Origin of the sequence: Hydrogenophaga sp. (assembly GCF_025699295.1) — a bacterium.
In the GTDB taxonomy this organism is placed as follows: domain Bacteria; phylum Pseudomonadota; class Gammaproteobacteria; order Burkholderiales; family Burkholderiaceae_C; genus Hydrogenophaga.
In genome coordinates this window covers 1-56,545 of the sequence record NZ_JAILWB010000002.1, presented here as the reverse complement: position 1 = coordinate 56,545, position 56,545 = coordinate 1, and the positions used below count along the sequence as shown (strand labels likewise).

The following is a 56,545-nucleotide window of genomic DNA, read 5'->3' as shown; positions in this document are numbered from 1 at the left end:
CCGACTCCCTCAGCGTGCGCAATGCCGAGGCGCTGGCCGCGCGGTAAAGGGCCAGGAAGCACGCGTCCTTGTCCACGAAATGTTCATAGAACGTGCGCTTGGAAACGCCAGCCTCGGCCACCACGGCAGCAATCGAGGCCGCCGCCAGGCCCTGCGTGGCCGCCACAGTGGCCATCGCCTGCAACAGGCGCGCGCGGTGTTCGTGGGGTACGCCGACGGTTCCGAGGGTGTTTTTCGGCTTCATGGCCGGGCATCTTACGGCTTGACAGACAGGCGTGTGGGGCGCACCATGCCGTCTTGGTACGATGACGTACCAATTCATCCACCTAGCCCGAGCCTGCCATGACCGACCTCGTTGTCCGCCGCCTGCTGATCGATCTGGAGCAACCCGTGGCCCGCCACTGGTGCGCGAACGACGCGTTCCTGACCGCCTGGTTCAACGCCCTGTCCATGAGCTTTCCCATCGGGGAGCAGTTCTTCATCGATTCGGTGCGCAACGGCCTCAAGGCCCTGCCGCCGCCACAGCAAGCGGCGCTGCAGGCCGAAGTCCAGGGGTTTGTCGGTCAGGAGGCCACGCACCGGCGCATCCACGCGCTGTTCAACGCGCAGATCGAGAAGCATGGTCTGGTCAACGAATGGGAGCCGCGTGCCCGTGAGCGTCTCAAGCTGATGGAAGGCACCGACCCCCGCCATGGCCTGGCCATCACCGCGGCAAACGAACATTTCACCGCGCTGTTCGCGGAGTGGCTGCTGGCGCACCACCACGTACTCGACGGCAGTGAGGCGCGCCTCAAGACCCTGTGGCTGTGGCACAGCGCCGAGGAAGCCGAACACAAATGCACCGCCTTTGACCTGTACCAGGCGCTCGGCGGCAGCCACGCCTGGCGCAGCACCTGGATGCGCCGCATCACCCTGGTCTTCCTCGCCGACACCCTGCGCCAGACAGTGCACAACCTGCGGCGCGACGGCACGCTGTGGCAGTGGAGCACCTGGCGCAGCGCGACGCACCACCTGCTCGGCCGCGAAGGCCTGCTGCGGCGGACCTTCAAACCCTGGCGCGCGTACTTCAGGCCCGACTTCCACCCCAGCCAGCAATCCAGCGAGCTCTCCGCCCACTGGCTGCGCGACAACGCCGCGTCGTACACACCCGTGGCGCGGACGCAGCCGGCCTGAGGCATGACGCGCCGGGCCGCGCCATGCCCACGCTGAAACCCTGCATACCCTGGGTGCGTGCCCACGTGCATGGGGTGACTCGCCCATAATCGACGCATGTCCGAACGCGTGATTCCCCTGATCGACCAGCGCCTGGTGTCCGTGGCGGCGCGCGTCCCTTCCGTGGCCACAGCGCCCTCTGGCCTGCTCGGCGACTCGCTGGGCCGTCCGCTGCGCGACCTGCGCATCAGCGTGACCGACCGCTGCAACTTCCGCTGCAGCTACTGCATGCCCAAGGAGATCTTCGACAAGGACTACGCCTACCTGCCGCACAGCTCACTGCTCAGCTTCGAGGAGATCACGCGCGTGGCGCGCCAGTTCGTCGCACATGGCGTGCAAAAGATCCGGCTCACCGGCGGCGAGCCCCTGCTGCGCAAAAACCTCGAGATCCTCATCGGGCAACTCGCGGCGTTGCGCACGGTGGAAGGCCAGCCGCTGGACATCACGCTCACCACCAACGGCTCGCTGCTCGCGCGCAAGGCTGCGGCGCTCAAGGCTGCAGGCCTGCAGCGCGTCACCGTCAGTCTGGACGGGCTGGACGACGCCATCTTCCGCGCCATGAACGACGTGGATTTTCCCGTGGCCGACGTGCTCGATGGCATCGCGGCGGCCCAGGCCGCCGGCCTGGGGCCGATCAAGGTCAACATGGTGGTCAAGCGCGGCACGAACGACCACGAGATCCTGCCCATGGCGCGCCATTTCAAAGGCACCGGGATCGTGCTGCGCTTCATCGAGTACATGGACGTCGGCGCCACCAACGGCTGGCGCATGGACGAGGTGCTGCCCAGCGCCGAGGTGGTGCAGCGCATCCACCACGAATTGCCGCTGGTGCAGCTCGGAGCCTCGGCCCCCGGCGAGACCGCCGAGCGCTGGGGTTATGCCGATGGCTCGGGCGAAATCGGCGTCATCAGCAGCGTGACCCAGGCCTTCTGCGGCGACTGCAACCGCGCGCGCCTGTCCACCGAAGGCCAGTTGTACCTGTGCCTGTTCGCCAGCCAGGGCCACGACCTGCGCCACCTGATCCGGGGTGACGCCACCGACGAACAACTCGCCAGCGCCATCGCGGCGATCTGGCAGGGCCGCAGCGACCGCTATTCGCAGCTGCGCGCCAGTCTGCCTCCGGACGCAGGCCAGGGCCAACGCCGCGTTGAAATGAGCTACATCGGCGGATGAATTCCACATCATGATCCACACCAACGACATCACGGGGCTGGTCCTGGCCGGCGGCCGCGGCTCGCGCATGGGCGGGGCCGACAAGGGCCTGCAGAACTTCAACGGCTCGCCGCTGGCGATGCACGCCCTGCTGAGGCTGCAGATGCAGGAAGGCGGACTGGTCGGCGACCAGATGATCAACGCCAACCGCAACCTGGCCGCCTACGAAGCTTTCGGTGTCCCGGTCTGGCCTGACACCTTGAGCGACTATGCGGGCCCTCTGGCGGGCTTCATGACCGGCCTGGAGCGATGTGAGACGCCCTTCCTGCTCACCGTGCCCTGCGACACACCGCTCTTTCCGCTCGACCTGGGGCAACGCCTGGCGGCAGCGTTCGAGGATGAGACCACCGAAATTGCCATGGCTGCTGCACGCGAGGAAGACGGCCAGTTGCGTCCGCAGCCCGTGTTCTGCCTCATGCGCGTCGACTTGCTGGAAAGCCTGATGGCCTTCACCCAGGCTGGGGGACGAAAGATCGACCGCTGGACTGAGCAGCACCGCACCGTGATCGTGCCCTTTGACCGCCCAGGGGACGATCTCCAGGCCTTCTTCAACACCAATACCCTGGCCGAGCTGCATGCGCTGGAAAGGCGCTAAGGCCCCGGCAACCATTTCGCATGAAGTCCATCGAGCAGATCGCGGCCGCACTGCAGGGCTACGACCCCCAGGCGCTCAGCACAGAACGTGTGAACGAGTTTCTCGCCCGGTTGGTCGAGCCCGTGTCCGGGACTGAAAACCTGGGCGTCTTCGACGCACTCGACCGCGTGCTGGCCAGGGACGTGGTTTCACCCATCAGCGTGCCGCCGCACGACAACTCGGCCATGGACGGTTTTGCGTTCCACGGCGCGCAACTCCGGCCCGGCGAGTCACTGCACCTGCGCGTGGCAGGCACGGCCTTCGCGGGCAAGGCCTGGGGCGGTACCGTCGGCGCGGGCGAATGCCTCAAGATCATGACCGGCGCGATCCTGCCCGCCGGGCTGGACACGGTGGTGCCGCTGGAGTTCGTGAACATCGAGGGTGACACGGTGGTCGTGCCGCCGGGCGTGGTCAGAACCGGCGACAACCGCCGCCTGCTTGGCGAGGACATCATGGCCGGCGAGCCGGCGCTGCGCCAGGGCCAGACGCTGGGCCCGGCCGCGCTGGGCCTGGTCGCCAGCCTGGGGCTGCCCACCGTGAACGTGTTCCGGCGCATCCAGGTAGCGTATTTCTCCACCGGCGACGAAATCCTCAGCCTGGGCGAGGCACCGCGCGAAGGCGCGGTGTACGACAGCAACCGCTACACCGTCTTCGGCCTGCTCACCCGCATGGGGGTCGAGGTGATCGACATGGGCGTGGTGCGCGACGAGCCCGCGGCACTCGAAGCCGCCTTTCGCGAGGCCGCGGCGCGCGCCGACGCCATCATCACCAGCGGCGGCGTGAGCATGGGCGAAGCCGATCACACCAAGGCGATGATGAAGCAGCTCGGTGACGTGGCGTTCTGGCGCATCGCGATGCGGCCCGGGCGGCCGATGGCGGTGGGGCGGATCGTCGAGGGCGGCAAATCGGCGGTGCTGTTCGGCCTGCCGGGCAACCCGGTCGCCGTGATGGTGACCTTCCTGGCCTTCGTGCGCCCTGCCTTGCAGCTCCTCATGGGCGCCAAGGTCCAAGCCCCCGTGCTGCTGCAGGCAAGGAGTGGCGAGGCCCTGCGCAAGAAGCCGGGCCGCACCGAATACCAGCGCGGTACCGTGGTGCGCGAGGCCGATGGTTCGCTGGTCGCGCGCACCACGGGCAACCAGGGCTCGGGCGTGCTCAGCTCCATGGTGCAGGCCAACGGCCTGATCGTGCTGCGGCACGAGCAGGGGAACGTTGCTGTGGGTGACACCGTCGAGGTGATGCTGTTCGACGGTGTGATCTGAGTGTTTCCCCCGGTTGCTCCGGTCGGCGGCGACCGGGGTATCCGGCGCCGCGACCGCGAGCCACGAGGTGCAACGAGCGAAGCACCTCGGAAAACGAACAACCTCACTTCGCCGGAATCACCTCGGAAGGTGGCACAGCGTCGTGCATCACCGGATGCGCCGGCTGGTGCGACTTCATGCGCGAGAGCAGCGTGTACATGGTCGGCACCACGAAGATGGTGAGCAGCGTGCCCACGCTCATGCCGCCCACGATCACCCAGCCGATCTGCTGGCGGCTCTCGGCGCCGGCACCCGAGGCCAGGGCCAGTGGAATGGCGCCAAGCACCATGGCGCCGGTGGTCATCATGATCGGGCGCAGGCGCAGGGCTGCCGCGCGCTTGACGGCTTCGATCTTGTCCACGCCCTGCTCCCGCAACTGGTTGGCGAACTCCACGATCAGGATGCCGTGCTTGGTGATCAGGCCCACCAGCGTGATCAGGCCGATCTGGCTGAACACGTTGAGCGTGCCGCCCGAGAGCTTCAATGCCAGCAGCGCCCCCAGCATCGACAGCGGCACGCTGAGCATGATGATCAGCGGATCGACGAAGCTCTCGAACTGGGCCGAGAGCACCAGGAAAATGAACAGCAGCGAGAGCACGAACACCAGTGCCAGCGAGCCCGAGGCATTGCGGAATTCGCGGCTCTGGCCGTTGAGGTCGGTGGCATAGCCTGCCGGCAGGATATCGGCCGCGGTCTGCTCCATGAAGATCAGCGCCTCGCCCAGCGAATAGCTGGGACTGATATTGGCCGTGATCGACGCGCTGCGGCGCTGGCCGAAGTGGTTGAGCTCGCGCGGCACCACCACTTCGCGCGTGCTCACGAGCGAAGCCAGCGGGATCATCGCGTCGCCACGGCCGCGCACGAAAAGCCGGTCGATGTCCTCGGGCGTGCTGCGGTGGGTGGACACGGTCTGCACCACCACGTCGTACTGCTCGCCGTCGCGCTTGTAGCGCGTCACCGTGCGCCCGCCCAGCATGGTTTCGACGGTGCGGGCGATGGTGTCCACGCTCACACCCATGTCGGCCGCGCGCTCACGGTCCACGTCCATGCGGATCTCGGGCTTGTTCAGCCGCAGATCGGTGTCCACCTGCACCAGTCCCGGGTTCTGCGCCATGCGGTCCTGGAACTGGCGCACCACGGCCGACAGGTTCTCGTAGGAGTCACTGGTGACGATGATGAAGTTCACCGGTCGCTCGCGAAAACCCTGGCCCAGCGAAGGCGGCGTGATCGGGTAGGCACTGATGCCCGGCAACGCCGCCATCTGCGGCGACATCTTGTTCGCTATCTCCATGGTGGTGCGGTCGCGCTCCTCCCAGGCCTTGCCGCGCATCACCACCGCACCCTGGGCCACCGTGGGATTGCCCACCACGGTGAAGATGCGATCGAACTCCGGTTGCGCCATCGCCATCTTCTCGATGGCGTCGGCATAGCGGCGCGTGTAGGCCAGCGTGGCGCCGTCGGGCCCGTTGATGTTGGCCAGCACAACCCCGCGGTCTTCCATGGGGGCCAGCTCGGAGCGCGTGCTCTGCAGCAGCCACCAGCTCGCGCCGGCACTGCCGATCATCACCGCGACCACCAGCCAGCGCACGTTGAGCGACCAGCTCAGGGCATGCTCGTAGGCCCGGTTCACGCGCACCAGGACGGCTTCCATGAAACGATCGAACCGGGTCGGCTCGTCCACATGGCGCAGCAACTTGGAGCACATCATGGGCGAGAGCGTGAGCGCCACGAAGCCCGAGACGACAACGGCACCTGCCAGCGCCAGCGCGAACTCGGCAAACAAGCGACCAGTGCGCCCGGGTGTGAAGGCCAGCGGGGCGTATACCGCGGCCAGCGTGAGCGTCATGGCCACGATCGCAAAGCCGATTTCCCGCGCGCCCTTGATCGCCGCGTCGAACGGCTTCATTCCCGCCTCGATGTGCCGGTAGATGTTCTCCAGCATCACGATCGCGTCGTCCACCACCAGCCCGATCGCCAGCACCAGGGCCAGCAGCGTGAGCGTGTTGATCGAAAAGCCGAACAGTGCCATCAGGGCAAACGAACCGATCAGGCTCACCGGGATGGTGATCAACGGGATGACGGACGCCCGCACGGTGCGCAGGAACACGAAGATCACCAGCGCCACCAGCACAGCGGCCTCGGCAATGGTGGTGTACACGGCCTTGATCGAACGATCGATGAAGATCGAGTTGTCGTTCGCCACCTCGATGCTCACGCCTTCGGGCAGTTCCTCGATGATGCGCGGCAGCATGACCTGCACCGCGGCCGAGAGCTCCAGCGGGTTGGCCGTCGCCTGGCGGATCACGCCCAGGGAGATCGCGTCGCGCCCGTTGTAGCGCACGGAAGTGCGCTCGTCCTGCGGCGCCTGCTCGACGCGCGCCACGTCACCGATGCGGATGGTCTGGCCGTTGATGGTGCGGATGCCGATGGCACGGAACTGCTCGGGCGTCTGCACGTCGGTGGCCGCCGTGACGTTGAACTCGCGCAGCGAACTCTCGATGCGACCGGCCGGCACCTCCAGGTTGGAACGGCGCAGCGCGTCCTCCACGTCCTGCGTGGTCAGGCTGTAGGCCGCGAGGCGATCCGGGTCCAGCCAGATGCGCATGGAGTAGCGCCGTTCGCCCCAGATGCGCACGTCGGCAGCACCGGGGGCGGTCTGCAACCGGGGCTTGACGAGCCGGTTCGCGATGTCGCTGAGCTCCAGCGATGGGAGTGTCTCGGAATTCAGTGCCAGCCAGATCACTGGGGAGGCGTCGGCCTCGACCTTGGCGATGGTGGGCTCGTCCACCCCGTCTGGCAGCCGCTGGCGCACCCGGCTGACCTTGTCGCGCACATCGGCGGCGGCAGAGTCCGGGTCACGTTCCAGCTTGAAGCGCACCGTGATCTGGCTGCGTTCGGCCCGGCTGATGGAGGTGATGATGTCCACCCCCTCGATGCCTGCGAGCGAGTCCTCGAGCACCTTCGTCACCTGCGACTCGATCACTTCGCTGGACGCGCCGCCAAACGTGGTGCTGACCGTGACGGTCGGCTCGTCGATGCGCGGGTACTCGCGCACCGAGAGCCCATTGAACGAGACGAAGCCCACCAGCAGGATCAGCAGCGAAAGCACCGACGCGAAAACCGGACGGCGGATGGCAATTTCTGGCAGTTGCACGGGGACTCCTGTCCGGATGGGTCGATCAGGGTGCCGACGTGGTGGGTGCGGCCGGGCCGCGCGCCATGTCGATCACGCGCACCGCTGTGCCATCGCGCTGCAACCGCTGCTGCCCCGCGACGACCACCGTGTCGCCCGCCGCGAGTCCCCGGGTCACCTCGACCTCGGCATCACGGCGCACGCCCAGTTCCACTTCGACGCGGCGCGACACCAGCTTCCTCGCATCGCCCTGGCCCTGCTCTTCCAGCACATACACGAACTGCTTGCCCGCCTGGGGCACCATGGCTTCCTCGGGCACCACCAGCGCGCCGTCGTTCACCGAAAACAGGATGAGCACCCGGGCGAACATGCCGGGACGCAGTTCAGACCCACCGCTTCGCGGCATCACGGCCCGCACCGCAATCGAGCGCCCGTTGGCGTCCAGCAGGGGATCGACCGCGAGCACCCTGGCCTCGTACTTCTTGCCCGGAAGGGCATCGAGTTGCACCTGCACACCTTGACCGACGGCCAGGCGGCTCTGGTAGCGCTCGGGCAGACGGAAGTCGACCGTCAGCAGCGAAGTGTCCTCGAGGTTGACGAGGTTGTCGCCCACCCCCACGTACTGACCCAGGTTGATGCTGCGCAGACCCAGCGTGCCGTCGAAAGGTGCAACGATGCGCATGCGCTGCATGCGGGCCTCGGCCAGGGCCACCTGGGCCTGCGCGACCTGCAGGTTGGCCTCGCTCTCCTCCACCACGCGCTGCGCGACGAAGTTCTGCGCCACCAGTTCCTGGTTGCGTTTGAGGTTGGCGCGCGCGATCGACAACTGGGCCTGCGCCTGGCTGAGTTCCGCGCGCTGCAACGTGTCGTCCAGCTGCACCAGCAATTGCCCTCGGCGCACCTGGGCACCATCGTCAAACGCAATGCGCGACACGCGCCCGGCGGTTTCCGGCTTGAGCGTGACACTCTGGCGCGAACGCAGCGACCCTACCGCCTGCGCGTCATCGCGCAGCGACGTGGTCCTGACCTTGACCACTTCCACACTGGGCGCACCGCCGCCGGCCCGGGCAGCGGCCGGCGCGGCCGGCGCGGACGATGGGCCCTTCTGCAGCCACCAGGCCGCGCCGGAGGCCAGACCGATGCCTGCAACGGCCACCAACACGTAAAGCGTCTTGTTCGCCATGAAGTCACTTGCTGCAAGGAAGATGCCATGCCCCACAGGGTATGGCTCGGATCAAGAAACGAAATGTAGCAGTGGTGAGGGCAAACCGCCCGTCGAGTTCCGCTCACCCGACCGCCGATGCGGCCCAAGGACTCACAGGGGAACGCCGCGGTTGGCCAGGGCATCGGCCCGCTCATTGCCCGGATCTCCGGCATGCCCCCTGACCCAATGCCATTCGATCTCGTGCACGCCACCATGCACCAGAGCGTCCAGGCGTTGCCAGAGGTCGGCGTTTTTCACCGGTTGTTTCGCAGCCGTGACCCAGCCCTTGCGTTTCCAGCCATGGATCCATTCGGTGATGCCCTGGCGCACGTACTGACTGTCGAGAAAGAGTGACACCCGGCAAGGACGCTTGAGCGCGCTGAGCGCCTCGATCACCGCAGTCAGCTCCATCCGGTTGTTGGTCGTTTCGCGCTCGCCGCCCCAGAGTTCCTTTTCAAACCCTTGCGACTTCAGATAGACGCCCCAGCCACCCGGGCCGGGATTGCCTTTGCAGGCGCCGTCGGTGTAGATCACCACGTGGTTCAAGAAACGTGCTCCTCGATGGAATGTAAAGACGAAGTAAAGATGGACGGCCGCAGCGGGCGGCGCGTCAGTGGCGGTTGGTCAGCGACACGGGCGCGGCCGACGTGGCGCGCCGCGGCTTCCAGGCCGGGCCCAGCAGGCGCATGCCACGCACGCGCTTGACCGCCACCACGAAATACACCGCTCCGAAGATCGGCCACCAGCGCGCACCCGCGTGGTCCAGCCACGCATAGCGCTGCAGCCATGCGTCGGTGCGCATGGCCGGTCGGTAGCAGCCGAAGCGATCGGACTCCACTTCAAAGCTGAGCAAGCGCAGCCAGTCGCGCAGCCGCCAGGGACCGATGAAGTCGCCCGACTCGGGCAGGTACAGACTGGACGCCCCAAAGGCCCTCAGGCCGACCTGGGCGCACAGGCGCCCGCGGGCCTGGCGCAGCCCCCACAGGCTGGCAGGGTTGAAGCCCGAGATCACCACCCGCCCCTCGGGCACCAGCACCCGCTCAACCTCGCGCAGCACGTGGTGCGGGTCGGCGCTGAACTCGAGCGTGTGCGGCAACACCACGAGATCCAGGCTGGCCTCGGGAAACGGCAGGGCGGCCGCGTCGGCGATCAGCGCGGTGCGAGGGGAGCGGACGGCGCCTTCATCCGTTGGCACTTCGGGCAGGGCCAGCCAGCGGTGCGGCATGCGGTTGGCCTGCAGGCCGTCGAGCTCGGGCAGTCCGAGCTGGAGCGCGTTGTAGCCGAACAGGTCGGTCACTGCGAGGTCGAACTGAGCCCGTTCCCAGGCCAGCAGGTACTGGCCCGGCGCAGTCGAGAACCACTCGGTCAAACCTATAATTTTTGCGGTCATCTGGTACGGGTATGGGGTCGCCTGCGACCCGAAGTCTGCGACACTGCAGAGCCACGGGAAGGCCAGCCCGCACTCTACACGCCCCCACCCGACATCCGCGCCATGCACCTCATCCCCATTCCGGCCTTCAGCGACAACTACATCTGGGCCCTGCACGACGGGTCGCGGGCACTGGTGGTCGACCCGGGCGAGTCCGAAGGCGTCTCGCGCTGGCTCGCGCAACAAGGCCTGCAACTCGACACCATCCTGATCACCCACCACCACGCCGACCACACCGGCGGTGTGGCGGCCCTGCGAGAGGCCACCGGCGCACACGTCATCGGCCCCACGCACGAACCCATGCCCGAGCCGCTGCAGCGGGTGGGCGCGGGCGACGCGGTCGAGGTGCTCGGCCTGCGCTTCGAGGTGATCGAGGTGCCCGGGCACACGGCCGGCCACATCGCGTACCACACACCCGAGATGGACGGACACCCGTTGCTCTTTTGCGGCGACACGCTCTTTTCGGGCGGCTGTGGCCGCCTGTTCGAGGGCACGCCAGCGCAGATGCTGGACTCGCTCACCCGCCTGGCCGCGCTGCCCGACGACACCCGCGTGTGCTGCACGCACGAATACACCCTGTCCAACCTCAGGTTCGCGCAGGCGGTGGAGCCGGGCAACACCGCGCTGGCGGACTACGCCGCGCGCTGCCAGACCCTGCGCGCCCAGAACTTTCCCACCCTGCCCAGCTCCATCGGGCTGGAAAAACAGATCAACCCCTTTTTGCGCACCCGCGAAGCGGCTGTCGCGCAGTCCGCCCTGGCCCACGAGCCCGGCAGCGCCAACGATGCCGTGGCCGTGTTCGCCACGCTTCGCGAATGGAAGAACGTTTTCAGATGACCCCTGCCTCCCCCGCGGCCCGGCCCGCGCCCCGCACCGCCGCGACACCCTCCTGGCTGAAGCTCGCGACCGCCTCCCTGGCCCTTTTCGTGGCCGGTTGCGCCACCACCGTCGTGCCCGACGCACCGTCCACGCCCGCACCGGCGCCGGAACCCGTTGCCGCCACCCGACCAAGCCTGCCGTCCTACCGCCTGCCCAGCGACATCCCGCTCCAGGACATCGCCATCGTCAGCACCAGCCCGTACGGTGTGACCACGCTGGACGCCCCCACCGACCTGTGGGACCGCATCCGGCGCGGCTTCGCCATGCCCGATCTCGACAACGACATGGTGCGTGATCGCGAGCAGTGGTACGCCACCCGCCCCGACTACATGCAGCGCATGACGGAGCGCTCGCGCCGCTACCTGTTCCACATCGTCGAGGAGATCGAACTGCGCAACATGCCCATGGAACTGGCGCTGCTGCCCTTCATCGAGAGCGCCTTCAACCCGCAGGCCGTCTCCAGCGCGCGCGCCGCCGGCATGTGGCAGTTCATGCCGGCCACCGGCGAGTCGTTCGACCTGAAACAGAATGCCTTCCGCGACGACCGGCGCGACGTGCTCGCCTCCACCCGCGCCGCGCTGGACTACCTGCAGCAGCTGCACGGCCGCTTCGGCGACTGGCACCTCGCGCTGGCGGCCTACAACTGGGGCCAGGGCAACGTCAACCGCGCCATCACGCGCAACCAGCGCCAGGGCCTGCCCACGGGCTATACCGACATCAACATGCCGCTGGAAACGCGCATGTACGTGCCCAAGCTGCAGGCCGTGAAGAACATCCTGGCGCGGCCTCAGGACTTCAACGCCACCCTGCCCCTGATCGGCAACCACCCCTTCTTCGACACGGTCACGCTGCTGCGCGACATGGACGTCGAACTCATCGCCCGCCTGGCCGAAGTGGAGGAAAAAGACTTCCGCGTGCTCAACCCCTCGCTGCGCCAGCCCGTGGTCATGGCCGCGGGCACCCCACACGTGCTGCTGCCCTGGGACAACGCGATCATCTTCCAGCGCAACCTGCTGCAGTACACAGGGCCGCTGGCGAGCTGGACAGCCTGGGTCGTGCCCAGCACCATGACCGCGGCGCAGGCCGCGGCCCGTGTCGGCATGAGCGAGGAAGAGCTGCGCGCGGTCAACAACATTCCGCCACGCATGCGCGTGCGCGCCGGCTCCAGCCTGCTTGTGCCGCGCACCGAAAAGCGCAACGGTGACGTGCCCATTCATGTGGCCGACAACGCCCAGCTCAACCTCCAGCCGGAAGCGACCACCCGGCGCGGCACGGTCACGGTGCGCAAGGGTGACACCCTGAGCCAGTTGGCCCGGCGCTACGACGTGAGCGTGGCCAGCCTGGCTGCCTGGAACCGGATTTCCGTCAAGGCGACGCTCAGGGTCGGCCAGCGCCTCACGGTTCAGTTGCCGCAGCGCGCGACACAGGCCAGGTCCTCCTCGGCCAAGAAGGTCGTCTCCAGCACGGCCCGCAAGCCGGTGAAAGCCAAGGCCACGGCGAGCAAGACTCGCGTGGCGACCAGCTCCAAGACCGACAAGAAGAGTCCCTGAGCGGACGCGGCGCGTACGCCTGGATGGCGGATCGTCTCAGGCCCTGAACCGCGCCTTGGCCTTGCGCGCGAATTCGTTGGTGAAGGTGCGAGCCAGATCCACCTTGCGCACCTGCTCCGGCGCTTCGAACTGCGCCAGCATGCGCGCCGCCGTGGCCGGCCCGTTCTCGGGCATGAGCCCGTCGGCCGTCCAGGCCTCGCGCACCCGGATGAAAGCCGCCAGATAGAGCGCGCGATCGCCCTGGAAATAGCGCTCCGGCACGGTCTTGATGATGTCGGACGGCCCCGCCGTCTGCAGCCACTTGAGCGCATGCACCATGGCATCGGCCAAAGCCTGGCTGGCCTTGGGGTACTGTGTGAGGAATTCGGCCGGCGCACACAGGCAGCCCGATGGCATGGGCCCGCCAAACACTTCGGATGTACCTCGCGTGCTGCGTGTGTCGGCCACCACCCTGAGCGCGCCGAGCTGCTCCAGATGGGTCACCGTCGGATCGGTGTAGCTGATGGCGTCGAGATCGCCACGGCGAAACGCCTGCACCGCCGCCGCCGCGTTGGCCAGCGGCACGTATTGCACATCCGCGGCCCGCAGACCCACCTTGCGCAGCACCAGGCTGGCCACACGCTGCGAGGCCGAGCCGGCAGCCATGACCCCGACCCGTCGGCCCCGCAGGTCGTTGAGCGTGCGATAGTGCCCCATGGTTTCCTTCGACACGCCCACCACCACCTGCGGTGCGCGGCCCTGCAACACGAAGGACTGGAGCGACTGGCCGCGGACCTGCGCGGCAATGGTGCTGGCGTAGGCGCCGGAGAGCACATGCGCCGCGCCGCTCTGCATGGCCTGCAGGGCCTGCACGTCGTCGGGGAACTCGCGCACCTCCACGTCCAGGCCCTCCTGCACGAAGTACCCCAGTTGCTCAGCAATCGTCAGCGGCAGGTAGCAGAACGAGGCGCGGTTGTCGACCGCAATGGCCAGCTTGGTCGCATCCGGTCTGGGCGGAGGCGGCACCGCAGGTGCCGTCAGCGACGGCGCCTGCGCACGCAGGAGCGGCGTGGCCGCCGCGATCACGCCCAGCGCGCAGGCACGTCCCCAGTTGCGACGACTCCACATGTCCCTGTCTTCCTCTCTTGGCACACGTGTGCCTTTGTGAAGCTTGAGACTAGGGGCCGTGAAATAAACCCGCATCGGGACGAATCCCGAGCGGGTTTTCACCGAGCAGATGCAAGCCGATGTAACAGCGTGCGGCGTACAAACGTCAGACGAACAGGATTGCGATGTTCACCAGCAGCGCCAGTGTCCAGACCAGGCTGCGCGCGGTGGCCATGTCGGCCACGTACATCAGGATGAAGAGCAGGCGCAGCACGACGAACACGAACGCCAGCACGTCCAGCCGCAGTTGCGAAGCGCCGAGCTGGTGCGCAATGATCACCGCGCCGATGAAGAAGGGCAGCGCCTCGAAGCTGTTGGCCTGCGCGGCGTTGGCGCGCGCGCGCCAGTCGGTCTGGCGCGCGAGCCACGCGCGCGGGTTGTGGTTGTCGAAGCCGCCTTCGCGGCGCGACTTCGCGAACGTGCCCTTCTTCGCGAGCCATGCGCACCCGATGGGCAACAACGACGCCACCACGACGGCCCAGTAGGCCACGGTCAATCCAGCGAGTTTCATGAAGGACTCTTTCGAGAGGGGGAAGAAGACGCGAGCGCCGTTCAGCGCCGGTCCACCAGGGCGTGGGCGATGGTGCCCAGATCGACATACTCCAGTTCACTGCCCACCGGCACGCCGCGCGCCAGGCGCGTCACCTGCACGTCACCACGCCCCTTGAGCGCCTGCGCAATCACGTGCGCGGTGGTTTCGCCTTCGGCGGTGAAGTTGGTCGCGAGGATCACCTCGCGCACCGGCGTCTCGTCCGGCCCGACAGGCGCGGCGATGCGATCGAACAGCTTCTGCAAACCGATATCGCGCGGGCCCACGCCGTCGAGCGGACTGAGCTTGCCCATGAGCACGAAGAACAGGCCCTTGTAGGCCCCGGTGCGCTCCATGGCCGCCTGGTCGGCGGGGGTCTCCACCACGCACAACTGCGAGCGGTCGCGCCGCGGGTCCCGGCAGGTGTGGCAGATCTCGTCTTCGGTGAAGGTGTGGCACAGGCTGCAGTGCCGCACCGAGGCCGTGGCGTGGTCCAGCGCGCGCGCCAGTTGCGTGGCGCCGTCGCGGTCGTGCTGCAGCAGGTGGAATGCCATGCGCTGCGCGGACTTCACGCCCACGCCGGGCAATCGGCGCAGCGCCTGAACGAGCAGTTCGAGCGAGTGGTTTTCAGCCATCAGCCTGTCTCGCCCGGGCAGCAGGTGTTCAGAACGGGAACTTCATGCCGCCGGGCAGGCCGGGCATGCCTGCGGTGATCTTGCCCATCTTCTCGGCCGAGGTTTCCTCGGCCTTGCGCACCGCCGCGTTGAACGCCGCGGCCACCAGGTCTTCGAGCATGTCCTTGTCGTCGGCCAGCAGGCTGGGGTCGATGGTCACGCGCTTGACGTCGTGCTTGCAGGTCATGAGCACCTTCACCAGGCCGGCACCGGACTCGCCCGTGACCTCGATGAAGGCCAGTTCGTCCTGGGCCTTCTTCAGGTTGTCCTGCATGGCCTGGGCCTGTTTCATGAGGCCGGCGAGTTGTCCTTTGTTGAACATGGTCTTCCTTGCGTGTTCCGGGTAAAAAAAAGAGGTCAAGCCGTGATGGCCTTGAGCGTGCCAGGCACGATTTTGCCGCCAAAGTCGCGCATCATCGCCTGCACGAACGGGTCGCTCATGATCCGCGCCTCTGCGTCGCGCTGGCGGCGCGTGGCTTCGGCCGCCAGGCGGCGCGCGGGCGAGTCGGTGACGCTGCCGATTTCGACCACCAGGCGCACGCCGTGGCCGAGCGTCTGCAATGCGGTGGCGAGTCGCTCACGGCTGTTGCCCTGATTGAGCGAACTGCGCTCCACGCGCAGCAGCCACTGGTCGGCGTCTCGCGCCACCAACTGCGACTGCAGGCCGAGTTCGCGCACCAGCGCGGTGATGGCCTCGGCGCGCACCAGCTGCATGACGGTGTCGAACCAGAAGTCCCCCTCAACGCTGCCACCCGGCGCGGCCGGCAGCACGGCCTGCGCGCCGTGTTCGTCGCGCGGTTGTGGCTGGTCCAGCGGCCCCGGCTCGCCCGCGTCGCGCACGGGAATCGCCATCACGCGGCTGGGCGGCTGCGCCGCCTCTTCCCAGGGCGGGCCGTCGTCTTCGGGCCAGGGGGCGTCGTCGTCCTGCGGGCCCGCTTCCGGGGCTGTCCGCGCCACGGTCGGGGGCGCCACCTGAGGTGTTGGCACAGGTGCGACAGGTGCCACAGGAGAAGTTGAACGAACCGGCAGCGTCGCCAGCGCCGGGCGTTGCGCCTGCGGCGCCGACGCAGGTATCGCGGCCACGGGCGAAAGTACAGGCACGCTTGCGGGCGCAGCCGCAACCGCTGCCTCAGCCGGTTTCAGAGTTTTTTTTTCCGCCGCGGCGCTGCTGGCCGTGCCCGCGGGTTTGAACGCCATGAGCCGCAGCAGCACCATGGTGAGCGCGGCGTACTCGTCGGGCGCCAGGCCAAGTTCGGCCCGGCCATGCAGACACAGGCTGTAGAGCAGTTGGGTTTCGTCCGCGGGCAGGCTGCGCGCCAGTTGCGCAATCTGCGCCTCGTCCGGGTCGTCCACGCCCTCGGCCTGCGCGCGCTCTGGCACCGCCTGCAGCACCGCCATGCGCTGCAGCACGCCGGTCATTTCCTCCAGCGTGGACGCCGCGTTCAGGCCGTTGAGACGCAGCGTGTCGATGGTGTCGACCACCGTGGCGCCGTCCGCGCGCGCCAGGGCGTCGATCAGGCGCAGCACGTAGGAGCGGTCCACCGCGCCCAGCATCTGGCGCACCGTGGCCTCCTGCAACTGGCCGCCGCCAAAGGCGATCGCCTGGTCGGTGAGCGAGAGCGCGTCGCGCATGGAGCCGCGCGCGGCGCGTGCCACCAGGCGCAGCGCCTGCACGTCGGCCGGCACCTGCTCTGCCTCGAGCACACCCTTGAGATGCTCGAGCACCGTCTCGGGCGCCATGGGGCGCAGGTTGAACTGAAGGCAGCGCGAGAGCACCGTCACCGGCACCTTCTGCGGGTCGGTCGTGGCCAGCACGAACTTCAGGTACTCGGGCGGCTCCTCCAGCGTCTTCAACATGGCATTGAACGCCGTGTTGGTCAGCATGTGGACCTCGTCGATCATGAAGACCTTGAAGCGGCCCTGCACCGGCTTGTAAACCGCCTGTTCCAGCAGCGCCTGCACCTCGTCCACGCCGCGGTTGGAGGCGGCATCGAGTTCGGTGTAGTCCACGAAGCGGCCGCTGTCGATGTCGGTGCAGGCCTGGCACACGCCACAGGGCTCGGCGGTGATGCCGCCCTGTCCGTCCGTGCCCAGGCAGTTGAGCGACTTGGCCAGGATACGCGAGACCGTCGTCTTGCCCACGCCGCGCGTGCCGGTGAACAGGTACGCGTGGTGCAGCCGCTGTGTTGTCAGCGCGTTCGACAAGGCCTGCACCACATGCCCCTGCCCCACCATTTCGGTGAAATTGCGCGGGCGGTACTTGCGGGCCAGAACGACATAGGACATGCCGACGATTCTAAGCGGCGGGGTATCGCGCCCGAGGCCTGCACCGGGCAGCCCCATCGCCTACAATCCCCCTCGACGGGCCTTCCCGCATGGTGAAGCGGCCAACCGGGTCAGGTGGGGAACCAAGCAGCCCTAACTGTGAATCCAGTGCCGGGGTCAAGGCTCGTCACCTTTTTCATCCTCCCATCCGCGATGTCCGCGCGCGATCCCTCCCTCATCTCCAGCTGGCACGCCCACGTGTACTTCGGCGCGGACAGCCGCGACGCCGCCTGGGCGCTGCGCGAGGTCATCGGCGCTGAACTCGGCTCGCGTGTGCAAATCGGTCGCTTCCACGAAAAGCCAGTCGGGCCGCACCCGGCCCGGATGTACCAGCTGGCCTTCGACGCCAGCGAGTTCGCCCATGTGGTGAGCTGGCTCTCGCTCAACCATGGCGTACTGGATGTGCTGATCCACCCCAACACGGGCGACGAACTGGCCGACCACCGTGACGGTGCGCTCTGGCTGGGAAAGTCCTACACGCTGGATCTGAGCGTGCTCGCCTGAGCCGCCAGCCAGCGGCGCACGCCCCCTCCCGCCGCAGCTCCGCTGGCCAGACAGGCCGTGAGCAGGTAACCGCCGGTGGGCGCTTCCCAGTCCAGCATCTCGCCGGCGCAGAACAGGCCGGGCCGGGACCGCACCATCAAACCCGCATCGAGTCCTTCCCAGCGCACGCCGCCGGCGCTGCTGATGGCTTCGTCAATGGGCCGCGCGGCGACCAGCGTGACCGGCAGGGCCTTGAGTGCGGCGGCCAGGCGCGCCGGGTCGTGCAGCGCGGCCTTGTCCAGCAGCTCGTTGACGATGGCCATCTTGATGCCGTCCAGCCCCAGACGGCTCTTGAGGTGGCTGGAGAGGCTGCGCGAGCCGCGCGGGTGGGCCACCTGGGCCAGCACGTGTTCGGCCGAACGGTCGGGCAGCAGGTCCAGCTCGAACACCGCCTGGCCGTCGCGCGCGATCTGTTCGCGCAGCAAGGCCGAGGCGGCGTAGACCAGGCTGCCTTCCACGCCGGTGGCGGTGAGCACGAATTCGCCCTTGCGCTGGAACGGCTGCCCGGCGGGATCGGCGACCCGGATCGCGACCGACTTGAAGGGCTGGCCGGCGAACCGCTCGGCCAGGAAGGGGCTCCAGCCGCCGGCCACGTCGAAGCCGCAGTTGCTGGGCAGAAGGGGCGCGACGCCGATGCCCCGGGCCTGCAGGGGCGCCACCCAGACGCCGTCGGAGCCCAGCCGCGCCCAGCTTGCGCCGCCGAGCGCGAGCACGGTGGCGTGGGCCTGCACCTGCGCAGGGCCATGGGGCGTCTCAAAAATCAGGGCGCCGTCTTCACCCCAGCCGGTCCAGCGGTGCCGCATGTGAAACCGCACGGGTTCGCCACCGCCTTCGGGGTGGCGCAGCCGCTGCAGCCAGGCGCGCAGCAGCGGCGCGGCCTTCATGTCGGTCGGGAAGACGCGCTGCGAGCTGCCGATGAAGGTGTCAATGCCCAGGCTGGCGGCCCAGTCGCGCACGGCCTGTGGGCCGAACGCATCGAGCAAGGGCCGCAGGCGGTCGGCCTGTGCGCCGTAGCGCGCCACGAAGGCGGGCAGCGCCTCGGCATGGGTGAGGTTCATGCCACCCTTGCCCGCCAGCAGGAACTTGCGCCCGACCGAGGGCATGGCGTCGAACAGGTGCACGGCCAGGCCGGCGCGGCCCATGACCTCGGCGGCCATCAGGCCGGCGGGGCCACCACCGACGACGGCCACGTCCACTTGCGTGGGGGTGTGGTGGCTCATGTTGTGGGCGCCGCGTCGGCCAGTTCGATCAGCCGGCCCTGCGCGTTGATGAAGGCCAGGCGCACCGCCTCACCAGGCCGGGCTTCGGCCAGGGCCTGCCGGTAGCCCTCCATCTGCGCGAGCAGCGCGGGCTGGCGCTCGGGGTGCGCCGCGCTCTTGTAGTCCAGCACCCACCAGTCGCCGCTGTCGCGCCGCCGCACCAGACGGTCCAGGCGCAGCAGCTCACCGCGGTGGAACAGCTCGACCTCGTTGCCCCAGTGGTTCAGCGCATCGGCGTCCCAGGCCCAGGCGGCCTCGCCGCCGACGATGCGCCGGGCCATGGCGAGCGCATCATGCGCCTGCGCGGGCTCCAGCGCGAACTCGCGCGCCACCGCCTGCGCGTGCTCGGGCGCCCAGTCGAAACCCATCGCGGGTGTGGGCCGCCATTGCAGCAGGCGGTGCAGCGCCAGGCCGATGCGGTTGGCCGTGTCGTCCACGGGTTCGGTGTCGGTGGCCGCGTCGCACGCGGGCACCGGCGTCGCGACAAGCTGGACGGCCGGCAGGCACGGCACATGGAAGACCGGGGCCTCGCCTTCGGGCACGGCATGCGGGGCAGCCGGTGGTGGGGCTTCAACCGCCATGGCCAACCCCTGCAGGCGCTGGTACCAGGTGGTGCTGGCGCTTCGCTGGTGGGGCTCGAAGCTGGAAATCACCAGTTGCGACTCGGCCCTCGTGAGCGCCACATACAGCGCGTTGAGTTCTTCCAGCGCGCGCGCCTGCTGCTCCTGCTGCAACACTTCCACCGCGCAGCCGGGAGGCGACTTCTCGCTGGCCAGGAACACGAAGCGGCGCGGCACGGGCTCTTCGCCCGGCCAGTCGATCAGCACGCCCATGTTTTCCGGGCGCGCGGCGCCGGTGTCGGTGTCCAGCAGCAGCACGGTGGGCGCCTCCAGGCCCTTGGCGCCATGGATGGTGAGCAGGCGCACGGCGTCGGGCGTCTGCACCGGCGTGGCCTTGATGCCGCCGGCCTTGAGCGCGCGCACGAAACGGTAGGGGGTGAGGAACCGCCCGCCATCCTGCGCGAGCGACTGGGTCAGCAGGTCGCGCAGCTGCGCCAGCACGGCGCTGTGCTGGCTGACGGGCACCGCCTGCGCAAAACGCGCCAGCACATCCCCATGGTCGTACAGCGCCGAGAGCGCGTCGTGCGGCGGCAGGCTGTGCAGCCAGCCGCGGTACAGGGCCAGGCGCTGCGCGGTCTCGCACAGGCGCATGGCCTGGGCGGCCTCGGGCACCAGCGCGGTCTGCTCCTGCGCCGGCAGGGTCGGGAAGCGCTGCAGCACCTCCCACCACGACGGCCGCGGCGGTGGTGCGGCGCCCGGCTCCTGCGCCGGGGTCCATCGCAGGCGCAGTCGCGCGAGCTGGGTCAGGTCGTCGTCGCTCCAGCCGCACAGCGGCGACTTCAGCGCGCGCGCCAGGCTGAGGTCGTGCCCGGTGGACACCAGCGCGTCCAGCAGCGCCACCACGTCCTGCACGGCGGGCGCTTCGGCCAGGTCGAGCTTCTCGGGCTGTTCGCTCAGGATGCCTCGCTCGCGCAGGGCCTCGTGCATCCAGCCCAGGCGCTCGCGCCGCCGTGCCAGCACCATGACGTCGCCCGCGCGCAGGCGCCCGTCGGCGATCTGCAGCGCCACCCAGTCGGCCGCCTGCGCGGCTTCGAGCGCGGCCAGGCTGTCTTCGGGCAGCACCCGCGGCGTGACCAGGCTGTCGCGCCACGCGGCTTCGCCAACCCCACCACCTCCGCGCTCGCGCAGGCTGCGCGGCAGCTGCGGCAGGCACAGCACCTCGCCGTCGGCCGTGCTCTCGGTGGTGTGCTCGCGGTAGTCGCTGCCGTACTGGCCCGCCAGTACGGCAGCGCCCATGGCGGCATTGAGCGCATCGACCACGGCCGGCGCGCAGCGGCGCGTGTGGTCGCAGCTGAGCAGCGCGCCGGCCAGGCCCTGCACCACGAAGGCCTGCGCGGCCTTGAACACCTGTGGTTCGGCGCGGCGGAAGCGGTAGATCGACTGCTTGGGGTCGCCCACCAGGAAGACGCAGGGCGCCTCGCCGGGACCGGCGCCCGCGTAGGCGGAGAGCCAGCCGTAGAGCGCCTGCCACTGCAGGGGGTTGGTGTCCTGGAACTCGTCGATCAGCACATGGCGCAGGCGCGCGTCCAGCCGCTGCTGCATCCAGCCCGAGAGCTCGGCATCGCCCAGCAGGCGGCGTGCGGCGCCTTCCACGTCGTTCATGTCGACCCAGCCGCGCTCGCGCTTGAAGGCGGCGAAGCTGGCCAGCAGCACGCGCGCCAGGCGCGACATGCGCTGGTGGTGCTGCCAGGCGCGCTGTTGGCCCATGGCCTCGAGCGCGCGCAAGGCCAGTTGCTGTGCGGCACGCACGGCCTCGATGCCCGTCAACTTGTCGTTGAACTTGCGCGGCTCGTTCTTCTGCGTCAGCAGGGCCGCGAGCGCACCCGCGCCGTCGCCGGCGCCCAGCGCCTGTTCGAGTTCAACGCCCTTGGCGGAAAAGGTGGCAGCGCTGGCACGGCCCAGTGCCTGAGCGGCCTCGCGCAGCAGCGTGGCGGCACGCGCGTCCTGCACCAGCCACTGCGTGGGGCTCTCGCTGTCGGCGAACTCGGGGTAACGCTCGGCCATGGTTTCGACCGAGGCTCCCACCACGCCGCCGGCGTCGGCCAGCGCGAACTCCACGCGCTTGCCGAGCGCCTTCTCCAGCGCCTTGAGGGTCTGGTGGCGGCCGTGTTCGGCCACACTGTCCATGAAGTCCTGCCTCGCCGCAGGGTCGGCCACCAGCGCGGCGTAAAAGCGCGGCCAGACCTGGGCCACGGCCTGCGCGTCGTCTTCCAGCAGCTCGTACTGCACCGGCAGCCGCAGTTCCTGCAGCACGGACAGGGGCGCACCGCGCAGCAGCGCGGCGAACCAGCTGTGGAAGGTGCGCACCTGCACCGGGCGGCCCAACGCCGTCACGCGCCCGTGCAGGCCTCGGGCCTCGGGCAGACGCCGTTGCGCGTCGGCCTCGCCCAGGCCGCGTGCGCGCAACTCGGCCTTGAGCTGTTCATCGTCCAGTGTGGCCCAGCGGCGCAGCTCGGTGTTGAGCCGGTCTCGCATCTCGCCCGCCGCCTTCTTGGTGAAGGTGATGGCCAGGATGTCCTGCGGCGCGCAGCCATCGAGCAGCGCGCGCAGGATGCGCGAGACCAGCATCCAGGTCTTGCCGGCGCCGGCGCAGGCCTCCACCGCGATGCTGCGCGCCGGGTCACAGGCCAGTGCGTAGAAAGCCTCGCGCCCGGCAGGTGCGCCGTTGATGCGGTAGGCGGGCGCAGAGGCGCTCATGCCGGGGTCCAGAAGTCCTTGCGGCACAGGCCGCGCGCGGCGCAGAAGTCGCAGACCCGGCCTTCACCCAGCGCCGGCATGGGGTGACCGGCGGCCACGCGCGCCATGTCGTGCGCCAGCCCCGCGCGCAGCTGATCGCGCGCCATCAGCACCTCGGGTTGCTCGACCAGCCAGGTAGGGCCGTCCTTGCCGCTGTCACCACGTTTGTCGGTGATGCTCAGGTAAGCGGCACGCAGGTTCTCGTCGGGCAGCAGCGCGGCGTAAAACGCGAGCTGCGTGTCTTCCAGGGGTTCCTTCACCCGTTCGGTGGTCTTGCCGCGGCTCTCGGTCTTGTAGTCGATCACGAAGGGAATCGGCCCCTCGGGGCTGTCCTGCACGTCGATGCGGTCGAGCTTGCCGAAGAGCCGCCAGGGGCCGGCGCTGGCGTTGAGCGCGGCTTCGGCCGAGACGAAGCGGGGGCCGGCCCGCCCTTCGGCGGCTTCGAAGCCGGCCAGCCAGTCCAGATAGCCTTCGCGCAGCGCAGGCCAGACCGCCTGGTATGGCAGGAAGCCCGCGCCGCCTTCGCCACCGTGCAGACCCATGGCGCTGGCGGTGTGCTCGGCCAGGCGGTCGAGGTGGGCGCGGTCGGCTTCGCGCCCAGGGCGCGCATCGGCCCGCTGCTCGTGAAAGCTGCGCAATACCGCGTGCAGCCAGTTGCCCATGTCACGCTGGTCCGGCTCGCTCTCCAGTTCGGGCGCCTCCACCAGCCGCAGCTGGCGCAAGGCGAAGAAGCGGTAAGGGCAGTCACGCAGGTCCTGGTAGGCGCTGGCCGAGAGCGAAGCGGGCAGCACGTCCGCCGCCGCTGGCATGGGCCGGGGCTGGGCCATCGCGCGCAGCGGGCGCTGCGCGCGGGGATCGGCGCACGGCACCGCCGCAAGCGACTGCACCCAGGCGCTGGGCAGCACCGACTCACCCCGGTCCTGCGTGCGCCACAACAGGTCGAGCTGGGGCGAGGCCAGCGTGGCCTGCCAGGCACGTCCGGCGGCCTGTGCCAGCGCCTCGCGCGAGGGCAAGCCGAGCAGTTCGCGCTGCGCGTTCGTCCACTCGCCCGGAGGCTCGGGATTCGGACTCAGGTGCGATTCATCGCAGCCCGGCACCACGGTCGCGGCAAAGGCGCGCCCCAGCAGTTGCGGCATGGGCAGCACGACCACCAGGGCCTCGCCTTCGCCGCGTGGCTGGAAACTCGCCCCTTCGAGCACCGTGCGTACCCATGCAGTGAAGGCACTCAGTGACAACGGACGAGCTCCGCTGCCGCGCGCGACGCCGCCACCGCCCGACGCGATGGCGTCGGTCACATGGCTGAGTTCCATGCCCGAGCCTTCGATCAGGCGCAGCACCTGGAGCATCTGCTGGCCGGCTGCGTCGGCCTCCAGCGGTGTCCACAGACCGCAGACCTTGAGCGCGCCCGCCAGATCGTCAAGCCAGCGCGCCAGCGGCCGGTGGGCACGCAAGCCCTCGAGCAGGGGTTCGAGACCATCGGGCAGCAGCTCGGCCAGTGCGGGATGCTGCCGCGCGGACGCCCAGCGCGACACGCCCGCGCTCCGCGCGGCCTGCTCCAGCCGCAGCACCAGTGCCTCGGGCCAGGCCGTGGCCTGCTTGAGCAGGTCCAGCACCTCGTCCATCGACGCGCGCGCATCGGCCGCGCGCAGCAGGCTCATCAAACGGGACGCCACGTGCGTGGTGGACAGCTTCCAGCCGGTTTCGTCGCGCACGCTCACGCCCGCACCCTGCAGCATGGCGCTCACACGGCGCGTGAGCAGCCGGTCGTTGGCGACCAGCGCCACCGGCATGCGTCCCGCATTGATCTGTTCGATCACGCAGGCGGCCGCGCGCTGCGCCTCGTCCTCGGCGTCCGCGCAGGCATGCAGCCGCGGGGGCGTGGTGGCATCGGCGCCCTGTTGCCCGCTGTCGAGCGCCATGCGGACAGCGCGCTCGCCCCAGTGCGCGGCCAGCGCGTCGGCCAGAGGGTTCTGCTGGAAGCCCTGCAACAGCACCAGCAGGTCGGCGCTGGCGCCGGGCTGCGCCCAGGGCATCCACAGCGCATCGGTCGCATAGGCCGAAGTACTCGCCCAGGTCAGCGCCAGCGTGGCCAGCAGGCCCTCCCACTGCAGCGAAGGCAGGGGCGGTGCGAGGCCTGCGCGCAGCGGTTCGGCCCAGGCCAGCCGCTGCGCAGGCGGCACTGCCGCGGCCAGTGGCGCGAGCTGCCGCGCGGCTTCCACCAGCCGCGTGACCATGAGCGCGCGCAGGGCTGCATCGGCCCGCGCAGGAGCGACCCGTTCGATCAGCGCAGCGGCGATCAGCGTGTCCCGCGCCATGTCCACACCCAGATCACCCGGGCCCGGCACGAAGGGTGACAGACTCGCGGCCCAGTTGCGGGTCGACTCGAAACGCAGCGCGAACCCACTTGGGTGCGCGGTCGCCCAGGCACGTTGGCCGATGCCCATCAACTGCGCATAAGGCACCAGCACGACCACGCGACTGGCAGGCACGGCGTGTTCGCGCGAGAGGTGGTCCAGGCGCTGCACCAGGCCCGCCCACGCACGCTCCACCGCGTGGTCCATCGACGCCGGCCCCGCCACGGGCAAGCCGGTGTCGCGGATCGGGCTTACGGGCGTCATGGAAATAGGGGTTTCTGTCACAATGTCGCGGACCGGGAACACAGCGGCCCAGAGAACATCTTGAACCGCTGGCATGTGCCCCAAACTGTAACCTCCCCGATCACACACTTTTAGGACGGACTCATGGCCAGCGACCTGATCAAACACGTTTCCGATGCCAGCTTCCAGGCTGATGTGCTGGACGCCGGAGCACCGGTGCTGGTGGACTTCTGGGCCGAGTGGTGTGGCCCGTGCAAGATGATTGCCCCGATCCTCGACGAGGTGGCGGGCTCCTACGACGGCAAGCTCAAGATTGCCAAGCTCAATGTGGACGACAACCGCGACGTGCCCGCCAAGTTCGGCATCCGCGGCATCCCCACGCTCATGCTCTTCAAGGACGGCCAGCTCGCCGCCACCAAGGTGGGGGCCGTGAGCAAGGCGCAGCTCACCGCGTTCATCGACCAGCAACTGGCCTGAGCCCTTGCTGCGCAGCACCCGGGTGCAACGCCCGGGTGCCGTTTTCCCCCGGCCTCTGTTTCCTGTCATAATTTGCGCCAGCGGGCCTGACAGACACCCGCACTTCTTTCCGCGCACCGCCCGTCATCCGGACGCCAGCGCCCCCTCCCCCGGTTTTTGACTCAACTCCCTCCCGGAGTGAATTCCATGCACCTCAACGAACTCAAGGCACTGCACGTGTCTGAAGTCCTCAAGCAGGCTGAAGCGCTTGAGATCGAAAACACCGGCCGCATGCGCAAGCAGGAGCTGATGTTCGCCATCATCAAGAAGCGCGCCAAGGGGGGCGAACTGGTGAACGCCGATGGCGTGCTGGAAGTGCTGCCGGACGGTTTTGGTTTCCTGCGCGCGCCGGACACCAGCTACACCGCCAGCACCGACGACATCTACATCTCGCCGAGCCAGATCCGCCGCTTCAACCTGCACACCGGCGACATGATCGAAGGCGAGGTGCGCATTCCCAAGGACGGCGAGCGCTACTTCGCGCTCAACAAGCTCGACAAGATCAACGGCCTGCCCCCGGAGGACAACAAGCACAAGATCATGTTCGAAAACCTGACGCCGCTGTTCCCCAAGGAACAGATGCGACTGGAACGCGACATCAAGAGCGACGAGAACATCACCGGCCGCGTGATCGACATCATCTCGCCCATCGGCCGCGGTCAGCGTGCGCTGATCGTGGCGCCGCCCAAGAGCGGCAAGACGGTCATGATGCAGCACATCTGCCACGCCATCTCGGCCAACTACCCCGAAGTCGAGCTGATGGTGCTGCTGGTGGACGAGCGCCCGGAAGAGGTGACCGAAATGCAGCGCACCGTGCGCGGCGAGGTCATCGCCTCCACATTCGACGAGCCCGCCGCCCGCCACGTGCACGTGGCCGAGATGGTGATCGAGCGCGCCAAGCGCCTGGTCGAGCTCAAGAAGGACGTGGTGATCATGCTTGACTCGATCACCCGCCTGGCCCGCGCCTACAACAACGTGCTGCCCTCCAGCGGCAAGGTGCTCACCGGTGGTGTGGACGCCAACGCCCTGCAACGCCCCAAGCGCTTCTTCGGCGCGGCGCGCAAGATCGAGGAAGGTGGCTCGCTCACCATCATCGCCACGGCGCTGGTCGACACCGGCAGCCGCATGGACGAAGTGATCTTTGAAGAATTCAAGGGCACCGGCAACTGCGAGATCCACCTCGATCGCCGCCTGTACGAAAAGCGCGTGTTCCCCTCGATCCAGCTCAACCGCAGCGGCACGCGCCGCGAGGAACTGTTGCTCCAGCCGGAGATCCTGCAGAAGACCCGCATCCTGCGCCAGTTCATGTACAACATGGACGAAATCGAGGCCATGGAGATGGTGCTCAAGAGCATGAAGTCGACCAAGAACAATTCGGAGTTCTTCGACATGATGCGTCGCGGCGGCTGACAACCCGCCATTTCCTGCTAAAATCACAGGCTTTGCAAATTGCGGCAAGTACAACGAAATGGTTTCGTTGCGGCTGCGGCACCTGACCTGAAGGACACGTCATGAAAGACGGCATTCACCCCAACTACCGCGAAGTCTGCTTCCAGGACCTCTCCAACGGTTTCAAGTTCGTGACCCGCTCCTGCGCCAACACGAAGGAAATGATCAAGATGGAAGACGGCCGCGAACTGCCGCTGTACAAGCTGGATACCTCCAGCGAGTCGCACCCCTTCTATACCGGCACGCAGAAGAGCGTGGACAACATGGGTGGCCGCGTGGAGCGTTTCCGCAACCGCTACGCCAAGGCCGCCAAGTAAGCGGCGGCAACTCCGGGGGCCCAGGCTCCCGGTGTCTTGCGCACACGAAGCAGCCACTCAGGCTGCTTTTTTTTCGCCGGCCTTCGCGCGCCGGTGGCAGCCCTTCAGGGGCCTGCCCTGTAATATTCGCCGCAGTGAACCAGCCCACCCCCGCCATCGTCACGCAATCGGCCGTGCGCCGCCTGCCGCGGCTCGCCCTCATCCTGTTCTGCATGGCCTACGTCCTGCCGGGCTTCCTGGGCCGGGAACCCTGGAAAAACGCGGACGTGTCGGCATTCGGTGTGATGCTGGAGATGGCCGCCGGTCACAGCAGCTGGTGGCATCCCCAGATTCTCGGCGTGCTGGCCGAAGAAGCCGGCCTGCTGCCCTACTGGCTGGGCGCGGTCTTCATCAAGCTGTTGCCTTTTGCATCGCCCGAGTTCGCGGTGCGCATTCCGTTCGCGCTGCTGCTGGCGCTCACCCTGGTCTGCACCTGGTACACGGTCTACCACCTCGCCCGCCAGCCCGCCGCGCAGCCGGTGACCTTCGCCTTTGGCGGCGAGGCCCACCCCACCGACTACGCGCGCGCGCTGGCCGACGCCGGCTTGCTCGCGCTGATGGCCTGCCTGGGCCTGGCGCAGTTGTCGCACGAAACCACGCCCGATCTGGCGCGACTGGCCATGGTGTCGCTGCTGCTGTACGCCGCCGCGCGGCTGGCCCATGCGGGCAACCGCCAGCCTGGCCGCAGCGTGATTGCCTGGGGGTTGGCCATCGCTTCGCTGGTGCTCAGTGGCGCCCCCTGGATCGCCGGGCTGCTCGGCGCGGGCCTGCTGCTGGTGCTGTGGTTGTCGCGCCGCTCGGCCGAGACACCCACCCCCGAGACAGACTGGCTGCTGGAGGCCCCGGCCTCGGTGCGCGACCCGCTGCTGTGGTCGGCCGTGTTGCTGGTAGGCATGATCGCCATCGCGGCCCTGGCGGGCCTGCTGCCGGCGCCTGTACTGCAGACACCGTTGGCCGAGGTGCAGTGGCGCAGCTGGGGCAAGTTGCTGGTGTGGTTCACCTGGCCGGCCTGGCCCCTGGTGCTGTGGACGCTGTGGCGCTGGCGCCATCAGCTGTTGCGACCCCATGTGGCCTTGCCGCTGTGGGCCTCCCTGGTGGGAGTGACCGACAGCGCATTGTCGGACGAACGAGACCGCGCGCTGCTGCTGGCGCTGCCCGCCCTCGCCGCGCTGGCAGCCTTCGCCCTGCCCACGCTGCGCAGGAGCCTGTCGGCGCTGGTGGACTGGTTCACCCTGATCTTCTTTTCGGGCTGCGCAGTGGTGATCTGGGTGATCTGGGTGGCCATGCAGACCGGCGTGCCCGCCAAACCGGCCGCCAATGTGGCCAGGCTCGCCCCTGGCTTCGTGCCGGAGTTCTCTTTTGTGCTTTTTGCCCTGGGGGCACTGGCGACGGCCGCCTGGCTCTGGCTGGTGGCCTGGCGGGTTGGCAAGCACCGCCAGGCGCTATGGAAAAGCCTGGTGCTGCCGGCCGCGGGCAGCACGCTGTGCTGGCTGTTGCTCATGACCCTGTGGCTGCCACTGCTCGACTTCGGTCGCAGTTACGGTCCGATTTCGCGCCGCATTGCCGGGCTGGTGGTGCCCGGGAGCTGTGTGCTCGCCGATGGATTGAGCCAGGCCCAGATCGCGGCGCTGCAGTACCACGGCAAGTTGCGCTTGGTGCGCACCGGCTCGGCCAGCCAGGGGGAGTGCCGCGGCCTGGTGGTGGCACCCGCGTTTCAGCCCACGCTGGATCAGCGGGTGAACCTCACCGAGTGGGCGTTCAAGGCCACGGTGCGGCGGTTGACCGACAACAAGGAAAGCCTGCTGGTGTACCAGCGCGTCAGCCGCTGAAGCGCTGGCGCACCCGCGAAGGTGGAAGGGCAATGGCAAAGGTCGACCCCGCGCCGACCGTGCTTTGAACCTCGATGTGCCCGCCGTGCCGCTGGGCCACGTGCTTGACGATGGCCAGACCGAGGCCCGTGCCACCGGTCTCGCGCGAGCGGCTGCGATCCACCCGGTAGAAGCGCTCAGTGAGGCGGGGCAGGTGCTCGGCGGCAATGCCGGGGCCGCTGTCGCTGACGAAGAACTCCACGCCGCCCTCCTCGCGCATGCGCCAGCCCGGCCGGATGGTGCCGCCACCCGGGGTGTAGCGCACAGCGTTGCTCAACAGGTTCGACATGGCGCTGAGCAACTCGGTCTTGGCGCCCGACACCCAGAGGTCCGGGCCGCTGGCCGGTTCGATCAGATGCGGTGTCGCCGATATCGCCTGGGTGAGCCCGCGCGCTTCCTGCACCACATGGGCCAGCAGTTCCCCGCTGTCGATCCATTCACCCGGTCCGGGCGAAGGGCTGCCCTCCAGGCGCGAGAGCGTCAACAGGTCGCTCACCAGAGTCTGCATCCGGTGCGCCTGCTGGCTCATGAGATCGAGGTAGCGCGTGCGATCGGCTTCCTCGAGCGGGATGCTCTGCATGGTTTCCACGAAACCGCTGAGCACGGTCAGTGGTGTGCGGATTTCGTGCGAGACGTTGGCCACGAAATCGCGCCGCATGGCCTCGGCCAGTTGAACCGCCGTGACATCGCGCGAAATCATGAGCTTGCGCTTCTTGCCGTAGGGATGCACCTGCAGAGAGATCTTGGTGGGTTGCGAAGGCCGCGGACCCGGCCCGTCGATCTGGATTTCGTGACCGAAATCGCCGCCCGCCAGATAGGCGGTGAACGCCGGGTTGCGCACCAGGTTGCGCACATACTGCCCCAGATCGCGTTGGGGGTCGAAACCGAGGTGGTTGGCCGCCGTGAGGTTGGACCATTCAATGCGCCCGGACGAGTCCAGCAGCACCACGCCATTGGGTGAGGCCTGGATCGCGGCCAGAAAATCCTCAAGCCGCGCGTCGCTGCTCTGCGCCTTCTTCTCGAGTTTCTTGATCAGCTTGCGGCAGCGCTCGACCAGTTCGCCCCAGGCACCCCCGAGGTTGGGTGCACGCGCGGCCTCGGCCTTGTTGAGCCAGCGCAGCACGCGCCGGGCACGCAGCCCGTCAAGCACCGACCATGTCAAGGCGCCGAGCAGGCAGCCGCCCAGAGTGAACCCCGGGGAATCCTCGGCCCAGCCCCAGACCGCTCCCAGCGCTACCAGGAGCAGCAGCTCGATCGCGCGCCGGGTCATGCGGCGGAGATCTGTGCGCCTTGCGCCGGTTTGCCGGCGTTGTTGAGTGCCGTGAGGCGGTAGCCAGCGCCGCGCACGGTTTCCACCATCGCGGACGCTTCACCCAGAGATTCCCTCAATCGCTTGACATGCACGTCCACGGTTCGCTCCTCGATGAAGACATGGTCTCCCCAGACCTTGTCGAGCAGCGTACCACGGGTGTGCACCCGCTCCGCGTGCTTCATGAGGTAGTGCAACAGCTTGAATTCGGTCGGCCCGACCTTGAGTTCGGTACCGCGGAAAGTCACCCGGTAGGTCGACGCGTCCAGCGCGAGTTCACCAACCTGCACCGAGTCGTTGATGATCTCCGGCGCGCGCCGCCGCAGCACCGCCCGGATGCGCGCCAGCAGCTCCTGGGTGGAAAACGGCTTGGTGATGTAGTCGTCGGCGCCCGCGTCCAGCCCCTGCACCTTGTCACTCTCGTCGCTGCGCGCGGTGAGCATGAGGATGGGCACGGTCTTGGTGCGTTCGTTCTTGCGCCACTGGCGCGCCAGCACGGCACCGCTTTCACCCGGCAGCATCCAGTCGAGCAGGATCACGTCGGGCAGCACCGCGTCCACCTCGCGCTGGGCCGCGGCGCCGTCGAACACCACCGTGGGCGCAAAGCCGTTGTGGCGCAGGTTGACGGCGATCAGCTCGGCGATTGAAGGCTCGTCCTCGACCACGAGGACTCTGGGAAGCTTTCTCACAGCAGCGCCCCCCCAACGGCCAGGCACGTTTCGAGAGCGAGCATCTTTCCCGGAGCCAGCGCAGAACCGGCTTTGCCGGGCTGCGGCTGACGCCCCCCTCGCAGAGGGGAGACGCGAAGCGGCGCAGGGGGTTGAGTCCAGTTCATCCGACCACCGACTCCACTTCCGACGCCGGCGTGTGGCGCACGTCTTCGCCCTTGACGATGAAGATGATCTGCTCGGCGATGTTCTTGGCGTGGTCGCCCACGCGCTCGATCGACTTGGCCAGGAACAGCAGGTCCAGGCTGGGGGAAATGGTGCGGGGATCTTCCATCATGTAGGTGATGAGTTTCCTCAGGAAACCGTTGTATTCGTGATCGATGGCGTTGTCGCCCTTGATGATGGCCACCGCCATGGTGGTGTCAAGCCGGGCGAACGAGTCCAGCGTCTTGCGCAGCAGGGCCGCCGCCAGATCCGCGGCCATGCGCAGCTCGGAACTGGGCAGGTTGCGCGGCGAACCACTCTGAATGATGGATTTGACCATGCGGGCGATGCGGGCGACTTCGTCACCCGCGCGCTCCAGGTTCTGCGTGGTGCGCGAGATCGCCATCAGGAAGCGCAGGTCGCGCGCGGTGGGTTGGCGCCTGCCGATCGTGGAGATGATCTCGTGGTCGATCTGCAGCTCCATGGTGTTGATGCGCGCTTCGTTCTCCATTACCTGCTCGGCCGACTCCATGCTCATGTGGATCAGGGCGTACACCGCCTGGTGCAGTTGGGACTCGACCAGACCACCCATTTCGAGCACGTGGGTGGAGATGGAGTTCAGCTCGGCGTCGAACTGGCTGGAAATGTGTTTGTCGCTCATGGAAGGTCTCCCGTTGGGGCACTGAATTCGCGGTGATCGGAATGCCGGGCCACGTCAGCCGAAGCGCCCCGTGATGTAGTCTTCCGTCTCGGTCTTGCCGGGCTTGAAGAAGATCTGCTCGGTCGAGCCGAACTCGATCAGCTCGCCCAGATACATGTAGGCGGTGTAGTCGCTGCAGCGGGCGGCCTGCTGCATGTTGTGGGTGACGATGGCGATGGTGTAGTCCTGCTTGAGCTCGTGCACCAGTTCCTCCACCTTGCCGGTGGAGATCGGGTCCAGCGCGGAGGTGGGCTCGTCGAGCAGCAACACCGACGGCTTCACCGCCACGCTGCGCGCGATGCACAGGCGCTGCTGCTGACCACCCGAGAGGGACAGGCCGCTCTGGTTGAGCTTGTCCTTCACTTCGTTCCACAAGGCCGCCTTGGACAGCGCCCATTCGACGCGGTCGTCCATCTCGCCCCGGCTGAGATCTTCGTACAGTTTCACACCGAAGGCGATGTTGTCGTAGATCGACATGGGGAACGGCGTGGGTTTCTGGAACACCATGCCGATGCGCGCGCGCAGCAGGTTGATGTCCTGTCTGGCGTCCAGGATGTTCTGGCCATAGAAATTGATCTGGCCTTCGGCGCGCTGGCCCGGGTACAGGCTGTACATGCGGTTGAGCGTGCGCAGCAGCGTGGACTTGCCGCAGCCCGAGGGACCGATGAAGGCCGTGACCTTGCGCTCCTCGATGTTCATGTTGACGTTCTTCAGGCCCTGGAACTTGCCATAGAAGAAGTTCAGGTTGCGCAGTTCAAGTGCGTTCTTGGCAGCAGCGGCCGGTTGGGCAATGGCAGCGGTGGCGGCAACGTTCGGCATGGTTATGTCCATATCAGTGACTCTTCAACGGGGAAGGTGGGTGGGAGTGAGGTCAGCCGGTCGTCTTCTCGCGCAGGAACACCCGCGCGACGATGTTGAGCACCAGCACCGAGAGGGTGATGAGCAAGGCGCCGCCCCAGGCCAGGCGGATCCAGTTGTCGTAGGGGCTGAGCGCGAACTGGAAGATCACAACCGGCAGGTTGGCCATGGGCGCGCCCATGTTGGTGCTGAAGAACTGGTTGTTCAGCGCGGTGAACAGCAGCGGCGCGGTTTCGCCGCTGATGCGGGCCACGGCCAGAAGCAGCCCGGTCATGACCCCGCTTTTGGCTGCGCGCAAGGTCACCATGGTGGCCACTTTCCAGCGCGGTGCGCCCAGTGCAAAAGCCGCCTCGCGCAGGCTGCCGGGGACCAGGCGCAGCATGTTCTCGGTGGTGCGCACGACCACCGGCACCGCGATCAGCGACAGGGCCAGACTGCCGGCCCAGCCGGAGAAGTTACCCACGGTGGCCACCGCAATGGCGTACACGAAAAGACCCAGCACGATGGAAGGCGCCGACAGCATGATGTCGGTGACGAAACGGGTGAGCTCGGCGGTCTTGCTGGTGTCGCCGTATTCGGCCAGGTAGACGCCGGCGAAGATGCCGACCGGGGTCGAAACCAGCACCGAGAAGCCGACCATCATCAGGCTGCCGACGATGGCGTTGGCCAGGCCACCGCCTTCACTGCCAGGCGCCGGCGTGGATTCGGTGAACATGTTCCAGTCCAGGGCGGCAAAGCCGTTGCCGAACAGCACGGCCAGGATCCAGAGCAGCACGCACAGGCCCAGCACCATGGCGCCCATGGACAGGGTCAGGCCGACCGCATTGGAGCGCTGCCGGCGTTTGTAGAGGGTTTGATTGAATTCCATGATGACGCTCGGTGTGGACGGCCGGTCAGAGGCCCTTGGCCTTCTCGGCGCGCAGCAGCATGATCTTGGCCGCCGAGAGCACGATGAAGGTGATGACGAACAGCAGGAAGCCCAGCGCGAACAGCGTGGAGAGGTGGAAATCGGCGGCCTCGCCGAATTCATTGGCCAGCGTGGACGCGATCGAGGTGCCGGGCGAGAACAGCGAGGTCGGCATGCGGTTGGCGTTGCCGATCACGAAGGTGACCGCCATGGTCTCGCCCAGGGCGCGACCCAGGCCGAGCATGATGCCGCCGATGACACCTTTCTGCGTGTAGGGAAGCACTACCCGGCGCACCACCTCCCAGGTCGTGCAGCCCAGGCCGTAGGCCGATTCGCGCAGGATGGGCGGCACGATCTCGAACACGTCGCGCATGACCGCTGCGATGAAGGGCAGCACCATGAAAGCCAGCACGATGCCCGCAGCCAGGATGCCGAAGCCATTGGTGCTGCCACCGAACAGGAAGCCCACAAGGGGCATGCCACCCAGCATCTGCTGCACCGGCATCTGGAAATAGTCGGCAAACAACGGCGCAAAGACAAACAGGCCGAACATGCCGTAGATGATCGATGGCACCGCGGCCAGCAGCTCGACGGCTGTGCCCAGCGGGCGGCGCAGCCACACCGGGCAGGTTTCGGTCAGGAACAGGGCGATGCCGAAGGCCAGCGGCACCGCTATCAGCAGCGCGATGCTGGCGCTGGCCAGCGTGCCGACAATGGCGATCGCCGCACCGAATTCTTCGTTGATGATGTCCCACTCGACGCGCCAGATGAATTCGAAACCGAATTTCTGGAAAGTGGGCCAGGCGTTGATGAACAGGGAAACGATGATTCCCAGCAGCGCGATCAGCACCAGCAGCGAAAAGCCCTGGGTGACGCGGTGAAAGAAGATGTCCTGGATTCGTTGCCGCCGGGCGATCGACTCCATGTCGGGGTTGCCCGAGCTGACGGACACTGGTTGCGAACTCATGGTGGTGCCCAGGCTCATGTTGAATCCCATCCGGAAGTTTCCGGCCCCGTGAACCCGCGCCCGCCGACCAGAACTGACTGGCCGGCGTGCGTGGTTCGCGAAGCTGCCTGACTTACTTGGCGATCTGCGTCCAGACCTTCGAGCGGATCTGCGCCGTCAGGGTGTCGGGCAGGGGCACGTAGTCGAGTTCGGCGGCCAGGCCCTTGCCGTTCTTGAAGGCCCAGTCGAAGAACTTCAGCACCTCGGCGGACTGCGCCTTGTCGGCCGGATCCTTGTACATCAGGATGAAGGACGCGGTGCTCACAGGCCAGCTGTCGGCACCCTTGGCATTGACCATGGAGATGCCCATGCCCGGCACACTGAACCAGTCGGCGCCGGCGGCGGCGGATGCGAAGGCCTTGTCGTCCGGGCTCACATACTTGCCTTCGGCGTTCTGCAGCTGCAGGAAGTTCATGTTGTTCTTCTTGACGTAGGCGTACTCCACATAGCCCAGCGCGCCCTTGACGCGGTTCACGTTGGCGGCCACGCCCTCGTTGCCCTTGCCACCGACGGAAGACGGAGCCGGCCACTTCACGGCAGCGCCCTTGCCCACGGTGTCGGCCCACTCCTTGCTCACGGCGGTGAGGTAGTCAGTCCAGTTGAAAGTCGTGCCCGAGCCGTCAGCGCGGTGCACCACGGTGATGTTGGCGTCCGGCAGGGTCTTGCCGGGGTTCAGCGCGGCCAGCTTGGGGTCGTTCCACTTGCTGATCTTGCCCAGGAACATCTCGGCCAGCACCGGGCCCGTCACGCGCAGTTCACCGGGCTTGAAGCCGTCGAGGTTGATCACGGGCACGGTGCCACCGATGATGGCGGGGAACTGGACCATGCCGTCCTTGTCGAGGTCGGCACCGGAGACGGGTGCGTCGGAGGCACCGAAGGCCACCGTCTTGGCGCGGATCTGGCGCAGGCCACCCGAGGAACCGATGGACTGGTAGTTCAGGCCCGTGCCGGTTTCTTTCTTGTAGGCCTCGGCCCACTTGGCGTAGATCGGGAAGGGGAAGGTAGCGCCAGCGCCCGTGATGTCGGCGGCGAATGCGGAGCCCATGCCGGTGGTGGCCAGTGCGGCAGCAGCCACGGTCTTGAGGAAGATGCGTTTGGTGATCATGAAGTGACTCCTTGCGGTTGGAAAGGGAACAAGGAGAACTTTAGGCAGGCAATATGACAACGGCGTGACACAACGGACTTGTCACAGGCACCTTTTCCCTCCGACGCTCTGGAACACCGAGCCGCCATGGCCATGCGTCACAATCCGGGCTCACGCTGCGTTGTCAACCCTCCACTGCCCGCCAACCCGCCACTTCTGACGGACCCGCCCCCTTCTCCTGCATGCAAAACGGAACCCTTCTTGCCGCCGTCGACCTAGGCTCCAACAGCTTCCGCCTGGAGATTGGCCGCTATCACTCCGGGCATATTGAACGCATCGAATACCTGAAGGAAACCGTCCGTCAGGGCACCGGTCTCGACGAAGACAAGAACCTCAGCCAGGCCGCGATGGAACGCGGCTGGGAATGCCTGGCGCGCTTCGCCGAACGTCTGCACGGCTTCAAGAAGCAGCAGGTGCGCGCCGTGGCCACCCAGACGCTGCGCGAAGCGAAGAACCGGGACGAATTCCTGCGCAACGCCCAGGCCATTCTGGGTTTTTCCATCGAAGTGGTCTCGGGCTACGAAGAGGCGCGCCTGATCTACCAGGGCGTCTCGCGCCTGCTGCCACACTCGGACGAAAAGCGGCTGGTGGTGGACATCGGCGGGCGCTCCACCGAAATGATCATGGGCGAGGGCTACACGGCGCGCGCCATGGAGTCTTACCGCCTGGGCAGCGTGGCCTGGTCGACGCGCTATTTTCCACGCGGCCAGTTCACCGCGGCGGCCTTCAAGACGGCGGAAGTGGCGGCCAAGGCCGTGATCGACGAGGCGCTGGACAAGTTTCCGCCCGCCGAATGGACCATCGCCTACGGCTCCTCCGGCACCGTGGGCGCGGTGGCCGACATGCTCGGCGCCAACGGCTGGGCCACGGGCCTGGTCACCCGTTCGGGACTGGACTGGCTGACCGAGCGCCTGATCAAGGCCGGTAGCGCCGAACAGCTGCGCCTGGAAGGACTGAAGGACGACCGGCGCCCCGTGATCGGCGGCGGCCTGAGCGTGCTGCGCGCGATCTTCGACCTGTTCGGGATCGAACAGATGATTCCGGCGCAGGGCGCGCTGCGCCATGGCGCGCTGTACGACCTGATCGACCGGGACACCCACGGTGGCGACGTGCGCGAACGCACGGTGCGCTGGCTGGCCAGTCGCTTCTCGGCCGACGAGGCCCAGGGCAAACGGGTCAGTGAAGTCAGCACCGCCCTGTTCGCCCAGATTGCGGCGGTTGACGCGCAGAACGAACGCTACTCGCAGAAGCTGGCCTGGGCCGCGCGGCTGCACGAGATCGGCACGCACATTTCGCACGATCGCTCGCACCATCACGGCGCCTACATCCTCGACAACGTCGACGCACCGGGCTTCTCGCTGCCCGAACTGCACCGCATGAGCCAGCTCGTCATGGGCCAACGCGGCAAGTTGCGCAAGCTCGAAGCGGCGCTGATGGACGAGCTCTTCGCCAAGCAACTCATGGCACTGCGGCTGGCGGTGCTGCTGTGCCACGCCCGCCAGATGCCGGAGCACGAATCGGTCCGTCTCAGCTACAAGCCGCGCGCGTTCAAGCTCTCCACCAACCCCGGCTGGGCACGGCGCTATCCGCAATCGGCCTGGCTGCTCGGCGAGGAGGTCGTGGCATGGCAGAAATCGGCCTGGAAGCTCACCGCCGACATCCGCTGAAGCGGAGGGGCGCGGTCCTCGCCCTGTCATACGGCTGTCACACCAGTGTCACAACCGTATAAACGGTATATACCGTTTATAATCCTGCTCCCTTCATCATTTCCGGAGCCCGTTCATGGCCAGTCAGAGCAGCAAGACCAGTCCCAAGAAGCCCAAACTGGTGCGCGACAGCTTCACCATCCCCAAGGTCGAGTTTGCCGCGATCGACGCACTCAAGACACGCGCCATCGCGCTGGGTAGCAGCGTGAAGAAGAGCGAACTGCTGCGCGCCGGGCTGATGGTGTTGCAAGGTCTGAACGATGCCGCCTACAAGGCAGCGCTGTCGGCCGTGCCCACCCTCAAGACCGGCCGCCCCGCCACCGCCGAGAAGAAAGTGGTTCCAAAAGCCGCAGCAAAGCCCGCCGTGAAGCCAGTGACCAAGGCCAAGGCACCCGCGAAAACCGCATCGCGCAAGCCGGCCACGAAGCCGACCGCCAGCAAAGCCGCACCCGCACCGCGTGCGGCCGCCAAGCGCCCGGTGGCACGCCGCCGCCCCGCCCCGGCGAAGTCGGCCTGACCGCCCCCCGCTGCGTGCGGGGGGGTGGGGTGATTCAGATCAGCTCCGGCGTCTGGACGGTGACCACCACGGTCTGGCCCGAGCTGCCACGCTCGCGGTGGCGCAACCACCACACGGCGCCCTTCTTCACCGAACAATCCTCTTCGGTCAGGCCAAGCAGGCGGGCCACCACCCGGCCCAGCGTGGGCTGATGCCCCACCACCAGTACCGGCGAGCGGCCCAATGGCCACTGCGCCAGCTCCAGCAGGGCCAGAGGATCGCCTTCGGGCGCGAGCTCCTCGCGCAGCTTGAACTTGCGGCCCATGGCCAGCACCGTCTGCTCGCAGCGCACCGCGGGGCTGCTCCAGATGCGCGCGCCATTGGGCAACTGGCGGTCAAGCCACGCCGCCATGCGCGCGGCCTGCTTCTCGCCACGCGGCGTGAGACGACGCGCCAGATCCAGCGCGTCGCCAGGGCACCCCGCCTGCGGATCCGGGTGGTCGTGCGCTTCGGCATGCCGCCACAGGATCAGATCCATGCTGCGGCCCTCGACCATGTTCAGCCCTTGCTGCCGTAGCGGGCCATCAGGCTCGCCTGGGCCGAGTGCAGCACGGTACGCGAGCGCCCCCCGGCAACGCCACCCGCGGGCACATAGCGGCCATCGGGCTGCAGCAGCCAGGCGTCCCGGGTGTCGTGCAGACAGGCCAGCAGGCACTCGTCGATGATGCGGTGCCGCAGCGCGCTGTCCGTCACCGGCCAGGCCAGTTCGATGCGACGCAGCATGTTGCGGTTCATCCAGTCCGCGCTGGAGAGCCACAGTTCTTCCGCGTCGCCGGTGCGGAAATAGAACACCCGTGAATGTTCGAGCAGGCGACCGATGACGGAGCGGATGCGCACGTTGTCGGTGAAGCCGGGCACTTGCGCCGGCAGGATGCAGGCCCCGCGCACGATGAGGTCCACCTTCACGCCCTGCTGCGACGCCAGCGCCAGCGCGCGCGCCATGGGCTCGTCGGTGAGCGCGTTCATCTTGAGGATGATGCGCGCGTCCTGGCCGGCCTTGGCCGCTGCGCTTGCAGCCTCCACCTTGTCGAGCATGGCCCGATGCAGATGAAATGGTGCGATCAGCGCCTTGTTCAGTCTGGGCAACCGGTTCTGGCTCGCCAGGTGCAGGAAGATCTGCTCCATGTCTGCGGTGAGCGCGTCGTCGGCCGTGAGGTAGCTCAGGTCGGTGTAGAGGCGTGCGGTGCCGGGGTTGTAGTTGCCGGTGGACAGGTGCGCGTAACGCCGCAGGCCGTGGGCCTCGCGCCGGGTCACCAGCAGCATCTTGGCGTGGGTCTTGAGGCCTACCACACCGTACACCACCTGCGCACCCACCGACTCCAGCCGCTCGGCGTAGTTGATGTTGGCCTCTTCGTCGAAGCGCGCCTTGAGCTCCACCACCGCCGTCACTTCCTTGCCCCGGCGCACGGCCTCGCGCAGCAGGTTCATCAGCTCGGACTTGGCACCCGTGCGGTATATGGTCTGCTTGATGGCCAGCACGTCGGGGTCTTCCACCGCCTCGCGCAGGAAAGCCAGCACGGCGTCGAAACTCTCGTAGGGCTGGTGGATCAGCACGTCTCCCTGTTGCAGGCGCTCGAAGTACGACTGCCCGGGGTTGAGCTGCACCGGCCAGCCGGCGTTGTAGGCCTCGAACCGCAGGGCTGGCGCGTCGACCTGGTCGATCAGCTGGTTCAGGCGCACCAGGTTCACCGGACCAGGCACGCGGTAGAGCGCGCGCTCGGGCAGAGCGAACTGTTCGAGCAGGAAGTTGGACAGGTAGACCGAGCAGCCCGCCGACACCTCCAGCCGCAGCGCCTGGCCGTAGTGGCGTTGCTGCAGGCCCTTGCGCAGCGCGGTGCGCAGGTTCTTCACCTCTTCTTCGTCCACCGCAAGGTCGGAGTGGCGCGTGACGCGGAACTGCGAGAACTCGGTGACCTGGCGCCCGGGAAACAGATCGCCCAGGTGCGAGCGGATCAGGCTGGAGATGGAGACGAAGTGCGTCTGTTTCGAGCCCTTGACCGGCGGCATGCGGAAGAAGCGCGGCAGGATGCGTGGCACCTTCACGATCGCGATCTCGTTCTCGCGGCCGAAGGCGTCCCTGCCGGTCAGGCGGACGATGAAATTGAGCGACTTGTTCGCCACCTGCGGGAACGGGTGGGCGGGGTCCAGACCCACGGGCATCAACAGGGGCTGGACTTCCCTGACGAAGAAGTCCTTGACCCACCGTCGCTGCCGCGGGTTGCGCTCACCGTGCGAGATCAGCTTGACGCCCTTTTTCTCCAGCAGCGGCAGGAGTTCGTCGTTGTAGATCGCGTACTGCTGCGCCACCAGCGCGTGCACCTGATCCGACAGGCGATCATAGGTCTGGGCGGTGTAGAGGCCGCGCTGCTCGTTGGTCCGCATTGCCGTGAGGTGCGGGGCCACACGCACCTCGAAGAACTCGTCGAGGTTGCTGGAGACGATGCTCAGGTAGCGCAATCGCTCCAGCAGGGGCACGTCGGGCCGGCGCGCCCAGTCCATGACACGTTCGTTGAAGGCCAGGATGCTGTGGTCGCGATCGAGAAAGGGGGTCTTCTGGTTGTGGTTGTTGCCGCTCATGGATACCGCTGGAATCGTGGGATCCGCCCGTTGCCCGCCGCTCCCGGCCGGTGGTATGAGGCGCATCATGTGACGATTATTCAACGACGGGATGACGTTTGTGTGACAGTTTCGTACCCCCCTCCTGCGTCAAGCCCACCCCCGGCCGCAGGCGGCTCGGGCGGTTCAACACACTGAGGTAGGACACAAACAGCGTGGCTGCCCTGCCCCAGCCGAAGTGCAGCGCCCGATCACGTGCCTCGTGGCGTTTGATCTTGAGCGCGGCGTTCCAGGCTTCACGCAGATCCTCCCGCATGGCGCCACCGCCGCTGTCGCCGATCACCTGCAGCGGTCCGTCCACCGGATAGGCCGCCACCGGCACGCCACAGGCCATGGCCTCCAGCATCACCAGACCGAAGGTCTCGCTGCGGCTGGGGAACACGAACACGTCGGCCGCGGCATACACCCGCGCGAGTTCGTGGCGCGGCAACACGCCCAGCCAGTGCACATACGGGTAGCGCTGGCGCAGCGCGGACTGCATTGGCCCCACCCCGCACACGACCTTGCTGCCCGGCACATCGAGACGCAGGAAGGCTTCGATGTTCTTCTCGGGGGCGATGCGCCCCACGTACAGACTGACCGGATGGGCCAATGACCCCAATGGCGGATATGTCTCGGGCGCATCGGCCAGCGCGAACAGACGCGAATCCACGCCGTGCGTCCAGGCACGCAGGTGGCGGAAGCCGCGCGCCTTGAGCATGTCGAGCACACCCTGGGTCGGCACCATCACACCACTGCTCGGGCGGTGGAATCGGCGCAGCAGCGCATAACCCCAGGACAGCGGCACATGCAGCGCGGCGTGCAGGATCTCGGGGAACTTGGTGTGAAAGGCCGTGGTGAATCTCAGTCCGCGGCGCAGGCAATGGCCCCGTGCCGCCCAGCCCAGAGGGCCCTCTGTAGCGATGTGGATCGCATCGGGCTCGGCCGCGTCCATCAGCTGGCGCAGCCTGCGCCCGGGAAACAGCGCGAGGTTGATGCCGGCATGGCCCGGACATGGCCGGGTGCGGAACTGACCGGGCTGGATCACCACGACCTCGTGATCGTGAACCTGCAACTGGCGCACCAGCTCCGCCAGCGTGGTGACCACGCCGCTGACCTGGGGGTGCCAGGCATCGGTGACGATCAGGATCTTCATGGCCCGAAACCCTGCCTCACCCAGCCGGCACGCCGGCTTCTTCGGCCTGTACCGCCGGGTTCGCGTCGCTCATGCCGGGGCGCCATTGCACCAGTTCCAGCCGACCATCCAGGTGCTCGACGAGTGCCGTCAGGCTCTCCACCCAATCTCCATCGTTGCAGTAGAGCGTGCCATCGATGTAGCGCATCTCGGCGCGGTGGATATGACCACAGACAACGCCCTGGTAACCGCGCGAGCGTGCCTCGGCGGCCACGGCGCGCTCGAAGTCGGTGACGTAGTTCAATGCGCTCTTGACCTTGTGCTTGAGGTACTGGGAGAGCGACCAGTACGGCAGGCCCAGGCGCGCGCGCAGCGAGTTCAGGTGCCGATTCAGGCGCAGCGTGAGTTCGTAGGCGTTGTCGCCGAGGTAAGCCAACCACTTGGCGCACTGGATGACGCCGTCAAAGTGGTCGCCATGCACGATCCACAGCTGCCTGCCGTCGACCGTGGTGTGCACTGCCTCGTTGGCGACCTCGATGCCGCCGAAGTTGTGACCGTCGAACTGGCGCGCGAACTCGTCGTGGTTGCCGGGCACGAAGACCACGCGACAACCCTTGCGCGAGCGGCGCAGCAGCTTCTGCACCACGTCATTGTGTGCCTGCGGCCAGTACCACTTGCGGCGCAGTTGCCAGCCGTCAATGATGTCGCCCACCAGGTACAGCGTATGGCTCGGATGGTGCTTGAGAAAGTCCAGCAGGGGCCGAGCCTGACAGCCGGCCGTGCCCAGGTGCAGGTCGGAGATGAAGACGGCACGGTAGCGGGCCCGTTCGCCGCCATCGCCGTGGGGCTCGTCATCGCGCAGCGGCGCGGTGCCCACATCGGCCAGGGCACCGCGGAACTGGCTTTGCCAGGCCGCCAGTGCAGCCCCCTGGGGGGCCGCGCGAAGCGTGGCGGGGGGCGCCATGTCAGGCCCCCAGGAAATGTTTGCGGTAGCGCGCCGGCAGATCCGAGATGCGCATGAGCATGGGCAGGTCCGCGGCGTTGAAGTCCGGGTCCCAGGCCGGCGGGCCCAGCACCTTGGCGCCCAACCGCAGATAGCCCTTGATCAGCGCGGGCGGCTCCACGTCGAGCGTGTCGTCCAGTTGCTCGATGGGCAGCGGCAGGCGCGGGCGCACATGACAGTCGATGGGTGCCAGGTGCGTTTCCCTGACCTGCCGCCAGATGCTGGCCGCCGCGTGGCCACCGCCCACCATGCCGTGAGGGCCTTCGTGCTGCATCGGGATGCTGGCGCAGCCGATCATGGTGTCGAGCTGGTTGCGCACCATGAACTCGGCCAGGGCCCCCCAGAGCGCCATGATCACGCCGCCGTGCCGATGGTCCCGGTGCACGCAGCTGCGTCCCAGCTCCACCATGCGGTCACGCACCTGGCGCAGCCGCGTCAGATCGAATTCGGTATCGCTGTAGGTGCTGCCCACGCGTTTCGCCTGGGCGGGCGTGAGCACGCGGTAGGTGCCGATCACACGCCGGCTGACCGCGTCGCGCACCAGCAGATGCTCGCAGAAGTCATCGAACAGGTCCACGTCGTGGCCCGGCAGTGTCTGCGGCAGGCGTGCACCCATTTCAGTGGCAAAGATGTCGAACCTCAGCCTTTGCGCTTCACGTACTTCGTCCAGATGGCTCGCCCACGAGACGTCGATGCTGGCGGCAGCGCCGGGTGCGTGCGCCGCCGGGGCCACCAGCGGCGCAGGCGTGAAAACCGGTCGGGGATGAAGCGACCCCCGTGGCAGCGACACAGGCGAGAGGTCCAGCGTGGGCGTAGGCAGTTCTTTCATGGCGGGCTCCTGCGACAGTGCACCCGACCGGGGCGCGAAGTGGATTGAAGCTGTGGTCATGAACAGGCAGTGTGCGAACCCGGTGTGACCCTCGCATGGCAGCCATGTGAAGTTTGGGTGACACCGGGCCACCCGTGCAGCGGCCTGCCAGAATACGAAGCTGTGACACCCAGCCTCGCCCCCCTTCGCGCGCCGTTGCGCTGCCACCCGGCCACGCCGGGGGGGGTCGCGCTGGCCGTGTCGGCAGAGGTGCACCCGCGCGCCGAGGGCTTGCACCTGAGCTACATGCTGCGTGGCGACATTGCGGCGCTGTGCATTCCCTCACCCGCCGCGCCCGTTGCCACCGATGGACTGTGGCAGCACACCTGTTTCGAGGCCTTTGTGGCCGTTGATGGAGAAGCCGCCTACCAGGAATTCAATTTTTCGCCCTCCAGCGCCTGGGCGGCCTACCGGTTTTGCGCCGAACGTGCGCGCGACGCCGTGGCAGAAGGCCAGCGCCCCGTGCGGCTGCCGGCGCCGCAGGTCTCGGTCACATCCGAGGCGCTCACGCTCACCACGCGGGTGCCAGCCTCCGCCCTGCCGCTCAGCCCTGCGGTACTGTCCATCGGCCTGAGCGCCGTGATCGAAGAACGCAGCGGCCGCCTGAGCTACTGGGCGCTGCACCACCCGGGCACGCGCCCCGACTTCCACCATGCAGATGGCCGTACCCTGCGGATGGCCGCGCCCCTGATCTGACTCCCCTCATGCAATACGGCATCGAACGTTTCCTGCAGGACCCCTCCCTGCGCGCTCCCCTGGACGGCCGCCGCGTCGCCCTGCTCGCCCACCCCGCGTCGGTCACGCGCGACCTGACGCATTCGCTGGACGCGCTGGCCGCCCTGCCCGATGTCAGGCTCAGCGCCGCCTTCGGCCCGCAGCATGGCCTGCGCGGCGACAAGCAGGACAACATGGTCGAGTCCCCCGACTTCCACGACCCGCGCCTGGGCATCCCGGTGTTCAGCCTCTACGGCACCGTGCGGCGTCCGACCGACCCCATGATGGAAAGCTTCGACGTGCTGCTGGTCGACCTGCAGGACCTGGGCTGCCGCATCTACACCTTCATCACCACCCTGCGCTATGTGCTGGAAGCCGCCGAGCGGCACGGCAAGGCGGTCTGGGTGCTGGACCGCCCGAACCCCGCGGGTCGGCCCGTCGAGGGACTCACGCTGCGCGAAGGCTGGGAGAGCTTTGTCGGCGCGGGTGCCATGCCCATGCGCCACGGCATGACCATGGGCGAACTCGGGCACTGGTTCATCGCCACGCTCGGCCTGCAACTGGAGTACCGCGTGATCACCATGGCCGGCTGGCAACCTGAAGCCGGGCCGGGCTTTGGCTGGCCCGAAGGTCGCACCTGGGTGAACCCGAGCCCGAACGCGCCCAACCTCTCGATGGCGCGCGCCTACGCCGGCACGGTGATGCTCGAAGGCACCACGCTCAGCGAAGGCCGCGGCACGACGCGGCCGCTGGAGCTCTTTGGCGCACCGGGTATCGACGCACGCCGCCTCATCAGCGACATGCGCGCCCTCGCACCACAGTGGCTGCAGGGCTGCGTGCTGCGCGAATGCTTTTTCGAGCCCACCTTCCACAAACATGTGGGGCAGCTGTGCGCGGGCGTGCAGATCCACGTGGAAGACCCGGTGCACTACGACCATGCGGCGTTCAAGCCCTGGCGGCTGCAGGCCCTGGCCTTCCGCGCTTTGCGCCTGCAGTCACCCGACTACCCGCTGTGGCGTGACTTCGCCTATGAGTACGAGCACGACCGCCTGGCGATCGATCTCATCAACGGTGGCCCGATGCTGCGCGAGTGGGTGGACGATGTGACGGCCGCACCGCAGGTGCTGGATGCTGCGGCAGCGGCCGACGAAGCCGCATGGATCCGGGCGCGCAAGCCGCACTTGCTTTACTGAGGCGTCAGAGCCACTTCTGGAGAAAGACCGCCGAGCCCATGGCCGGATCGAGCTGGTAGCCGGCAAAGCCGATGCGCTCATACAGCCGGATCGCGCTGTGGTTGCCCGAAAGCACCTCCAGTGTGAGCTTGATGGCACCCCGCTCGAGCGCGATGCGTTCGGCCTCGCGCAGCATCTGCTCGGCAATGCCCCGGCCCCGGTGGCTGGCCAGCACCGCCACGTCATGCACGTTCACCAGCGGCTTGCAGGCGAAGGTGGAGAACCCCTCGATGCAGTTGACCAGCCCGACCGCCTGCTCGCCATCGAAGGCCAGCACGCTGTAGGCCTGCGGCCTCGCCGCCAGGCCGGACACCAGATGCGCCCTGGCGTAATCGGACAGCCCCTGGCCACCGCCCGCCGGATCGCTCGCATAGGCGTCCAGCAGCATCACCAGCGCGCTCGCGTGGTCGGGGTTCGCGTAGTCGGCCTGCAGTGTGACGATGGCGCCGCGGTCAGTGCCCCTGGTCATGCGGGCACCTGCGCCTGCACCGCCGCCACGAGCCGCTCGGCGCAGGCCTGGGCCTGCTTCACGTCGCGCGCCTCCACCATCACGCGCAACAGCGGCTCGGTGCCGCTGGCACGGATCAGGACACGGCCACTCTCGCCCAGCGCCGCCTCCACCGCGCGCGTTTCATCGGTCAGGAGGACGTTGGTCTTCCAGTCCTGGCCAGGTAGCAGGCGCACGTTGATCAGCGTCTGGGGAAACAGCGTGACATCGGCCAGCAGCCGAGCCATGCTCTTGCCGCTGTCCACGCAGGCCTGCAGCACCTGCAGGGCCGACACGAGCCCGTCGCCCGTGGTGTGCCGGTCCAGCACCAGCAGGTGGCCCGAGCCTTCACCGCCCAGGATCCAGCCGTGGCGTTCGAGCTCTTCGAGCACGTAGCGGTCACCCACCTTCGCGCGCACGAACTTCACGCCGCGTGCCTTGAGCGCCACCTCCACGGCCATGTTGGTCATCAGCGTGCCGACCACGCCCGGGACATCCTCGTCGCGCGCAATGCGGTCGGCCACGATCAGGTAGAGCAGTTCGTCGCCGTTGTACAGACGCCCGTGCGCGTCGGCCATCTGGAGGCGGTCGGCATCGCCGTCCAGTGCAATGCCATAGTCGGCGCCATGGGTCTTCACCGCGTCCAGCAGCGCCTGGGGATGCGTGGCGCCCACGCCCTGGTTGATGTTCAGACCATCGGGCGTGCAACCGATCCTGACGACCTCGGCACCGAGCTCGTGGAACACGGCTGGCGCGATCTGGTAGGCCGCGCCGTTTGCGCCATCGACCACGATCTTCAGGCCCTTGAGGCCGAGGTTGTGCGAACAGGTGCTCTTGCAGAACTCGATGTATCGCCCGGCCGCATCGTCCAGTCGGCGCGACTTGCCCAGCTGCGCGGACTCCACCCAGGCGGGCGGTTCTTCGAGCGCGGCCTCCACCGCCAGTTCCCAGTCGTCGGGCAGCTTCGCCCCCTGGGCGCTGAAGAACTTGATGCCGTTGTCGGCAAACGGGTTGTGGCTGGCCGAGATCACGACACCCAGGCTGGCGCGCTGCGCGCGCGTGAGGTAGGCCACTGCGGGCGTGGGCACCGGCCCGAGCAGCACCACGTCCACGCCCGCCGAGTTGAAGCCGGATTCGAGGGCCGATTCCAGCATGTAGCCGGAAATGCGCGTGTCCTTGCCGATCAGCACCGTCGGATGCGCCTCGGTGCGGCGCAGCACGCGCCCCACGGCGTGCGCCAGGCGCAGCACGAAGTCGGGGGTGATGGGGGCCTGGCCCACAGTGCCACGGATGCCGTCGGTGCCAAAGTACTTGCGGGCCATGTCTCTTGTTCCTCTGTCCTGTTGTGGGGTGTTCGTGCAGCCGCTCATTATCGTGGCGCGAGCCCGGCTTCAGACCCCCTGCGTGGCCTGCCAGATCTTGAGCGCATCCACGGTATCGCGCACGTCGTGCACCCGCACCACCCGGGCACCGCGCTCCACCGCAAGCACGGCTGCGGCCACACTGGCCGAGACCCGCTCGGCCGGCACCTCACGGCCGGTGACCGCACCCAGCGACGATTTTCGCGACCAGCCCGCGAGCAAACCGAAGCCCAGTGCTGCCAGCTCTGCCTGACGGGCCAGCAGGCTGAAGTTCTGCGCCACCGTCTTGCCGAACCCGATGCCCGGATCGAGCACGATGCGCTCGCGCGCCACACCCCGCTCCGTCAGCGCATGCGCGCGCTCGCCCAGGAAAGTCATCACGTCGGGCAGCACATCGCCCTCCATAGGAGCCACCTGCATGGTCTGCGGATCCCGGTGCATGTGCATCAGGCACACGCCGCAGCACGGGTGCGCGGCCACGACCTTCAGGGCGTTGCCGCGTCGAAGGGCCCAGATGTCATTCACGATGTCCACCCCCGCGTCCAGCGCGGCCTGCATCACCTCGGGCTTGTAGGTGTCGATTGAAACCGGCACGCCCAGCGTCAACGCCCCGTGCAGCACAGGCATCACGCGCGCGAGCTCCTCCATGAGCGGCACCGCCGGGCTGCCTGGCCGGGTGGACTCGCCGCCGATGTCCAGGATGTGGGCCCCCTCCCCGATCAGCTGTTCGCAATGCCGCAGCGCCGCCGTCGTGCCGGCGTGACGGCCGCCATCGGAAAACGAATCGGGCGTGACATTGACGATGCCCATGACGCGGGGACTGGACAGATCGATGTCGAAACGGGAGGTCAGCCAGCGCATGGAGTGTCCGGGAGGGGAAAACGACAACGGGGCCGAAGCCCCGTGTGTGTGAATGAACGCGTGCCGCTGGCCGGTCAGGCAGCCGTTGGAGCCGGGTCGGTGGACACCTCGGGGGTACCACCACCACCGCCGCCCCCACCCACCGAGGGATTGCGCGGTGTCCAGTCCTTGGGCGGGCGCGGGGGTTTGCCGGCCATGATGTCGTCAATCTGGTCGGCGTCGATGGTTTCCCATTCCAGAAGCGCCGTGGCCATGGCGTGCATCTTGTCGCTGTTCTGCTCGATCAGGTCGCGCGCCAGCTTGTACTGGGCATCGATGATGCGGCGCACCTCGGCATCCACCTTCTGCATGGTGGACTCGCTCATGTTGGTGGTCTTGGTCACGGAGCGGCCAAGGAACACCTCGCCCTCGTTCTCGGCGTAGACCATCGGGCCCAGCGCGTCAGTCATGCCGTAGCGCATCACCATGTCGCGCGCCAGGGTGGTGGCGCGCTCGAAGTCGTTGGACGCACCGGTGGTCATCTGGTTCATGAACACTTCCTCGGCAATGCGGCCACCGAACAGCATGCTGATCTGGTTCAGCATGTAGTCCTTGTCGTAGCTGTAGCGGTCCTGCGCGGGCAGGCTCATGGTCACGCCCAGCGCCCGACCACGCGGAATGATGGTGACCTTGTGCACCGGGTCGCACTTGGGCAGCAGCTTGCCGATCAGTGCATGACCCGATTCGTGGTACGCCGTGTTGCGGCGCTCTTCCTCGGGCATGACCATGCTCTTGCGCTCGGGGCCCATGAAGATCTTGTCCTTGGCCTTCTCGAAGTCCTGCATCTCGACCACGCGGGCATTGCGACGCGCGGCCATCAGGGCAGCTTCGTTGCACAGGTTGGCCAGGTCGGCGCCGCTCATGCCGGGCGTGCCGCGCGCGATCACGCTCGCGTTCACGTCCGTGCCCAGGGGCACCTTGCGCATGTGCACGTTCAGGATCTGCTCGCGGCCGCGGATGTCAGGCAGCGTCACATAGACCTGGCGGTCGAAGCGACCGGGGCGCAGCAGCGCCGCGTCCAGGATGTCGGGGCGGTTGGTGGCAGCGACGACGATCACGCCCAGGTTGGTCTCGAAACCGTCCATCTCGACCAGCATCTGGTTCAGGGTCTGTTCGCGCTCGTCGTTGCCGCCGCCCAGGCCCGCGCCACGCTGGCGGCCTACGGCATCGATTTCATCGATGAAGATGATGCAGGGGGCATTCTTCTTGGCGTTCTCGAACATGTCGCGCACGCGTGCCGCGCCCACACCCACAAACATTTCCACGAAATCGGAACCGGAAATGCTGAAGAACGGCACCTTGGCTTCGCCCGCAATACCTTTGGCCAGCAGCGTCTTGCCGGTGCCCGGAGGGCCAACCAGCAGCAGGCCGCGCGGGATGCGCCCGCCCAGTTTCTGGAACTTGGCCGGGTCTTTCAGGAAGTCCACGACCTCCTTCACCTCTTCCTTGGCCTCATCGCAGCCGGCGACGTCGGCGAAGGTCACGGTGTTGTTGTTCTCGTCCAGCATGCGGGCCTTGCTCTTGCCGAAGCTGAAAGCCCCGCCCTTGCCGCCACCCTGCATCTGCCGCATGAAGTAGATCCAGACGCCGATCAGCAGCAGCATCGGACCCCAGCTGACAAGCAGTGTCATCAACAGCGAACTCTCTTCGCGCGGGCGCACATCGAATTTGACATTGTTGTTGATCAGATCGCCCACCAGGCCGCGATCCAGATAGGTGGCCGTGGTGCGCACGCGCGTGTTGTCCTGGGTGATGGCGACGATCTCGGTGCCACCCTGGCCCTCCTGGATGGTCGCGCTCTTGATGCGCTGGGCCTTCACTTCGTCGAGAAACTCGGAGTAGCCGATGTAGCCCGCACCCGCGGCGGTCCGCGTGTCGAACTGCTTGAAGACGGTGAAAAGCACCATGGCGATGACCATCCACACGGCGATTTTCGAGAACCACTGGTTGTTCAAGTGCAGCTCCTGGAGACGATAGTGACTGACAAGCTCATATGTTCCCCATTCTAGGACTTTCAAGCCCTGGAGCTCCCACACATGACGAGGCCGTGTCAATGAAGGGGTTAGATATTTTTGCTGCGCCCCGGCCTCAGGCGCTCTTTTTCAGACCCTGGCCGACCAGAAAGGTTTCCGACGACTTGTCGCGTGACGCCTTGGGTTTGACCGGCTTGACCACGCGAAAGGTCCGGCGGAACAGCGCCACCATCGGGTCATAGGCACCGCCGTGGAACAGCTTGACCACCAGGGCTCCCTCAGGCCTGAGGTGATGAACGGCAAAATCCACCGCCAGTTCGACCAGATCGGTAATGCGGGCAGCATCGGTCATGCCGATGCCGGAGAGGTTGGGCGCCATGTCGGAGACCACGACGTCCACTTGCTGCACGCCGCGATCGACCAGCGCCTGCTCCAGCTCGGCGAGTACTGCAGGCTCGCGGAAGTCGCCCTGGATGAAGTGCACGCCTTCCACCGCTTCCATGGGCAGTTGGTCCAGCGCGACGATGGTGCCCTGCAACGCCCCCACGGCGGCACCCTGGGGGCTCAGGCGCCGGCGCAGGTACTGGCTCCACGCGCCAGGAGTGGAGCCCAGGTCCACCACACACTGCCCGGGCTGCACCAGGCCCAGAAGTTCATCGATTTCCTTGAGTTTGTAGGCTGCCCGCGCGCGATAGCCGTCCTTCTGCGCCAGACGCACGTACGGATCGTTGACGTGCTGGTTGAGCCAGGCCTTGTTGACCTTCTTGCTCTGGGTTTTGACTTTCATGCCCATGAGGGACGCCCGGGGTCTGTGTAAACGATAATTGTCCCATGCCCCAGATCACACTCACTCCCGCCCAGCGCAAAGTCCACCGGGCCGAGGCCCACCATCTCGACCCCGTCGTCCATGTCGGCGGCGAAGGTCTGAGTGCCGCGGTCAAGAAGGAGACCAACGCCGCTCTCAAGGCGCATGGTCTGATCAAGATCCGGGTGCTCAACGACGATCGCGTCGCCCGCGAGGCCATGCTGCAGACACTGGCTGATGAGCTCGACGCCGCGCCGATCCAGCACATCGGCAAGCTGCTGGTGCTCTGGCGCCCGATGCCCGAGAAGGAAAAAGCGGTCGACGAGGACCGCAAGCCCGGGCCGCGGGACGTGAAGGTACTCAAGTTCAGCAAGCGCGGCGGCCAACGGCCCGAAGTGAAGATGGTGCGAGTGCTGGGCAACCAGCGGCTCACACCTGGTGGCCAGGTCAAGCGCGCCAAAGTCCTCAAGAAGAGCGTCAAGAAGAGCGCGCAGTCCCAGTGAGCGCAACCCGCGGCGCGCATCGCCCGCCTTGAAACCTCCCCACAGCGCCACATCTGAGAACGCATGAACGACCGCTCTGCCCCGTCCGTCCTCAACCCCCTGCTCGAATTCGGCGATCTGCCGCTGTTTGACGCCATCACCCCGGCGTCCGTGGGCCCGGCCGTCGACGAACTGCTGCTCGCCGCGAGCGCAGCGCTGGAAGAAGTGACGGCACCCGACTTCCCGAACGACTGGTCGCGGATCTCTTGCGCACTGGACGTGCCCACCGAGCGCCTGTCGCGCGCCTGGGGTGCTGTGAGCCACCTCAACAGCGTGATCGACACGCCCGAATTGCGCGCAGCCTACAACGAGGCCTTGCCCAAGGTCACCGAATTCTGGACCCGGCTCGGCGCCGATGAGCGGCTGTACGACAAATACAAGGCCATGGATCCGGCCACGCTCAACGCCGAGCAGGTTCAGGCCCACCACAATGCCATGCGCGGCTTCGTTCTGGGTGGCGCCGCCCTGCAGGGAGAGGCGAAAGCCCGCTTCGCCTGGCTGCAGGAACGGCAGGCCGAGCTGGGGCAGAAGTTCAGCGAAAACGCGCTAGATGCCACCGACGCGTTTTCGCTTTACGCCTCCGCCGACGAGATGGCCGGCGTGCCAGACGATGTGCTGCAGGCCACGGCCGCCGCGGCGCAGGCCGAGGGCAGGGACGGACACAAGCTCACACTGAAGATGCCTTGCTATCTGCCGGTGATGCAGTTCGCCCACAGCAGCCCGTTGCGAGAAAAACTCTACCGCGCCTATGTCACACGGGCCAGCGACCAGGCCGACGGTGACGCCCGGAAGTTCGACAACACCGCCCTGATGGGCGAACTGCTCGCCCTGCGCCACGAAGAAGCCCGGCTGCTCGGCTACCGCCACTACGCCGACGTGTCGCTCGTTCCCAAGATGGCCGAGTCGCCCGAGCAGGTCGTGGCCTTTCTGCGCGACCTGGCGGCCAGGGCGCGGCCGCATGCCGAGAAAGACCTGGCAGACCTGCGCGCATTCGCCGCCAGTACCCTGGGCCTGACCGACCCGCAGGCCTGGGACTGGCCCTACGTCGGAGAGAAGCTCAAGGAAGCGCGGTATGCCTTCAGCGAGCAGGAAGTCAAGCCCTATTTCACAGTTCCGAAGGTGCTGGCCGGCCTGTTCCAGATCGTCGAAACCTTGTTCGAGGTGGCCATCCGCCGCGACCAGGCGCCCGTGTGGCACCCGGGCGTCGAGTTTTACCGCATCGAGCGCAGCGGACCCCAGGGCGCGCAACTGGTGGGCCAGTTCTACCTCGACCCGGCCGCGCGTACTGGCAAGCGCGGCGGCGCCTGGATGGACGACGTGCGCGCACGCTGGCTGCGTCCGGACACGGGCACGCTGCAAACGCCGGTGGCGCATCTGGTGTGCAACTTTGCCGAAGGCGTCAACGGCAAGCCAGCCCTGCTCACGCACGATGACGTGATCACCCTTTTCCACGAGTTCGGCCACGGCCTGCACCACATGCTCACGCAGGTGAACGAGCGCGACGTCTCCGGCATCAGTGGCGTGGAATGGGACGCGGTGGAGTTGCCCAGCCAGTTCATGGAGAACTTCTGCTGGGAGTGGGACGTGCTCAGGCACATGACGGCCCACGTCGACACCGGCGAGCCCCTGCCCCGCGCGCTGTTCGACAAGATGCTGGCCGCGAAGAATTACCAGAGCGGCCTGCAGACACTGCGCCAGGTGGAGTTCTCGCTGTTCGACATGCTGCTGCACAGCCAGCCGGAGCCTGTCACGAACGGCGTTGCGATCCTCGCGCTGCAGCAGCAGGTGCGCGACGAAGTCGCGGTGCTGCACCCCCCGGCCTACAGCCGCACGCCGCACACGTTCAGTCACATTTTTGCGGGCGGCTACTCCGCAGGTTATTACAGCTACAAGTGGGCCGAGGTGCTGTCGGCCGATGCCTATGCCGCGTTCGAGGAAGCCGCGCAGCAAAATGGCCACAGCACACTGGACGTGGCCACGGGCCGCCGCTATCGTCAGGCGATCCTGGAGGCCGGCGGTAGCCGCCCAGCCATGGAGTCGTTCAAGGCCTTCCGCGGCCGTGAACCGAGCATCGACGCCCTGCTGCGCCACCAGGGCATGTCTTGATTTGTCCCGTGGCCCGCCGATAGGAACCGTCATGAGTGCCATCCCCCGCCCCGCAACCCGCTTTCTGACCTTGGCGGCAGTGGTCAGCCTGCTCGCCCTGCCCGCGCTGGCGCAGAGCGTGTACCGCATCGTGGGCCCGGACGGGCGCGTCACCTTCTCCGACCAACCGCCACCCACAACGGCCGCGTCTCGCCCGGTTGGCAGCGCAACGACAGGCTCCGCCACGCCTGACGCCAGTGCACAACTGCCCTTCGAACTGCGGCAGGTCAGCAACCGCTTCCCGGTAACGCTGTACTCCAGTCGTGACTGCGCACCGTGCAACAGCGGTCGCAACCTGCTCAACGCACGCGGCATCCCCTACAGCGAGAAGACCGTCGATACGGTGCAGGACAGTGAAGCGCTCAAGCGCCTCAGCGGCGAGACCTCGCTGCCTTTTCTGACCATTGGCGGCCAGCATATCAAGGGCTACTCCGACACCGAATGGACGCGGTTCCTGGATGCCGCTGGCTACCCGAAGCAGTCGGCGCTGCCATCTAGCTACCGCCGTCCGGCAGCCTCGCCACTGGTGGCTGTGAGGATCGAATCAGCCGCCAGCGCGCCGGCTGCGACTCCGTCCAGCGCGCCTGCGCCGGCCGAAGTGCCCGTGGCGCCGCCCGCGCAGAATCCTGCCGGCATCCGCTTCTGAGCCCCTGGCCTCCTTGGGTTCGCGCAGGCGCGACTGGCGTTTCAGAACTCCAGTGTCTTCAAGCCGCCCGGCGTGCCCAGCAGGCAGACGCTCGCCTTCTGGTGCGCGAACACGCCCACCGTGACAACACCCGGCCACTGGTTCACCTGACTCTCGAAGACCAGTGGGTCGGCAATCTGCAGGCCAGTGACGTCCAGGATGTGCTGGCCGTTGTCGGTCACCAGCGGTGCCCCATCTTTCTGACGCACCTGCGCCAGACCGCCCATCTGTGCAAACTGGCGCGCGATCCGGGCCGTGGCCATGGGAATCACCTCCACGGGCAATGGGAACGCGCCCAGCACCTTGACCAGCTTGGATTCGTCGGCAATGCAGACAAAGCGACGCGACTGCGCCGCCACGATCTTCTCGCGCGTGAGCGCCGCGCCCCCCCCCTTGATCATGTGGCCCAGGGCATCGATTTCATCGGCGCCGTCGATGTATACGGACAGCTCGCCGACGGCATTGGCCTCGAAGACTGGAATGCCCAGCGCCTTCAGGCGCGCAGTGGAGGCTTCCGAGCTTGACACGGCCCCCGGGATCTGGTCCTTGATGCCCGCCAGCGCCTCGATGAACTTGTTCACGGTCGAGCCAGTGCCCACGCCGACGATGTCGCCTGGCGTCACGTAGTGCAGGGCCGCCTGGCCCACCAGGGCTTTGAGTTCGTCTTGGGTCATTTGAGACAATCGATAAAACAACAAGCTGGATTATCCAATGTCGCTACTCCCCTACGCTGTCACACGCCCCTTCCTGTTCGGCCTCGACCCCGAGGCCGCCCATGAGCTCACCCTGAAATCCATCGCACGGCTTCAGCATTCGCCGCTGACCTGCCTCTATGGCGAACCGCGTGTGCACGATCCTTACACGCTGGCCGGCTTGCAGTTTCCAAACCGAGTAGGCCTGGCAGCAGGGCTGGACAAGAACGCCCGCTGCATCGACGGTCTGGCCGCGATGGGTTTCGGTTTCGTCGAGGTGGGCACCGTCACACCCAAGGCGCAAGCCGGCAACCCGAAACCGCGCATGTTCCGGCTGCCCAAGGCGAACGCCCTGATCAACCGCCTGGGCTTCAACAACGACGGGCTGGATACCTTCGTCGCGAACGTCCAGCGCGCGCGATTTCGCAGCCAGGGCGGCGCCAGTCCCATGCTCCTGGGATTGAACATCGGCAAGAACGCGAGCACACCCATGGAGCGCGCCACCGAGGACTACCTGACCTGTCTGGACGGTGTCTACCCGCACGCCGACTACGTCACCGTCAACATCTCCAGCCCGAACACGCAGAATCTGCGCAGCCTGCAGAGCGACGATGCACTGGACGCCCTGCTGGGTGCGGTGGCCGAGCGCCGCGAGCTGCTGGCGCAACGCCACGGGCGGCGCATTCCGGTCTTCGTGAAGATCGCGCCCGACCTGGACGACACGCAGATCGAAGTCATCGCCACCACCCTCATGCGCTATGGTGCGGACGGCGGTGGCCAGGCAACCGGTGCGATGGGAGTGATAGCGACCAACACCACGCTCAGCCGCACGGCGGTGGAAGGTCTGCCACACGCCCAGGAAGCGGGAGGGCTGTCAGGAGCACCTGTGCTGCAGGCCAGCAACCGGGTGATCCGCCAGTTGCGCGCCTGCCTGGGCAAGAGTTTCCCCATCATTGGTGTCGGTGGCGTGCTCAGCGCGGACGATGCGGTGAGCAAGATCCAGTCTGGCGCGAACGTTGTGCAGATCTATACCGGACTGATCTACCACGGGCCCTCTCTGGTATGGGCATCTGCGCGCGCGATCCAGGCTCACGCTGAGGGCTGATCACACGAGCGCCGCCACGCGTTGCGCTATCGCCAGGCAACTGGTCAGACCGGGGGACTCGATCCCGAACAGGTTG

The 56,545-nt window shown here is 67.3% G+C and carries 50 protein-coding genes and 1 other RNA gene (1 of these 51 cut by a window edge); 20 read left to right on the top strand and 31 right to left on the bottom strand.

What is annotated here, in order from left to right; genetic code table 11:
* Positions 1-244 carry the beginning of a TetR/AcrR family transcriptional regulator gene (locus K5880_RS01855; protein WP_297647960.1) on the bottom strand. It extends 395 nt beyond the left edge of the window, so 244 of the gene's 639 nt are visible here — the first part of the coding sequence; its start codon is at positions 242-244; its stop codon lies off the left edge, out of view.
* Positions 245-342: 98 nt separating this feature from the next.
* Here K5880_RS01855 and K5880_RS01850 point away from each other — a divergent pair, with 98 nt between their 5' ends.
* The 4 genes from K5880_RS01850 to glp all read left to right on the top strand — a co-directional run bounded on the left by K5880_RS01850 (position 343) and on the right by glp (position 4,317).
* Positions 343-1,173 carry a metal-dependent hydrolase gene (locus K5880_RS01850; protein ID WP_297647957.1) on the top strand — a complete coding sequence of 277 codons (831 nt, stop codon included), beginning with the start codon at positions 343-345 and terminating at the stop codon, positions 1,171-1,173.
* 96 nt (positions 1,174-1,269) lie between these two features.
* Positions 1,270-2,385 carry a GTP 3',8-cyclase MoaA gene (gene moaA / locus K5880_RS01845; RefSeq protein WP_297647955.1) on the top strand — a complete coding sequence of 372 codons (1,116 nt, stop codon included), beginning with the start codon at positions 1,270-1,272 and terminating at the stop codon, positions 2,383-2,385.
* Between the two features lie 10 nt (positions 2,386-2,395).
* Complete coding sequence (gene mobA / locus K5880_RS01840; protein WP_297647953.1) at positions 2,396-3,019, top strand: molybdenum cofactor guanylyltransferase MobA; 624 nt, start codon at positions 2,396-2,398, stop codon at positions 3,017-3,019.
* 20 nt (positions 3,020-3,039) lie between these two features.
* Positions 3,040-4,317, top strand: a complete 1,278-nt coding sequence (gene glp / locus K5880_RS01835) for a gephyrin-like molybdotransferase Glp (protein ID WP_297647951.1) — start codon at positions 3,040-3,042, stop codon at positions 4,315-4,317.
* A 103-nt stretch (positions 4,318-4,420) separates the two neighbouring features.
* On the opposite strand, the gene K5880_RS01830 is transcribed toward glp, so the two are convergent.
* The 4 genes from K5880_RS01830 to K5880_RS01815 all read right to left on the bottom strand — a co-directional run bounded on the left by K5880_RS01830 (position 4,421) and on the right by K5880_RS01815 (position 10,083).
* Positions 4,421-7,510, bottom strand: coding sequence for an efflux RND transporter permease subunit (locus K5880_RS01830; RefSeq protein WP_297647949.1), 3,090 nt, complete (start codon positions 7,508-7,510; stop codon positions 4,421-4,423).
* Positions 7,511-7,535: 25 nt separating this feature from the next.
* Entirely contained in the window at positions 7,536-8,672 is a 1,137-nt protein-coding gene (locus K5880_RS01825) for an efflux RND transporter periplasmic adaptor subunit (protein ID WP_297647946.1), read from the bottom strand.
* A gap of 132 nt (positions 8,673-8,804) precedes the next feature.
* On the bottom strand, positions 8,805-9,239 hold the full coding sequence (gene rnhA, locus K5880_RS01820) for a ribonuclease HI (RefSeq protein ID WP_297647942.1): 435 nt from the start codon (positions 9,237-9,239) through the stop codon (positions 8,805-8,807).
* 64 nt (positions 9,240-9,303) lie between these two features.
* Positions 9,304-10,083: a class I SAM-dependent methyltransferase gene (locus K5880_RS01815; RefSeq protein ID WP_297647939.1), complete on the bottom strand. Its 780-nt coding sequence runs from the start codon at positions 10,081-10,083 to the stop codon at positions 9,304-9,306.
* Positions 10,084-10,185: 102 nt separating this feature from the next.
* Here K5880_RS01815 and gloB point away from each other — a divergent pair, with 102 nt between their 5' ends.
* Together gloB and K5880_RS01805 are read left to right on the top strand one after the other, a co-directional pair.
* Entirely contained in the window at positions 10,186-10,959 is a 774-nt protein-coding gene (gloB, locus tag K5880_RS01810; protein ID WP_297647936.1) for a hydroxyacylglutathione hydrolase, read from the top strand.
* Positions 10,956-12,551 (top strand): transglycosylase SLT domain-containing protein, encoded by a 1,596-nt coding sequence (locus K5880_RS01805; protein WP_297647934.1) that lies wholly within the window; start codon positions 10,956-10,958, stop codon positions 12,549-12,551. The genes gloB and K5880_RS01805 overlap by 4 nt, the downstream gene beginning before the upstream one ends.
* Before the next feature lie 36 nt (positions 12,552-12,587).
* Here K5880_RS01805 and K5880_RS01800 read toward each other — a convergent pair whose 3' ends face one another.
* From K5880_RS01800 to dnaX, 5 genes are all read right to left on the bottom strand, one after another.
* Positions 12,588-13,658 carry an ABC transporter substrate-binding protein gene (locus K5880_RS01800; protein ID WP_297647931.1) on the bottom strand — a complete coding sequence of 357 codons (1,071 nt, stop codon included), beginning with the start codon at positions 13,656-13,658 and terminating at the stop codon, positions 12,588-12,590.
* Positions 13,659-13,803: 145 nt separating this feature from the next.
* A complete protein-coding gene (locus tag K5880_RS01795; RefSeq protein ID WP_297647929.1) occupies positions 13,804-14,208 on the bottom strand; it encodes an MAPEG family protein in 405 nt (134 codons plus the stop codon).
* A 41-nt stretch (positions 14,209-14,249) separates the two neighbouring features.
* A complete protein-coding gene (gene recR, locus K5880_RS01790; RefSeq protein WP_297647926.1) occupies positions 14,250-14,861 on the bottom strand; it encodes a recombination mediator RecR in 612 nt (203 codons plus the stop codon).
* Between the two features lie 28 nt (positions 14,862-14,889).
* The gene (locus tag K5880_RS01785) at positions 14,890-15,222 is read right to left on the bottom strand and encodes a YbaB/EbfC family nucleoid-associated protein (RefSeq protein ID WP_204734911.1); all 333 of its coding nucleotides are present in this window, start codon (positions 15,220-15,222) and stop codon (positions 14,890-14,892) included.
* A 35-nt stretch (positions 15,223-15,257) separates the two neighbouring features.
* Positions 15,258-17,186, bottom strand: a complete 1,929-nt coding sequence (gene dnaX / locus K5880_RS01780) for a DNA polymerase III subunit gamma/tau (RefSeq protein ID WP_297647922.1) — start codon at positions 17,184-17,186, stop codon at positions 15,258-15,260.
* Between the two features lie 74 nt (positions 17,187-17,260).
* Here dnaX and ffs point away from each other — a divergent pair.
* Both ffs and K5880_RS01770 read left to right on the top strand, forming a co-directional pair.
* Positions 17,261-17,357, top strand: an RNA gene (gene ffs, locus K5880_RS01775) — signal recognition particle sRNA small type.
* A 21-nt stretch (positions 17,358-17,378) separates the two neighbouring features.
* A complete protein-coding gene (locus tag K5880_RS01770) occupies positions 17,379-17,729 on the top strand; it encodes a DOPA 4,5-dioxygenase family protein (RefSeq protein WP_297647920.1) in 351 nt (116 codons plus the stop codon).
* Here the strand turns inward: K5880_RS01770 and K5880_RS01765 are convergent.
* From K5880_RS01765 to K5880_RS01755, 3 genes are read right to left on the bottom strand one after another with little or no spacing between them, the layout of a single operon-like run.
* Positions 17,699-18,988, bottom strand: a complete 1,290-nt coding sequence (locus K5880_RS01765; protein ID WP_297647917.1) for a TIGR03862 family flavoprotein — start codon at positions 18,986-18,988, stop codon at positions 17,699-17,701. The two genes, K5880_RS01770 and K5880_RS01765, sit on opposite strands and share 31 nt — an antisense overlap.
* Entirely contained in the window at positions 18,985-22,344 is a 3,360-nt protein-coding gene (locus K5880_RS01760) for an exodeoxyribonuclease V subunit beta (protein ID WP_297647914.1), read from the bottom strand. The genes K5880_RS01765 and K5880_RS01760 overlap by 4 nt, the downstream gene beginning before the upstream one ends.
* Positions 22,341-25,001 carry a PD-(D/E)XK nuclease family protein gene (locus tag K5880_RS01755; protein WP_297647911.1) on the bottom strand — a complete coding sequence of 887 codons (2,661 nt, stop codon included), beginning with the start codon at positions 24,999-25,001 and terminating at the stop codon, positions 22,341-22,343. Before K5880_RS01755 ends, K5880_RS01760 begins: the two co-directional genes overlap by 4 nt.
* Positions 25,002-25,124: 123 nt before the next feature.
* On the opposite strand from K5880_RS01755, the gene trxA reads away from it, so the two are divergent.
* The 4 genes from trxA (at position 25,125) to K5880_RS01735 (ending at position 29,130) form a co-directional block, all read left to right on the top strand.
* Entirely contained in the window at positions 25,125-25,457 is a 333-nt protein-coding gene (gene trxA / locus K5880_RS01750; protein ID WP_297647908.1) for a thioredoxin TrxA, read from the top strand.
* 186 nt (positions 25,458-25,643) lie between these two features.
* Positions 25,644-26,906: a transcription termination factor Rho gene (gene rho / locus K5880_RS01745; protein WP_297647905.1), complete on the top strand. Its 1,263-nt coding sequence runs from the start codon at positions 25,644-25,646 to the stop codon at positions 26,904-26,906.
* 101 nt (positions 26,907-27,007) lie between these two features.
* Complete coding sequence (locus tag K5880_RS01740; protein WP_297647902.1) at positions 27,008-27,262, top strand: type B 50S ribosomal protein L31; 255 nt, start codon at positions 27,008-27,010, stop codon at positions 27,260-27,262.
* Between the two features lie 134 nt (positions 27,263-27,396).
* Positions 27,397-29,130 carry a hypothetical protein gene (locus K5880_RS01735; protein WP_297647899.1) on the top strand — a complete coding sequence of 578 codons (1,734 nt, stop codon included), beginning with the start codon at positions 27,397-27,399 and terminating at the stop codon, positions 29,128-29,130.
* Here K5880_RS01735 and phoR read toward each other — a convergent pair.
* The 7 genes from phoR to pstS form a co-directional block, all read right to left on the bottom strand.
* Positions 29,120-30,439 carry a phosphate regulon sensor histidine kinase PhoR gene (gene phoR, locus K5880_RS01730; protein ID WP_297647896.1) on the bottom strand — a complete coding sequence of 440 codons (1,320 nt, stop codon included), beginning with the start codon at positions 30,437-30,439 and terminating at the stop codon, positions 29,120-29,122. The two genes, K5880_RS01735 and phoR, sit on opposite strands and share 11 nt — an antisense overlap.
* Complete coding sequence (gene phoB / locus K5880_RS01725) at positions 30,436-31,167, bottom strand: phosphate regulon transcriptional regulator PhoB (protein ID WP_297647893.1); 732 nt, start codon at positions 31,165-31,167, stop codon at positions 30,436-30,438. Before phoB ends, phoR begins: the two co-directional genes overlap by 4 nt.
* A gap of 142 nt (positions 31,168-31,309) precedes the next feature.
* A complete protein-coding gene (phoU, locus tag K5880_RS01720; RefSeq protein WP_297647890.1) occupies positions 31,310-32,011 on the bottom strand; it encodes a phosphate signaling complex protein PhoU in 702 nt (233 codons plus the stop codon).
* A gap of 54 nt (positions 32,012-32,065) precedes the next feature.
* On the bottom strand, positions 32,066-32,869 hold the full coding sequence (gene pstB, locus K5880_RS01715; protein ID WP_297647888.1) for a phosphate ABC transporter ATP-binding protein PstB: 804 nt from the start codon (positions 32,867-32,869) through the stop codon (positions 32,066-32,068).
* Between the two features lie 52 nt (positions 32,870-32,921).
* Positions 32,922-33,776 carry a phosphate ABC transporter permease PstA gene (gene pstA, locus K5880_RS01710; RefSeq protein WP_297647886.1) on the bottom strand — a complete coding sequence of 285 codons (855 nt, stop codon included), beginning with the start codon at positions 33,774-33,776 and terminating at the stop codon, positions 32,922-32,924.
* 25 nt (positions 33,777-33,801) lie between these two features.
* Positions 33,802-34,812 carry a phosphate ABC transporter permease subunit PstC gene (pstC, locus tag K5880_RS01705; RefSeq protein WP_297647883.1) on the bottom strand — a complete coding sequence of 337 codons (1,011 nt, stop codon included), beginning with the start codon at positions 34,810-34,812 and terminating at the stop codon, positions 33,802-33,804.
* A gap of 82 nt (positions 34,813-34,894) precedes the next feature.
* Complete coding sequence (gene pstS / locus K5880_RS01700) at positions 34,895-35,926, bottom strand: phosphate ABC transporter substrate-binding protein PstS (protein WP_297647880.1); 1,032 nt, start codon at positions 35,924-35,926, stop codon at positions 34,895-34,897.
* 221 nt (positions 35,927-36,147) lie between these two features.
* On the opposite strand from pstS, the gene ppx reads away from it, so the two are divergent.
* Positions 36,148-37,632 carry an exopolyphosphatase gene (ppx, locus tag K5880_RS01695; protein ID WP_297647877.1) on the top strand — a complete coding sequence of 495 codons (1,485 nt, stop codon included), beginning with the start codon at positions 36,148-36,150 and terminating at the stop codon, positions 37,630-37,632.
* Between the two features lie 115 nt (positions 37,633-37,747).
* Positions 37,748-38,188: a hypothetical protein gene (locus K5880_RS01690; RefSeq protein ID WP_297647874.1), complete on the top strand. Its 441-nt coding sequence runs from the start codon at positions 37,748-37,750 to the stop codon at positions 38,186-38,188.
* Positions 38,189-38,222: 34 nt separating this feature from the next.
* Here the strand turns inward: K5880_RS01690 and K5880_RS01685 are convergent, their stop codons facing one another.
* From K5880_RS01685 to K5880_RS01665, 5 genes are all read right to left on the bottom strand, one after another.
* Positions 38,223-38,705, bottom strand: a complete 483-nt coding sequence (locus K5880_RS01685) for a histidine phosphatase family protein (RefSeq protein WP_297647871.1) — start codon at positions 38,703-38,705, stop codon at positions 38,223-38,225.
* A gap of 20 nt (positions 38,706-38,725) precedes the next feature.
* Positions 38,726-40,804: a polyphosphate kinase 1 gene (gene ppk1 / locus K5880_RS01680; RefSeq protein WP_297647868.1), complete on the bottom strand. Its 2,079-nt coding sequence runs from the start codon at positions 40,802-40,804 to the stop codon at positions 38,726-38,728.
* A gap of 76 nt (positions 40,805-40,880) precedes the next feature.
* Entirely contained in the window at positions 40,881-41,978 is a 1,098-nt protein-coding gene (locus K5880_RS01675) for a glycosyltransferase family 1 protein (protein ID WP_297647865.1), read from the bottom strand.
* A 16-nt stretch (positions 41,979-41,994) separates the two neighbouring features.
* On the bottom strand, positions 41,995-42,921 hold the full coding sequence (locus K5880_RS01670) for a UDP-2,3-diacylglucosamine diphosphatase (protein WP_297647862.1): 927 nt from the start codon (positions 42,919-42,921) through the stop codon (positions 41,995-41,997).
* Between the two features lies 1 nt (position 42,922).
* The gene (locus tag K5880_RS01665; RefSeq protein ID WP_297647859.1) at positions 42,923-43,789 is read right to left on the bottom strand and encodes a GNAT family N-acyltransferase; all 867 of its coding nucleotides are present in this window, start codon (positions 43,787-43,789) and stop codon (positions 42,923-42,925) included.
* Between the two features lie 162 nt (positions 43,790-43,951).
* Between K5880_RS01665 and K5880_RS01660 the strand changes: the two genes are divergently transcribed.
* Complete coding sequence (locus K5880_RS01660) at positions 43,952-44,524, top strand: DOMON-like domain-containing protein (protein WP_297647857.1); 573 nt, start codon at positions 43,952-43,954, stop codon at positions 44,522-44,524.
* Between the two features lie 8 nt (positions 44,525-44,532).
* Complete coding sequence (locus K5880_RS01655; RefSeq protein ID WP_297647854.1) at positions 44,533-45,735, top strand: DUF1343 domain-containing protein; 1,203 nt, start codon at positions 44,533-44,535, stop codon at positions 45,733-45,735.
* A gap of 4 nt (positions 45,736-45,739) precedes the next feature.
* On the opposite strand, the gene K5880_RS01650 is transcribed toward K5880_RS01655, so the two are convergent.
* From K5880_RS01650 to K5880_RS01630, 5 genes are all read right to left on the bottom strand, one after another.
* Positions 45,740-46,243, bottom strand: coding sequence for a GNAT family N-acetyltransferase (locus K5880_RS01650; protein WP_297647851.1), 504 nt, complete (start codon positions 46,241-46,243; stop codon positions 45,740-45,742).
* The gene (glmM, locus tag K5880_RS01645; protein ID WP_297647848.1) at positions 46,240-47,583 is read right to left on the bottom strand and encodes a phosphoglucosamine mutase; all 1,344 of its coding nucleotides are present in this window, start codon (positions 47,581-47,583) and stop codon (positions 46,240-46,242) included. The genes K5880_RS01650 and glmM overlap by 4 nt, the downstream gene beginning before the upstream one ends.
* Positions 47,584-47,652: 69 nt before the next feature.
* Positions 47,653-48,483: a dihydropteroate synthase gene (gene folP / locus K5880_RS01640; RefSeq protein ID WP_297647845.1), complete on the bottom strand. Its 831-nt coding sequence runs from the start codon at positions 48,481-48,483 to the stop codon at positions 47,653-47,655.
* A gap of 74 nt (positions 48,484-48,557) precedes the next feature.
* A complete protein-coding gene (ftsH, locus tag K5880_RS01635; protein WP_297647842.1) occupies positions 48,558-50,477 on the bottom strand; it encodes an ATP-dependent zinc metalloprotease FtsH in 1,920 nt (639 codons plus the stop codon).
* A gap of 133 nt (positions 50,478-50,610) precedes the next feature.
* On the bottom strand, positions 50,611-51,282 hold the full coding sequence (locus K5880_RS01630) for an RlmE family RNA methyltransferase (RefSeq protein WP_297647839.1): 672 nt from the start codon (positions 51,280-51,282) through the stop codon (positions 50,611-50,613).
* Positions 51,283-51,326: 44 nt separating this feature from the next.
* On the opposite strand from K5880_RS01630, the gene K5880_RS01625 reads away from it, so the two are divergent.
* From K5880_RS01625 to K5880_RS01615, 3 genes are all read left to right on the top strand, one after another.
* Positions 51,327-51,803: a YhbY family RNA-binding protein gene (locus tag K5880_RS01625; protein WP_297647837.1), complete on the top strand. Its 477-nt coding sequence runs from the start codon at positions 51,327-51,329 to the stop codon at positions 51,801-51,803.
* Positions 51,804-51,866: 63 nt separating this feature from the next.
* Complete coding sequence (locus tag K5880_RS01620) at positions 51,867-53,948, top strand: M3 family metallopeptidase (RefSeq protein ID WP_297647834.1); 2,082 nt, start codon at positions 51,867-51,869, stop codon at positions 53,946-53,948.
* Positions 53,949-53,979: 31 nt separating this feature from the next.
* Positions 53,980-54,633 (top strand): glutaredoxin family protein, encoded by a 654-nt coding sequence (locus tag K5880_RS01615; protein ID WP_297647831.1) that lies wholly within the window; start codon positions 53,980-53,982, stop codon positions 54,631-54,633.
* Between the two features lie 41 nt (positions 54,634-54,674).
* Here K5880_RS01615 and rpiA read toward each other — a convergent pair whose 3' ends face one another.
* On the bottom strand, positions 54,675-55,346 hold the full coding sequence (gene rpiA, locus K5880_RS01610) for a ribose-5-phosphate isomerase RpiA (protein WP_281685680.1): 672 nt from the start codon (positions 55,344-55,346) through the stop codon (positions 54,675-54,677).
* A gap of 37 nt (positions 55,347-55,383) precedes the next feature.
* Here rpiA and K5880_RS01605 point away from each other — a divergent pair, with 37 nt between their 5' ends.
* The gene (locus tag K5880_RS01605; RefSeq protein ID WP_297647825.1) at positions 55,384-56,469 is read left to right on the top strand and encodes a quinone-dependent dihydroorotate dehydrogenase; all 1,086 of its coding nucleotides are present in this window, start codon (positions 55,384-55,386) and stop codon (positions 56,467-56,469) included.
* The last annotated feature ends 76 nt before the right edge of the window (positions 56,470-56,545 follow it).

Coding starts and splice junctions, on each gene's coding strand:
- K5880_RS01850 (WP_297647957.1), top strand. CDS start 343: ATGACCGACCTCGTTGTCCGCCGCCTGCTGATCGATCTGGAGCAACCC.
- moaA (WP_297647955.1), top strand. CDS start 1,270: ATGTCCGAACGCGTGATTCCCCTGATCGACCAGCGCCTGGTGTCCGTG.
- mobA (WP_297647953.1), top strand. CDS start 2,396: ATGATCCACACCAACGACATCACGGGGCTGGTCCTGGCCGGCGGCCGC.
- glp (WP_297647951.1), top strand. CDS start 3,040: ATGAAGTCCATCGAGCAGATCGCGGCCGCACTGCAGGGCTACGACCCC.
- K5880_RS01825 (WP_297647946.1), bottom strand. CDS start 8,672: ATGGCGAACAAGACGCTTTACGTGTTGGTGGCCGTTGCAGGCATCGGT.
- K5880_RS01815 (WP_297647939.1), bottom strand. CDS start 10,083: ATGACCGCAAAAATTATAGGTTTGACCGAGTGGTTCTCGACTGCGCCG.
- gloB (WP_297647936.1), top strand. CDS start 10,186: ATGCACCTCATCCCCATTCCGGCCTTCAGCGACAACTACATCTGGGCC.
- K5880_RS01805 (WP_297647934.1), top strand. CDS start 10,956: ATGACCCCTGCCTCCCCCGCGGCCCGGCCCGCGCCCCGCACCGCCGCG.
- K5880_RS01800 (WP_297647931.1), bottom strand. CDS start 13,658: ATGTGGAGTCGTCGCAACTGGGGACGTGCCTGCGCGCTGGGCGTGATC.
- K5880_RS01795 (WP_297647929.1), bottom strand. CDS start 14,208: ATGAAACTCGCTGGATTGACCGTGGCCTACTGGGCCGTCGTGGTGGCG.
- recR (WP_297647926.1), bottom strand. CDS start 14,861: ATGGCTGAAAACCACTCGCTCGAACTGCTCGTTCAGGCGCTGCGCCGA.
- K5880_RS01785 (WP_204734911.1), bottom strand. CDS start 15,222: ATGTTCAACAAAGGACAACTCGCCGGCCTCATGAAACAGGCCCAGGCC.
- dnaX (WP_297647922.1), bottom strand. CDS start 17,186: ATGTCCTATGTCGTTCTGGCCCGCAAGTACCGCCCGCGCAATTTCACC.
- K5880_RS01770 (WP_297647920.1), top strand. CDS start 17,379: ATGTCCGCGCGCGATCCCTCCCTCATCTCCAGCTGGCACGCCCACGTG.
- K5880_RS01765 (WP_297647917.1), bottom strand. CDS start 18,988: ATGAGCCACCACACCCCCACGCAAGTGGACGTGGCCGTCGTCGGTGGT.
- K5880_RS01760 (WP_297647914.1), bottom strand. CDS start 22,344: ATGAGCGCCTCTGCGCCCGCCTACCGCATCAACGGCGCACCTGCCGGG.
- K5880_RS01755 (WP_297647911.1), bottom strand. CDS start 25,001: ATGACGCCCGTAAGCCCGATCCGCGACACCGGCTTGCCCGTGGCGGGG.
- trxA (WP_297647908.1), top strand. CDS start 25,125: ATGGCCAGCGACCTGATCAAACACGTTTCCGATGCCAGCTTCCAGGCT.
- rho (WP_297647905.1), top strand. CDS start 25,644: ATGCACCTCAACGAACTCAAGGCACTGCACGTGTCTGAAGTCCTCAAG.
- K5880_RS01740 (WP_297647902.1), top strand. CDS start 27,008: ATGAAAGACGGCATTCACCCCAACTACCGCGAAGTCTGCTTCCAGGAC.
- phoR (WP_297647896.1), bottom strand. CDS start 30,439: ATGACCCGGCGCGCGATCGAGCTGCTGCTCCTGGTAGCGCTGGGAGCG.
- phoU (WP_297647890.1), bottom strand. CDS start 32,011: ATGAGCGACAAACACATTTCCAGCCAGTTCGACGCCGAGCTGAACTCC.
- pstB (WP_297647888.1), bottom strand. CDS start 32,869: ATGCCGAACGTTGCCGCCACCGCTGCCATTGCCCAACCGGCCGCTGCT.
- pstA (WP_297647886.1), bottom strand. CDS start 33,776: ATGGAATTCAATCAAACCCTCTACAAACGCCGGCAGCGCTCCAATGCG.
- pstC (WP_297647883.1), bottom strand. CDS start 34,812: ATGGGATTCAACATGAGCCTGGGCACCACCATGAGTTCGCAACCAGTG.
- pstS (WP_297647880.1), bottom strand. CDS start 35,926: ATGATCACCAAACGCATCTTCCTCAAGACCGTGGCTGCTGCCGCACTG.
- ppx (WP_297647877.1), top strand. CDS start 36,148: ATGCAAAACGGAACCCTTCTTGCCGCCGTCGACCTAGGCTCCAACAGC.
- K5880_RS01690 (WP_297647874.1), top strand. CDS start 37,748: ATGGCCAGTCAGAGCAGCAAGACCAGTCCCAAGAAGCCCAAACTGGTG.
- K5880_RS01685 (WP_297647871.1), bottom strand. CDS start 38,705: ATGGATCTGATCCTGTGGCGGCATGCCGAAGCGCACGACCACCCGGAT.
- ppk1 (WP_297647868.1), bottom strand. CDS start 40,804: ATGAGCGGCAACAACCACAACCAGAAGACCCCCTTTCTCGATCGCGAC.
- K5880_RS01675 (WP_297647865.1), bottom strand. CDS start 41,978: ATGAAGATCCTGATCGTCACCGATGCCTGGCACCCCCAGGTCAGCGGC.
- K5880_RS01670 (WP_297647862.1), bottom strand. CDS start 42,921: ATGGCGCCCCCCGCCACGCTTCGCGCGGCCCCCCAGGGGGCTGCACTG.
- K5880_RS01665 (WP_297647859.1), bottom strand. CDS start 43,789: ATGAAAGAACTGCCTACGCCCACGCTGGACCTCTCGCCTGTGTCGCTG.
- K5880_RS01655 (WP_297647854.1), top strand. CDS start 44,533: ATGCAATACGGCATCGAACGTTTCCTGCAGGACCCCTCCCTGCGCGCT.
- K5880_RS01650 (WP_297647851.1), bottom strand. CDS start 46,243: ATGACCAGGGGCACTGACCGCGGCGCCATCGTCACACTGCAGGCCGAC.
- glmM (WP_297647848.1), bottom strand. CDS start 47,583: ATGGCCCGCAAGTACTTTGGCACCGACGGCATCCGTGGCACTGTGGGC.
- folP (WP_297647845.1), bottom strand. CDS start 48,483: ATGCGCTGGCTGACCTCCCGTTTCGACATCGATCTGTCCAGTCCCCGC.
- K5880_RS01630 (WP_297647839.1), bottom strand. CDS start 51,282: ATGAAAGTCAAAACCCAGAGCAAGAAGGTCAACAAGGCCTGGCTCAAC.
- K5880_RS01625 (WP_297647837.1), top strand. CDS start 51,327: ATGCCCCAGATCACACTCACTCCCGCCCAGCGCAAAGTCCACCGGGCC.
- K5880_RS01620 (WP_297647834.1), top strand. CDS start 51,867: ATGAACGACCGCTCTGCCCCGTCCGTCCTCAACCCCCTGCTCGAATTC.
- K5880_RS01615 (WP_297647831.1), top strand. CDS start 53,980: ATGAGTGCCATCCCCCGCCCCGCAACCCGCTTTCTGACCTTGGCGGCA.
- rpiA (WP_281685680.1), bottom strand. CDS start 55,346: ATGACCCAAGACGAACTCAAAGCCCTGGTGGGCCAGGCGGCCCTGCAC.
- K5880_RS01605 (WP_297647825.1), top strand. CDS start 55,384: ATGTCGCTACTCCCCTACGCTGTCACACGCCCCTTCCTGTTCGGCCTC.